A 57,671-nucleotide genomic window follows, 5' to 3' on the forward strand; every position below is an offset into this window, starting at 1 on the left:
CATCAAGTATGCCAGCGCGTGAACGCTGCCAGCGGCGCCCGTTGGCTCGTCCTTGATGTTGGCGCGAATATCCAGCGCGCCGACCCTCTCGCTGCTGCCCGCATGGAGAAGGTATTGCGACTCCGGCAGGCTGTTTGCGGGTACTTTGAGTTTGGCCTCGATAACGAAAATGCCGTAAGCTGCAGGCAGCTCAGCGGCGTGGATATAATCTACGGCAGCATTGATAGATTGAGCGAGGTTCTTCGCAGTGCGCTGACGGACGGAAGTGTCGTTCTCGGCGGCGGCCCCAAGTGGGACTGGGAAGAGGAATTGATTGACACCAAATGTCAGCAATGCCAGCACGAATGGCATGGGTGGGGCAAACGCATCGCCGTGACATCAGAATAGCGGCAGGGCCGCCGGGAAGTGGCCCTTACGGCCTGCTCATCGGCGACGCCTGGGGTTGCCCTTGCCAGGCCTACTACGTGAGTCCAAACGCGACATCGAATTCTGCAAGCTTGAGTTCGGCTCGCCACTCGTCGAAGAGTTTGTTGAAAGCTCTGGCCATCGGGTCGCCCTCGTCGCTGTACAGACGGGTGGAGAATTCCTTCAAGTAGCGCTCACGGCAATCCTCGTAGCTGATGACGTCCAGCGGGAAGTGCTGGCAGTCAATCACGTCCGAGATGACTTTGCGTCCCTCGCCGCCAATCCCGGATGCAAGTCGGCTTGTGTTCTCTATCAGCCATCGCTTGAATGAAGTCGCCCATGCTTTTTCCATTTCCTCATGAGATGTCGTGCGCCGAAACAGCACAAGGGTTGTGGCCTCTGCCGCGTACCACGTCCAGTCCTTGAGCTCAGTGCACGTCCATCCGATGCGTTCAGCGAGTTCACGTGCCTTCGGCAGTTCAGGGACGGTGCGGTCTGCGCCCGCGTAGGGCATTGAAACAACGGCGGTGCTGTACTCAACGAACTTCCCGTTCGAGAGCCGCAGGCGCCCATAAAAGCGAACCTGGTGGTCAGCGCCAGGGAAGTTGATGCTCGGGTGACGAACGTTGACGGCGCGCCCCCATCCCATTCTGCATGCCTTGTAGTCAATGCCGTGGCCCATACGCTTTACGACGTTTTTATCGTCGCCACTCGGCTCCACGTAGCCAAGACCGAACGCCTTTGCAAACAAGGTCGAGCAACTGCGGCGTAGCGCACCGATTTCGTCCCAGTGTGAATTGGGGCTCACTTCTAACGCCAATAAGCGCTTGATGTTGGCACGAAATTCCGTGAGTACGCCAGTGCCGATGAGGCGCAATTCTTCAGGCGCAAATGGTTGGTCAATCGTGTACCCGAAGTCGGTCATGCGGGCGACGAAGGACTGCTCATTTAGGGCTGAGACATCCGGTTCTGAACCTGAGTCCAGCATCCAACTCAGGAGCGCGGCATTTGTCCGAAACCCAAGCCCAGCCGCAAGGGCCTCACTCAGGTGCGACGACTTGGCCGTAGGAAAACGGTCTTGAAGGGCGTTTTTTAGATAGCGCAGTCGACCTGCGGAAATAGGAATAATAGCCATGGTGGCACTCCAATCGTAATGCGGTCAGCGTCCCCCGATTACGCACTGACCAAATGAATGGAATGCGAATATTGAATGCGGTGCATTTATCTGCTTTAACCCGGGGGCAGGTTGGGCTCAGATGCCAGCGATGATGGTAGCACAATCCCGATGGGTGTCGTTGCAACGCGCGTTGATGCCAAGGCTGGTCAGCGTCCGACAATCGACAATCAACTGGCGGCACATGTTGACGACGGGCCAGCGCCGCGAGGCTCGCAGCAGTTGCTGCATCGGTGCCAAGCAGCGACCAGTTGGCCAAGCAGAACCTGCCGCCTGCAACGGGTATGATGTGTACCCTCTACTGACCAGCAATTTCATCAGGCATGCACCATGGCACAATACGGCGAATGGACTCAAAAAGGCGCCACGCTAAGCGAGGCAACTGCTCAAGAGGAGTATGGCATCAGCCGGGAGTTGATTATCGCGGGCATCGAAGCCGGCAGGCTTGAGTACCGGGATGGGGCGGTATGGGGGAATCCATACCTGCGGCTACTGCGGAGCCAACTGGAAGGCCACATTGCGGCAGAACTTGGCGCCGGCTATCTGGCAAACGTAAAGAACCAGGCTGAGCTGCGTGTCGTGAGGAAGGAAATCGCCGCGACCGCCAAGAAGCTGAAACAGCTTCAAACGCGGAAAGCGGAGCTTGAGGCATCGTTGGTCGATGCTGGGAAAGCAGACTGAGTCTCGGAGATTGGCAGCCGGAGGCGGCGGTGCCTGGATACCGTCAAGCGTCCAAGCACCTGTTGCCTAGTGGCCGCCCGTGCATGTTGCGTCGTACACACCGGCGCTGACGTCGTCGGCGCCATCAAATCATGTTGTGAAAGGACGTTTTTGTGAAACCAGGGAAGGGCGATGTCGCGATTCAGCGCAAGATTTCAGGGCGGCAGCTGGAAGAACTGCAAAAGCATACCTGGATGATGTGCGAGGCTTATGGCTTGGACGACAGGGTGGACAACTACAAGGGGAAGCGCCCGATTTCATTCTACCAATGGGATTTGGATTGCCTGCTGTGTGTCCTGGACATGGCATTGCGGGACGAGAAGGAGTACCCGGACAAACAGGATGAGGGGTACGTCTGCTTGCAAGCATTGCACGACGACCTTCAACGTGAATATGAGGAAACCTATCCGTGACGGCCGCCTCCAAGGCGCATCGTTCGGCCATAGGGCAGAAAAACCCGCTGGCCTGTTGTTGTCGACTTCCTCGCGGCGCCCATCGCCCCGTAGCCAGGTACGCCGAATCCAGTGGAGTTGTTCTTGAACAGCACTACTGGCGTCACTTGCCGCCGGCAGTAGGTATTTTTACTTAGACGCAAATTTGATTGATGACTAAAATTCCACCAAAACGCCAGCCTTGGTTTGATGCCCGGCGCCGTTTCAGGCTGAGCGACACGGAAAGCCAGTTGGCGTCCATCCATACTGAAGCGGCGGATTCGGGCTCAATCCCGACTCGTCGAAATACAGCAGATCACATTGGCCCGCCTGCGCCATACACTGCAACGACGCCAGGACGTCGCTGGCATGTTCAAACGCGGCAGGGTCGCGCTTGTCCTTTGAACTAAGCCGGCAACGCTTGTAGCGAAACGCCATGCGCTTTCCTTGATGCTGTTACGGCTGAGCGGCGTATGCTTGGCGCGTTCCCACTGCAGCTGCAGTGTCCTGGCGGTGCCGCCTGCATCGCGGGCTAGATCGCCGAGTGCTGGCGCCGCTCCTCGTCGGACAGCTTCGGCGGCCGGCCAGTGTGCCGGCCCTCGAACAAGCCGACCAGGCCAAATTCATCCCAACGCCGGCGCCAGTTCTCGACACTGTTAAGGTGCACCTCGAATTCGTCGGCCACCTGTTGCAGAGTCAAACCCTGCGCCAGCCGGAACATCCCTTGTGCCCGCATCCGTGTCCGGGCATGCGGATGGTAGATCCCCATCTCCCGCAGCGTCCTGCGTTCCTCGGCGCTAAGCTTCAATCGCAGCCTCATCTCTGCCTCCATCCTGATCGTTATCGATCAGGATTTGACAAGAAAAATCTGGCGATTACTTAGCGAGTGCCCAGTGAAATATTTAGCCTTTCATGCATAAAGGCGAAACTATATTTCGTGGCACAGATTTGGCACAGAAGTACCATTTCAGCGCTTCGGCTGAAAAACCTTCAAAGGTATTCCCTTGAAAAATAAGGGAAATTTTGGTCGGGGTGACAAGATTCGAACTTGCGCCCTCTGCGTCCCGAACGCAGCGCTCTACCAGGCTGAGCCACACCCCGACGGGTGGTCAGATCACAGGTAGTAAATTATGCCGCTCAGTGGTTCCTGTCAACTGCGAAGGTACACAGTTGCATCAAGCTTTGTTTGTACAGGCTGTCCGGCAAACCGGCGATGGCGTCGGCCGCGCGCTTGGCGGCAATTTCCGCCTCGCGCCGCGTGAAATCGAGGGCGCCGCTGCTGGTCACCGCCGCCAGGATGACGTCGAAATGCTGCTCGTCGCCTTGCTCGATGCAGTTGCGCACCAGTTCACGCTGTTCCGGCGTGCCGTTTTCCATCAGATAGATCAGCGGCAAGGTCGGCTTGCCTTCGCGCAGGTCGTCGCCGACGTTCTTGCCGATTTCGCTGGCGTCGCCCGCGTAGTCGAGCACGTCGTCGATCAGCTGGAAGGCCGTACCCAGCGAACGGCCATATTCGCCGGCTGCGCTGATCTCGTCATCGCTGGCGCCGGAAATGAGCGCACCCAGTTCGGCCGCCGCCTCGAACAGCTTGGCTGTCTTGGAGCGGATCACTTTCAGATAGCTTTCCTGCGTGACATCCGGATCGTGCATGTTCAGCAGCTGCAGCACTTCCCCTTCGGCGATCACGTTGGTCGCGTCCGACAGGATCTGCATGACGCGCATATTGTTCAGGCCAACCATCATCTGGAACGAACGCGAGTACAGGAAGTCGCCCACCAGCACCGATGCCGCATTGCCGAACAGCGCATTGGCGGTCTGGCGCCCGCGCCGCATCGACGATTCGTCGACCACGTCGTCGTGCAGCAGGGTCGCGGTGTGGATGAATTCGACCACGGCCGCCAGTTCATGGTGGGCCGTGCCCTTGTAGCCGTAGGCGTTGGCCACCAGCAGCACCAGCACGGGGCGGATGCGCTTGCCTCCGGCACTGATGATGTACTCGGCGATCTGGTTGACCAGGCTGACCTCGGAATGCAGGCGCTCGCGGATCACCGTGTTGACTGCCTCCATGTCCGGAGCGATCGATTGGGCGATGGTATTTTGTTGTGCGTGTAAGATGGCGGCGGACAAGGCGAACCTGCAATGGACGTTAGGTGCGGCGATTATACGACACCCCGCCTGTTTCCGTCCCATGCTCAACGGTTACGCCCGGCCGCACGCACAGCCCGCCGCCGGCCCGCGCAGCGCCTTGTAGTTGTCGACATACCACGAACCTGTGGCCTTGTGCATGTCTTTTGACGAAAAAAACCAATCCATGTATAATCTGCGGTTCCCCCGGCTCCGGCCAGGGAATTTTTTAACATTTGATGAGGTTTCCTATCATGTACGCGGTCATAAAAACCGGTGGCAAACAATACAAAGTTGTCGCTGGCGAAAAACTTAAAGTAGAACAGATACCGGCAGACATTGGTTCCGAACTCACCATCGATCAAGTTCTCGCAGTAGGCGCGGGCGACACCATCAAGTTTGGTGCGCCATTGGTCGAAGGTGCAACGGTACTGGTAACTGTTGTGGCACACGGTCGTCACGATAAAGTGAAGATTTTCAAGATGCGTCGTCGTAAGCACTACCAAAAGCATCAGGGCCATCGCCAGAATTTCACCGAAATTCAAATCGTTTCGATCAACGGTTAATTCCGTGTGCCAGGCTCAATGAGCCCGGCTAGATCAGTCCAAAGTAACCAGCTATCCAGGAGTATTTAAATGGCACACAAAAAAGGCGGCGGCACAACGCGCAACGGCCGTGACTCAGAATCAAAACGCCTTGGCGTTAAAGTCTACGGCGGCCAGACCATCAATGCCGGCGGCATCATCATCCGTCAGCGCGGCACCCCGGTGCGCGCAGGCGAGAACGTCGGCACCGGCAAGGATCACACCCTGTTCGCGCTGGTCGACGGCAAGGTGAAGTTCGTTGTCAAGGGCGCAGGCTCGAAGCAGTTCGTTACCGTTGTTGCTAACGACCCAGCTCCAGCAGCAGTCGCAGCGTAAGTTGTATCCGCGCTGTCATGGCGCACATTTGTAAGGCGCAAGCCTTCCATTGAAAGGCTCTGCCCACGGTAGAGCCTTTTTAGTTTTAGGGCGGCACAAAATATGAAGTTTATCGACGAAGCAAAAATCGAGGTCATCGCCGGCGACGGCGGCAATGGCTGCGCATCGTTCTGTCGCGAGAAATTCCGGCCTTTCGGCGGCCCGGACGGCGGCGACGGCGGCAAGGGTGGTTCCATCTGGGCGGTTGCGGATCGCAACATCAACACCCTGGTCGACTTCCGTTACTCCAAAATGCACAAAGGCAAGGACGGCGAGCCCGGACGCGGCGCGGATTGCTACGGCAAGGGCGCGGAAGACATCTACATGCGCATGCCGGTCGGCACCTTGATCGTCGATAACAACAACGGCGAGATCATCGCCGACCTGACCGAACACGGCCAGACCGAACTGCTGGCCAAGGGCGGCGAGGGCGGCTGGGGCAATATCCACTTCAAGTCCTCCACCAACCGCGCCCCGCGTCAAAAGACCGAAGGCAAGGAAGGCGAACGGCGCGAGCTGCGCCTGGAACTGAAGGTCCTGGCCGACGTGGGCCTGCTGGGCATGCCGAACGCCGGCAAGTCGACCTTCATCACGGCCGTGTCCAACGCCAAGCCGAAGATCGCCGACTACCCGTTTACGACCCTGCACCCGAACCTGGGCGTGGTGCGCGTGTCGCACGAAAAGAGTTTCGTCATCGCCGACATTCCCGGCCTGATCGAAGGCGCCTCCGAAGGCGCGGGCCTCGGCCACCAGTTCCTGCGTCACCTGCAGCGTACCGGCCTGCTGCTGCACATCGTCGACATGGCGCCGTTCGAGACCAATGTCGATCCGGTCAAGGAAGCCAAGGCCCTGATCAAGGAACTCGAAAAGTACGACGAGTCGCTGGTCGACAAGCCGCGCTGGTTCGTTTTGAACAAGCTCGATGTGGTGCCGGAAGAAGACCGCAAGAAACTGGTCAAGGATTTCGTCAAGCGCATGGCCTGGAAGGGTCCTGTGTTCGAGATTTCGGCATTGAGCCATGAAGGCTGCCCGGAGCTGGTCAACGCCATCTACCTGCACCTCGAGACCGTCAAGAAGAGCGAGCACCGCGCCGAAGAAACGCAGATGACCGAAGAAGCACGCGGCATTGCGTCGATCGATCCGGACGATCCGCGCTTCAAGATTCTCGACTAAGTTTTGTTGGTACCCGTGCTAAAGCAGAAGCTGCGCACGCAGCTTCTGAACCTGATCGCCCTTGCCAGTTCGCTGGCCGCACTAGCGGCTTTGCTGGACCCGGACCGGGTGGCGATCGCCATGGGCGTGTTTCTCGTTGGCGTGAACGGCTACAGCCAGTTCTTCGCCATGTATGTCGGCGTGAGGGCAGCTACAGCCGCCCTGGCGCTGCTGGCAGCAAGGCAGGCCGACCAGCCTGTCCTCGGCGATATCACCGCATTGTTCGTCCTGGCGCAGCCGGCCGGCCGCTTTGTCGCGGCCTTTGCCATTGGCCTGCCCCAGGGATTGTTGTTAGTCGTTTGCGGGATCGAACTGGCGGCAGGGCTCCTGCTGCTCGCCTTGCGCCCGCGCTTAAGAGCCGCTGCCCCATGAACTCCGTCATCCAGACCGCTACCCGCATCATCATCAAAGTCGGCTCCTCGCTCGTCACCAATGACGGGCGCGGGCTCGATCACGCCGCCATCGCGCGCTGGGCCGCGCAAATCGCCGCCCTGCGCGCCCTCGGCAAGGAAGTCGTGATGGTCAGCTCCGGCGCCATCGCCGAAGGCATGCTGCGCCTCGGCTTCGAGAAGCGCCCGACCGATATCCACGAATTGCAGGCCTGCGCCGCCGTCGGCCAGATGGGCCTGGCGCAGATCTACGAAACCAGCTTTCGCGCGCACGGCCTGGGCACGGCCCAGGTGCTGCTCACCCACGCCGACCTGGCCGACCGCGAACGCTACCTGAACGCGCGCTCCACGCTCACCACCTTGCTGCGCCTGGGCGTGGTCCCGATCATCAACGAGAACGATACCGTCGTCACCGACGAGATCAAGTTCGGCGACAACGACACCCTGGGTGCGCTGGTGGCCAACCTGATCGAAGCCGACGCCCTGGTCATCCTCACCGACCAGCATGGCCTGTTCAGCGCCGACCCGCGCAAGGACCCGCAAGCGGTGCTCATCGCCGAGGGCAAGGCGGGCGACCCGGCGCTCGAAGCGATGGCCGGCGGCGCCGGCAGCAGCATCGGGCGCGGCGGCATGCTGACCAAGATCCTGGCCGCCAAGCGCGCCGCCGGGTCGGGCGCGCACACCATCATCGCCTGGGGCCGCGACAGCGACGTGCTCACGCGCCTGGCCGCCGGCGAGGCGATCGGCACCCAGCTGCGCGCCCAGACCGGGCGCCTGACCGCGCGCAAGCAGTGGATGGCGGACCATCTGCACACCGCCGGCAAGGTGGTGCTCGACGCCGGCGCGGTGCAAAAGCTGTCGAAAGAGGGCAAGTCGCTGCTGCCGATCGGCGTGATCGAAGTGCGCGGCGAATTCGGACGCGGCGCCGTCATCACCTGCCTGGCCGAAGATGGCACGCAGGTGGCGCGCGGCCTGTCCAACTACACCAGCAGCGAAGCGCGCCGCATCCTGCGCAAGCCCTCGTCCGAAATCGAAAAGCTGCTCGGCTTCCTTGAAGGCCCGGAGCTGATCCACCGCGATAACCTGGTCCTGCTCTGATCGGCTTCGGCGCCGTTCCGTATGAAAGAATTTTTCTTCAAATTCCTCGGCTGGATCGGCGTGCTGGTGTTCCTGCTGTTCGGATTCCTGTACTACGTGTTCACCTTCAGCGTGCTGCTGTTTTTCGTGACCCTGCTCGCGATGCTGGTGTGCGCGCCGCCGTCGCGCCAGTTCATCATCGATCGCACCGGCTTGAACCTGTACGGGCGCGGCATGGCCACCGCCTTCGTCGCGCTGTTCATCGCGCAGGCGTGGGTCGGCATTTCCGAGAACGTGGAAGTGTTTGAGCAGGCGCAGGTCCGGAAGGAGCGTGACGCCGTCCAGGCCCTGGCCAAGGCGCTCGCCGGCGAACGGGCGCGCTTCCTCGCCGCCAAACCGGCCATCGTCGCCGACATCGCCGCCAGGCGCGACCAGGGCATGCTGACCGAGGCCCTGGCGCTGATCGACAAGCACGCGGCGCGCACGCCCGATCCCGACCTCGACAAACTGCGCCTGTCGATCCGGATCGCCGAAACCGAAGCGGGCCTCAAGGACGAAGCGGCGGTGCCGCTGCGCCAGCGCCTGGCCCTGTACAAGCTCCTGGCGACGCTCGATCCATCCAGCACGCGCTACGCCGGCAGGGTGGCCGTGCTTGACGCGGAACTGAAGGAGACCAGCGCGCGCGAACAGGCGGAGACCGGGCGCGTGAGCGCCGCCAAAGGCCGTGACGCCATGCTGGCGCGCCAGTTCGACAAGCGCGGCGGCGCGCACCTCAAGCTGCAGGCGGAACTCAAGCGCACCATGATGAACCCGGCCAGCTACGCGCACGTGGAAACCACCTTTCTCGATACCGGCAAGGGCATGAGCGTGTGGACCACTTTCCGCGGCAAGAACGCAGCGGGCGAGACGGCCGAGAACAGCGTCGCCGCCACCGTGGACGACAGCGGCAACGTGCTGACTATCGAGGACTAGCGTCCCGTCGGCGGCAGATCGCGTTGTTCCGCCGAAAACGGCGCCGTCCCGGTATCATGTCATTCTTGCCACCGATTCACCGAGCCACATGATCAATTCACTCAAGCGCTTCTTCACCCGCCCGCAAAGCGTCGTCCCGGCCGCGCCCACCGGCGAGACCACCTTGTACAACGTCTACTGCACGCGCCATACGATCGCGCAGCCGGCCTTCGCGCACGCGCTGCAAGGGCGCCGCGACTTGTCCGATGGCGAGCTGCTGACGCACCTGCATACCTTCTGCGGCTATGTGTTCGCCCGCGGCACGCAAGCCATGACGCGCGATAAATACCACGTCATCCTGCACCTGCAGCGCGTGCAGCATCACCTGAGCATGGCCGTGGCCGACGACGAACTGCCGGCGCTGCATGCCTGGGCGCGCGAATCGAACGCGCTGCTGTTCACGCCCGACGGCCACGTGCGCGATCCTGACGGCCATATCCTGATCAACGTCGCCGACGGCCAGGCCGCCGCCGGCGCGGGCGTGCCGTACCCGGCGCAGGCGTGGACGCGCAAGAGCGCAACCGAAGCGGCGCTGGCGGCGCGCTCGATCGAGGTGCCAGCGAGCCTGCCGCCGCTGGCGTGCGAAGAAGAACTGACCCTGCGCGACCGGGACGAGGTCATCGGCCGCGCGCGCGCCTTGCTGCTGGTGGCCTTGCGCGCCGAATCGGTGGCCGCGGGCGAGCCGATGCCGGTCGCCACCTTGCTCGATAAAATGCCGCTGGCGGACGACAGCCTGTCGCCGGCCGAACGCGCCTTCCTGGCGCTGGAGTCACCGTCCGAGCATGAGTGTGCGCAGTTCCTGTGGCGTTACGAGAGTCTGTACGTGCTGCAGTGGGCGCTGGGCATGGTCGACGCGCTGCCGTACCCGGATGCGCCCTGCGACACCGCCGCCGCCGTGGCGCGCCAGATCGAGATGCGCGGGCCCGAACTGCGTGACGCCGGCCAGATTGTCGACGCGCTCGACCAGACCTACCGCCTGCACTGGCATATCCGCCAGATCCGCCTGAAAAAGACTGGCGCGGAATTTGGCGCCGATGCCGACGTGGTGATGGAACGCCATCACGCCCTCAACTGGCTGATCCGCTTCCAGCACGCCGACTGGGACGAGGTAGACACGCCGACCTGACGGCTAGCGTTTGAGCAGTTCGGCCTGATATGCCGCCAGGTCGTCGGCGGAAAAGCAGCAGAAGACCACTTCACGAATGCCCGGTGCCGTGAGCAGCGCTTCGCGCACGCTCGCCACCGCGGTGCCCGCAGCCAGTGCCACCGGGTAGCCGTAAATGCCGGTGCTGATCGCCGGGAAGGCAATCGACTCCACATCGCGCGCGGCGGCGATATCGATGGCGCGCCGGTAGCAGCTCGCCAGCAGCGCCGCTTCGTCGTTGCCGCCGCCGCGCCACACCGGGCCGACGGTGTGGATGATGCACTTCGCAGCAAGGCGGTACGCTTTGGTGGCCTTGGCGTCCCCGGTTTTGCAGCCGCCGAGCAGGCGGCATTCATGCACCAGTTCCGGTCCGGCGGCGCGGTGAATCGCGCCATCGACGCCACCGCCGCCGAGCAGCGATGAGTTGGCGGCGTTGACGATGGCATCGACCTGCAAGGTGGTGATATCGGCGCGCACGGCCCGCAGCACAGCGCCCTTCTGGTGAACCGGGTGTTGCGTCATAGGATTCTCCAAAAAACGTCGTGCCGGGCCCGCGCCGGAACGAGCGGCTACTTCACCGCCGGCGCCGGCGTCTTCGCCTTGTACTCGCATAAATCGGCAATCATGCAGTTCCAGCACAAGGGTTTGCGCGCGATGCAGGTGTAGCGGCCGTGCAGAATCAGCCAGTGATGCGCATCCTGCAAAAACTCCTTGGGCACGAACTTGAGCAGCTTCTGCTCGACCACCACCACGTCCTTGCCGGGAGCGATGCCGGTGCGGTTCGACACCCGGAAAATATGCGTATCGACCGCGATGGTGGGGTCGCCGAAGGCCGTATTGAGCACCACATTGGCCGTCTTGCGTCCCACCCCGGGCAGCGCTTCGAGCGCCTCGCGCGAATGCGGCACTTCGCCGCCGTGCAGGTCGATCAGCATCTGGCAGGTGGCCATCACGTTCTTGGCCTTGGTGTGATACAGGCCGATGGTCTGGATGTATGACTTCAGTTCGTCGATCCCCAGCGCCAGGATGGCCGCCGGCGTATTGGCCACCGGGTACAGGCGGCGCGTGGCCTTGTTCACGCCCACGTCGGTCGCCTGCGCCGACAGCAGCACCGCGATCAGGAGTTCAAACGGCGTCGTGTAGTCCAGTTCCGTGGTCGGATGCGGATTGGCGGCGCGGAAGCGGCTGAAGATTTCAAAACGTTTGGCTGGATTCATCGATTATTCTTCCGCCGGCGGCGCCGCCTTCTGGCGCGCGCGTTCCATGGCGGCGGCGATGATGGCGCGCTTGCGCTCCTTCTCGGCGATTTCCTCGGGCGTATTGGTCGGCTGCGCCGTCACTTCCTGCATCTTGGCGACGGCCTTGGCGGCCAGGCGCGCATCGTTTTCCTCGCGCTCGCGCTGCAGGCGGGCGGTGCGGAAGTCGTGCCGGTCGCGCGCGGCGTCGGCCTGTTCCTGCGACCACGCGGCCCAGCCGGTGCGCTCGCCCGTCACCGGCATCATGCTGATGCAGTCGACCGGGCAGGGCGCCACGCACAGGTCGCAGCCGGTGCACAAACTCGGCAGGATGGTGTGCATCTGCTTGGCCGCGCCCATGATCGCGTCGACCGGGCACGCCTGGATGCACAGCGTGCAGCCGATGCACAGCGCTTCATCGATAAACGCCACCGGGCGCGGGCGCTCGACGCCATTGGCCGGATTGATCGGAATGACCTTGCGGTTCAACAGCGCGGCCAGGCGCGCCACGCCTTCGATGCCGCCCGGCGGACACTGGTTGATGTCGGCCGTGCCCTCGGCGATGGCCTCGGCGTACGGGCGGCAGGCGGCGTACCCGCATTTGGTGCACTGGGTCTGCGGCAGCAGGTCTTCGATGTGGTCGGCCAGGGTCTTGGTCACGGCGGCGGCGGGCAAGCAGGGTGGGAAAGCGACATTATAGTCGCCGCCCGCCATCCGCACCGTCCGCGCCGGCGCGCGGCCCACCGCCACGGACGAAAAAAATGCCGCGCGTGGGACTCAACCCGCGTGCGGCATTATTCAGGAGAGAACGGGAAATCAGCCGTGCTTCTGGATGAACTCGCCGATCTTCGGGCAAATCACCTCGCGCCAGCGACGGCCCGAGAAAATGCCGTAGTGGCCGCATTTCGGCGCCACGAAATCCTGCTGCATCTCGGCCGGAATGCCGCTGCACAGCTCATGCGCGGCCTGGGTCTGGCCGGCGCCGGAGATGTCGTCCAGTTCGCCTTCGACCGTGAACAGCGCCACCGTGGTGATGTCTTGCGGACGCACCAGGTTGCCGCCCACGGTCCACGTGCCCTTCGGCAGGCGGTGTTCCTGGAATACGGTCTTGATGGTGTCCAGGTAGTATTCGGCCGGCATGTCGAGCACGGCGTTGTACTCGTTGTAGAACTGGCGGTGGCCTTCGGCCGGTTCATCGTCGCCCGCCACCAGGTGGTTGTAGAACTCGCGGTGGCTCTGCGCGTGGCGGCCCGGATTCATGGCGATGAAGCCGGCGTGCTGCAGGAAGCCCGGATACACCTTGCGCCCGAAGCCCGGATAGTTGGCCGGCACCGCGTAGATCACCGTATTTTCGAACCACGAAAACGGCTTTTCGATGGCCAGGTCGTTGACCGCGGTGGGCGACTTGCGCGGATCGATCGGGCCGCCCATCATGGTCATGGTTTTCGGCAGCTTCGGATCCTTGGCGGTCGCCATCAGCGAGATCGCGGCCAGCACCGGCACGGTCGGCTGGCACACCGAAATGACATGCAGATCGGGTGCGAGCAGGCGGATAAAATCCTGCACGTAGAAGATATAGTCGTCCAGGTGGAATGCGCCCTCGGACTGCGGCACCATGCGCGCATCGGTCCAGTCGGTGATGTACACGTCGTGGCCGGTGAGCAGCCCGCGCACGGTATCGCGCAGCAGGGTCGAGTGGTGGCCCGACAGCGGCGCGACCAGCAGCACCTTCGGCTGGCCCAGTTTCTCGATGGCCTTGTCGTTCAGGTCTTTCTTGAAATGCAGCAGGCGGCAGAATGGGCGGGTGACCACCACCTGCTCGATGATGCCGACAGTTTCACCGGCGATGACGGTCGATGTGATGTCGAAAGGCGGTTTTTCGTAATCCTTGCCGAGGCGGTACATCAGCTCGTAGCCAGCGGCGATGCGCTGCGCGAACGGCGTGTGCGCGAACGGGGACACCGGATGGGAAAAGAGTTTGGATGAGGCGTCGGCCCACTGCATCAGTGGCGTCAGGAATGAGCGTTGCATCTCGTGCAATTGGTAAAGCATACATATTCCTTCGTTGTAATCGTTGCCTTGCAATCGTTTGCGTAAGGGGTGCTGATTAATTATAGGCCATTTGAAAGGCGTGACTGCAATTTGGCGTGCTTGTTGGAAATTTAGCGAGGCTGTCAGTTTCAGGCAAGCCAAGCGTGTTCGATACACCGTTTTAACACACAACGGTGCGCTTCGTTTATGAGCTACCTAACGCAGCATGAAAAATGCCCCGGCTGAGCGGGGCATGTGTTGTGGCGGTTAGACTGATTCAGCTAACAGACTCTTAGTCGAAGGTCGGCGTCTCGACGCCGAGGATCTTGTGCAGCTTCGGCGAGGTCGTCGTGTACTGCATGTGGATCTTCTTGTCCGGGAAGATGTAGGGCGCCGCGCCGAAGGCCGCCAGCGCCGCTTCGTGGAAGCCCGACAGGATCAGCTTCTTCTTGCCCGGATAGGTGTTGATGTCGCCCACCGCAAAGATGCCCGGCACGTTGGTTTCGAACTTCTCGGTGTTTTGCACCTTGAGCTGGCGGCGCTCGATGTCCAGGCCCCATTCGGCGATCGGGCCGAGCTTTGGCGACAGGCCGAAAAACACCAGCAGCATGTCGAGCGGTACGCGGCGGGTGACGCCGTCGGCGCCGGTCACCTTGACTTCGCTCAGCTTGCCGTCTTTTTCATCGAAGCCGGTGACCTGGCCGATGATCAGCTGCATTTCGTACGCTTCGCACAGCGCTTTCATCTTCGCCACCGATGCCGGCGCGGCGCGGAAGTCTTCGCGGCGGTGCAGCAGCACGACCGATTCGGCCTTGCCCACAAAGTTCAGGGCCCAGTCCAGCGCGGAGTCGCCGCCGCCGCAGATGACCAGGTTCTTGCCTTCGAACTGGCCTGGATCCTTGACGCGGTAGTGCACCTGGGTGCCGTCGAACGCTTCGATGCCGTCGACCTTGATGGTGCGCGCCTGGAACGAGCCGACGCCGGCCGCGATGAAGATGGTCTTGGTGATGAACTGGGTGCCGGTCGAGGTTTCGACGTTGAAGCGGCCGTCTTCACGGCGCTGCACCACGGTCACTTCCTGGTTCAGGTGGAAGGTCGGCTCGAACGGCTCGATCTGCTTGAGCAGGTTGTCGGTCAGTTCCTGGCCGGTGCACACCGGCACGGCCGGAATGTCGTAGATTGGCTTGTCGGGATACAGTTCGACGCACTGACCGCCCACGGCCGGCAGCGAATCGATCACATGGGCCTTAATTTCCAGCAAGCCGAGCTCGAACACCTGGAACAATCCGACCGGGCCTGCGCCGATGATCACGGCATCGGTATCGATGGCGCCGGCAAAGGAACTATTGGCAGCGACGCTGCCTGCTTCATGGTTGGCGATGATAGTCATGCGCTTACTTCCTGTTGATTTTGGGGTGGGGTGCAGCTTGCAGCAGTGCATTGAGCGTTGCTGCGAATGGCCGACAGTGTGCCACGATGGAGACGATCTTGCTGGCGCGAACCTGAAATGCCGGGCCGCGAGGGCGGTCCGGCAGGGCTGCTGGCTGGCTTAACGGATCAGCTGATCGATCTTGTCCTTGACGTCTTTCCATTGCTCCGCTTCGGGCAGCGCCGGCTTGGTCTTGGTGATGGACGGCCAGGCGCGCGCCAGTTCAACGTTGATCTTGATGAACTGCTGCTGATCGGCCGGCACATCTTCTTCCGCGTAGATGGCGTTGACGGGACATTCGGCCACGCAGACGGCGCAATCGATGCACTCGTCCGGATCGATTGTCAGAAAATTCGGGCCTTCCCGGAAACAATCTACCGGGCATACATCGACGCAATCGGTGTAACGACAGCTGATGCACGATTCGGTGACAACGTGGGTCATAACAGTCCTATCAGTGAAAAAGGGTGCTGCGGGCCGGTGGCGAGGGGCTTACGCCGACCATAGCAAAGCACTGTATTTTAAGGCAATTCGCTTATTCCCACAATTCAGGCTTATACACAATCCACATAAGCAAATGCGTCGTTGCGCCCGCGCACACGGGCTTTTTTGCACAAAAACCAAGACTTGTTTTCCTGCCACCAAAGCGAGCTGAACAGAAATGGTCGCGCTGTTGACGGCGCGCGGGTTTGATGCAGCGCAAGCTGCGCAACAAAATGCGCTACAGCAGGAACATGATCATGGCCATGATGGTCGGCGCCAGCGCCCCCAGCAGCAAGCCGCCGAGCCCGATCGACTCATCCTCGAAGCCGTCGCGCAGCAGGGCCGCACCGGCTGGATTGGGGGCGTTGGCGATGATGGTCAGGCCGCCGCCGGCCACGGCCCCGGCCACCAGCATGTATTTGGCCTGGTCGGACAGGCCGGCGATCAGCGAGCCGAGGTAGGTGAGGGCGGCGTTGTCGGTGATCGCGGTCAGGCCCACGGCGCCGAAGAACAGCGCGGTCGGCCCCAGGCTGGACACGATCGGCTGCAGCCACCACTGCTGCATGCCGCCCAGCACCACCAGCCCGGCGAGGAAAAAGCCGACCAGCAAGCCTTCCTTGAGGATCAGGGGATTTTGGTATTTCTCATAGGCATGAGTGAAGCCGATGAAGAACATGAACAGGCCCATGAAGATGACAGGGTGGTGCGCGAAGCTGACCACGGAGGCCAGGAAGGCCAGGTGGATCGCGCTCACCAGCAGCGGCACCTTGACGGCGTCAGGCGCCGGCGGTGGCGCTGCGGTGATGTGCTTGCTGAGCATGAAGGTGACCACGGTCGCGTTGATGAGTACCGCGATGGCGGCGCGCCAGCCGAAGGTGGCGGCCATGAAGGCGCTGTCCCACTGCCAGGTGGTGGCCACCATCAGCACCGGCGGCGCGGCGAACGAGGTCAGCGTGCCGCCGATCGATATGTTGACGAACAGCACGCCGAGGGCGGCGTACTTGAGCCACTCCGGCATGCCCTTGCGAAAGATCTGCGGCGCCAGCATCAGGGCGGCCAGGGTCATCGCGGCCGGTTCGGTGATGAACGAGCCGATCAGCGGCACCAGTGCCAGGCACAGCCATACATTGACGACTGGCGTGCGCAGCGGCACCAGGCGCGCCAGCGTGGCGATGACGGCGCGGATGGCCTCGAGCACGGGCTTGGAGGCCGCCACCACCATGATGACGAAGACAAACAGCGGCTCCGTGTACGTACGCGATTCGGCATACGCGATTGCCTCCTTGCCACCGACCATGAAGGCCATGGCCACGATCAGCACCAGGGCCCACAGGCCGAAGACCACCTCGACTTCGCCAAAGAAGTGGAACAGGCCGGCGTGGCGCGGATAACGGTCGGCCAGGCGCTCGAAGGTCTTGGCGGCAAACGTGTGGATCAGTGCGAGCCCGAACAGGATCGCGGCGATGAGATGCATCTCGCTCATGTCACTCCGATAAAAATTAGCTAAGGAGCATTATAGGGCGGGAAGCGGCGGCGCGGCAGAGGCAAACTAGGCGTGCCGGGCTCAACACGGTATCATGTGCGCGAAAAACACAACAAGGAAAGTCATGGCTGACATCAGCATCGTTCAGGAACACTGCCTGACACCGAACAAGGCGCGCGAAGCGGCCCAGAAAGTGGCCGACAAGATTGCCGCCGAATATGGCCTGGAATGTGCGTGGCAGGGCGACGTGCTGCATTTCGAGCGCAGCGGCGTGCACGGCTCGCTGGCCGTGGAAGCGCAGCAGGTCGAGATGAATATCAGGCTGGGGTTCTTGATGAGTGCGTTCGCGCCGGCAATCGAAGCGAAGGTGACGGAAAAGATGAAGGCGGTATTTGGCGCAGCCTGAAGCGGCCGCGCCGTGGTGTCGCAGGGGCTCGATCAGCCCTTCAATTCTTCGATCAGGTCGACGTACTGCTGCATGGCCTCGTCCTTGGACGTGCCCTTGAAACCATCCCACGCATCGTACTTGGCGCGCCCGACCATGTCGGTGAAGCCTGGACGGTTACCGTCGGTATCGCCCACGGCAGCCTGCTTGTACAGGGCGTAGATCTTCAGCAGCGTCATGTTATCCGGCCGTTCCGGCAGATTTTTGGAATCGGCCAAGGCCTGGTCAAACTGTTCCTGCAAGCTCATCGTATCTCCTGGGGTGGCTGAAATTAGTGACGAGAATCTTAGCGCAACTTACACGCCATCAGCCGGAAAAGCGCAAGAGATTAGAGGGGATGCTCGGATGCCGCCGATGTACGGCTAATCCTTCCCCTGCGCCTCGGCCTTCGCCTTTTCCGCCTTTTCCTCATCGCTGTCGCGAAACGGATAGCTAGCCACCTTGACGGCGCCCTTGGTCACCGCGACCCCGGTACTGACCGCCGCCGAGCCGACCGCCACGCCGGCGCCGACCACCGCGCCGGTCACCGCAACGACCGCGCAGCCGCTAGAGACGGCAACGGCCAGCAAGGCCAGTGCGCAGCGCAGGGCGCCCATCGACATGCTTAAACCTTGAGCAGTTCGACGTCGAAAATCAGCGTGGCGTTCGGCGGAATCACGCCGCCCGCGCCGCGCGCGCCGTAACCGAGGCTCGCCGGGATCGTCAGGCGCCGCGCGCCGCCGACCTTCATGCCCTGCACGCCTTCATCCCAGCCGCGGATGACCTGGCCGGCGCCCAGCGAAAACTGGAACGGGTCGTTGCGGTCCTTGCTGGAGTCGAACTTGGCGCCGGCGGTGCCGTCGTCGTTGCGCAGCCAGCCGGTGTAATGCACGGTGACGTGCTGGCCGGCTTGCGCTTCGGCGCCTTCGCCGACGGTGGTGTCTTCGTACTGGAGGCCGGAATCGGTAGTGATAGTGGACATGGTTTTCCTTGATAAATCGGTGTGATTGGCGATTGTAGTGCATGACGTGTCAAAGCGCTATTGACGCCACCCCCGCACGCGTGCAAAGCGCGCTACACTGCCTGGACTTTTTGACTACATCCGGCCGTTCTCCATGACCAAGACCCCCTGGCGCCCCGTCGCCACCGCCTACCGCCGCGCCCTCGTCTCGCAGGCCAATCCCAGGATGCTGCTGCTGACGGTGATTCCCTTCGTGCTGTCGGTGCTGCTGTGGGCCGTGCTGCTGGCCTTCGGCTTCCAGCCGCTGCTCGATTACGTCCAGGCCCTGTTCCAGGACAACGACTGGTTCAAGACCAGCAGCGGCATGCTCGGTTCCTTCGGCATGAGCGCGCTCAAGACCATGATCGTGCCGCTGATCGCCATGCTCCTGCTGCTGCCGCTGATGATCCTGACCGCGATCGTCTTCATGGGCGTGGCCGCCATGCCCCCGATTACCCGGCACGTCGCCGCGCGCCACTTCAGTACGCTGGAAACCAAACACGGCGGCAGCTTCCTGGCCAGCATCGCCATCAACATCAGCAGCGCCGTGCTGTTCCTGGTGGTCTGGATACTGACCCTGCCGCTGTACATCTTTCCGCCGCTGGCGGTGCTGGTGCAGGTGGTGCTGTGGGGCTGGCTGACCTCGCGCGTGATGGTCTACGACGCGCTGGAAGACTACGCCAGCGCCGAGGAGCTGAAGGAACTGCGGCGCCGCCACCGCCCGCAGCTGGCCCTGATCGGCATGATCTCGGGCTTCATCGGCGCCTTGCCGGGCATCGTCTGGATCGGCGGGGCGCTCATGTCGGTGCTGCTGTTCCCCTTCCTTGCGGCGATCTCGATCTGGCTGTATGTGTTCATCTTCGTATTTACCGCGCTGTGGTTCCAGTACTACTGCATGCAGGCGCTGGCCGACCTGCGCGCCGAACAGGAGGCACCGCTGGCCGTCGCCCCCGAGGCGGCGCCCCCTGCCTGACGCGCTTTCATGGCACACTGATCACTTTTGCAACAACGGAGAAACACATGGCCATCGGTTTGATCATCATCGGCGACGAAATCTTGTCGGGCAAGCGGCGCGACCAGCACTTTCCCAAGGTGCTCGAGCTGCTCGCCGAGCGCGGCCTGAAGCTGGACTGGGCCGAGTACCTGGGCGATGATCCGGCGCGCATCAGCGCCACCCTGAAACGCACCATCGCCAGCGGCGACATCGTGTTTTCGTGCGGCGGCATCGGCGCCACGCCGGACGACCACACGCGCCAGTGCGCCGCCACCGCGCTTGGCGTGCCGCTGGTGCTGCATGCGCAGGGACGGGCCAACATCGAGGAGCGCATCGGCGACATGGCGCGCGACGCCGGCACCACGGCCGACCTCCATTCCCCGGAAAACCTGCACCGCCTCAAAATGGCCGAGTTTCCGCAAGGGGCGTCGCTGATCCCCAATGCCTACAACAAGATCGCCGGTTTCACGGTCGGCACCCATCACTTCGTGCCCGGTTTTCCGGTCATGGCCTGGCCGATGATCGCCTGGGTGCTCGAGAACTGCTACAGCCACCTGTTCAACCGCCAGCCGCACAGCGAACAGTCGGTGCTGGTGTACGGCTCGATGGAGTCGACCCTCAATCCGCTGATGGAAGCGCTCGAAGCGCACTACGCCCCGGTCAAGGTCTTCAGCCTGCCGAGCGTGGGCGACGCGCTCACGCGCGGCCATATCGAACTGGGCGTCAAGGGCGAGCCTTCCCTGACCGCGTCGGCCTTCGCCGACATGTGCGCGCAGCTGACCCGCATGCGGATCGAATTCGCCCCGTGCGACGCGCCGCTGTGACCGGCGTGTGACGCCTTTTGTGGCAGTGCTTTTGCACGGCGCGCTGAGCCGTTGTTTTTTTGCGAAAAACAAACGGCCAGATCAAGTTTTCTTGAACATGCCTTCGCCACGGTCACCCGATGTGGTGGAATGGTGACCGTGCACCACTGCGATCTCGCGTGAGATTTGAGTGAGAATTTAACGAGTGAATTTTTAACACCACAGCAATGCGATTGACCACCCGATCACACGAAGCGACCCGTTGCACGATGGCGAAGGTTGATGCGGTGATTGCAGGGACGATTGATTTGAACCGGTTGAGCCATCATGGAAAGTAATCGTCGTTTTCGACGGCCCCGCATCGTCGCCAGCGCGGTGCGCAAATTGCGCGCCCGTGCGGCATTGATCCAACTCGGCCAGGTGCCGCCCGAGCCCGAGGACGGCACGGCAGCGCCGCACCCCCACCTTTCCCTCGTTCCCGACGGCGCCGCCGGCGCCTCCGACACGTACACCGACACCGATACTGACACCGATACCTTGCCCAATTCCGACACCGTAGCCGAAACCGATACCGAGCCGCAAGGCACCCCGCCACGCCGCCGCAGCCGCATCAAACTGGTCCTGTGGCTGCTGATACTGGTCTTGCTGGGCGCCGGCGTCTGGTGGGTGCTCGACGAAGTGCGCACCTCGTCGATGCAGGCCAGGTACTTTGCCGGCATCGCCAAAAAGATCAGCTACAAGGTCGAGAAGGGCCCGAGCACCAACATCCGCTTCCCGCACGACAGCCCGTACGACGAGCGGCTCGGCTATGCCAACATGCCCGACTACCTGGCCAAGCTCAAGTCGCGCGACTTCATGATCGATTCGCAGGCGCGCCTGTCGCCCAAGATGGTGGAGCTGGCCGACCATGGCCTGTTCGCGACCTACCGCGAAAAGACCAAGGTCGGCCTCGAAATCCTCGACTGCCGCAGCGAGCCGCTGTTTTTGGCGCGCTACCCGGAGCGTTTCTACGAAAAGTTCGACGATGCGCCGTCCTCGCTCGTCAAGAGCCTGCTGTTCATCGAAAACCGCGAACTGCTCGACCCGACCTACCCGAAACGCAATCCCGCCGTCGAGTGGGACCGCTTCAGCAAGGCCGTCTTCGACAAGTCGCTGCACGTGTTCAGCGGCGGCGACAAGCGCTCGGCCGGCGGCAGCACGCTGGCCACCCAGATCGAAAAATACCGCCATTCGCCGGACGGGCGCACCAACTCGCTGTCGGAAAAGGCGCGCCAGATGGTCTCGGCCACGCTGCGCGCCTACCAGTACGGCGAAGACACCACGCGCGCCCGGCGCCAGATCGTCATCGACTACCTCAATACGGTGCCGCTGTCGGCCAAACCCGGCTACGGTGAAGTGAACGGCATCGGCGACGGCATGTGGGTCTGGTACGGGGCCGATTTCGCGGCCATGAACAAGGTACTGAAAGAAGATCCGCAGTCGCCTGAAGCGGTGCTGGTGTACAAACAGGCGCTGTCGCTGATGATCGCCCAGCGCCGTCCGGCCCACTACCTGGGCGCCGGCGCCAACGACCTGGAAAACCTGACCAACACCCACTTGCGCGTGCTGGCCCAGGCCGGCGTGATCACGCCGCAGCTGCGCGACGCCGCGCTGGCCGTCAAGCTCGAACCTGCCAAGGGTTCCGGCGTGGCGCCGCCGGCGGCCAATGCCTTCGTCTCGCGCAAGGCTTCGAATGCGGTACGCACCCACCTGGCGGGATTGCTGGGCGACTCGCGCCTGTACAACCTGGACCGGCTCGACCTGTCGGTGGTCAGCACGCTCGACTCCGAAGCGCAGAAGGCCGTCACCGCCGTGCTGCGCAAGCTGCGCGACGCCGAATCGGCCCAGGAGGCCGGCCTGACCGGCAAGGGCATGCTGGGCAATGGCGACCCGGCCAACGTGGTCTACAGCTTCACGCTCATGGAACGCGGCGAGAAAGCCAACTACCTGCGCGTGCAGACCGATAACTACGACCAGCCGCTCGACATCAACGAAGGCGCCAAGCTCGATCTGGGCTCCACCGCCAAGCTGCGCACCCTGGTGACCTACATGGACATCATCGACCAGTTGTACCAGCGCTTCAACGGCATGAGCGCCGGGGAGCTGCGCAAGACGGTGGTCGATCCGAAGGACCGGCTCTCGCAGTGGGCCATCGAATACTTTTTGACGCTGCCGTCGGGCGCCGCGCGCGACCTGCCGGCCATGCTGGAAGCGGCGATCGAACGCAAGTACTCGGGCAGCCCGGCCGAAGGCTTCTTCACCGGCGGCGGCATGCACACCTTCGGCAACTTCAGCAAGCTCGATAACTCGCGCATCCTGAGCGTGCGCGAAGCGCTGCGCAGTTCGACCAACCTGGTGTTCGTGCGCCTGATGCGCGACGTGGTGCGCTACTACATGTTCCAGCTGCCCGGTTCCTCGGCGGCGCTGCTGGCCGACGCCGACGATCCGCGCCGCGCCGAATACCTGGCCCGCTTCGCCGACCGCGAAGGGCGCGAGTTCCTCGGCCGCTTCTATAACAAGTACAAGGGCAAGAACGCGGCCGACGCCGAAAAAGTGCTGCTGGCGAGCTTCCGTCCGACCCCGACCCGGCTGGCCACCGTGCACCGCACGATCGCCCCGAACGCGACGCTGGCCCAGTTCTCGGCCTTCGTGAAGGACAACCTGGTATCGGCCAACGAAGTGCCGGACGAGCGCATCGCGCGCATGTACGACCAGTACGCGCCGGCCAACATGTCGCTGGCCGACCGCGGCTACCTGGCCACCATCCACCCGCTCGAACTGTGGCTGGTCGGTTACTTCCGCGCCAATCCGAACGCCACTTACTCCGACATGGTGGCGGCCAGCGCCAAGCAGCGCCAGGAAGTCTATGCGTGGCTGTTCAACACGCACCGCAAGCATGCGCAGGACCGCCGCATTGCCGGGCTGCTGGAAGTCGAAGCGTTCCTGAAGATCCATGCGCAGTGGAAGAAGATGGGTTATCCGTTCGACTCGCTGGTGCCGTCGTACGCGACCACCTTGGGTGCGTCGGCCGACCGTCCGGCGTCGCTGGCCGAGATGATGGGCATTATCGTCAACAAGGGCGTGCGCAAGCCGGTGCAGCGCATCGACTCGCTGCATTTTGCCGCCGATACGCCGTATGAGACGCTGGTCAAGCAGGCCAAGAGCGCGCCGGGCGAGCAGATCCTGGCGCCGGAAGTGGCGCGCGCGGTGGCCGATGCGATTCGCGGCGTGGTGTCGGACGGTACCGCCAAGCGCGTCAAGACCGCCTTCAAGATGGCTGACGGCAGCATCATCGCCGTGGGCGGCAAGACCGGTACCGGCGACCAGCGCTTCGAGGTGTATGGCGGTGGTGGACGGCTGATCGAATCGCGTTACGTGAACCGCTCGGCGACGTTTGTCTTCAACATCGGCGAACGCTTTTTTGGGAGCATGACGGCGTATGTGCACGGACCGTCGTCGGCCGACTACGACTTCACCAGCGCCTTGCCGGTGCAGTTGCTGACGGTGCTGGCGCCCGCCCTGATGCCGATGATCGAGCCGCCGGCTGACAGCACGGCCAAGCAGTGCGTGCGTTGATGGCAGGGTTAGTACCTCCAGACTAAGAGCCGTCTTTCCCGCGCAGGCGGGAAAGACGGTTTTTTAGTTAACGGTATATCTCAGGTGCGACCATGATCTCCATGAATGACTTTTACACTGACCGGATTCTCTGGAAAGCACGCCAGCACGGGTTTCCCGGCGCAGCGTGCCATCTCGTCGCCGATATCGATGCCTCCTGGCGCGCACAGGTTTGCGCGCAAGCGCAGTGCACCGGCGACCCGGTCTTGCTGTTCTGGTCCGGCAGCAGCTTGTGGACCCTGTTGACGAACCGGGAAATCGTCTCCTGGAACGGCAAGACAATCAGCGGCATTCTTCTCGACAGCATTCAAAAGCGCATCAAACTCGAGCCGGTCGAGGGCACACAGGCTCAATCGAGCAAACTGTATTCACAGTACTTGCACCTTGGCCCCGCCGGAATAAGAATCTGGGCGCCGGCAGGCTCGCAGTTACTATCACTGTGGAACATCCTGGGCATGTTCCCGTTGATGCAGGGAGCGGAGCGCGGCCCGGACTGATTGCCCTTGCATGTTTGTGTGAATGTTGGCATCGTACCGAACCATGAAACCTTTGCAACGTGCGATGTCCAAAATCCGGAAGTTTACCCAGTTCTCGTTTCGCGACCTGGTAGCCACCGCCGGCCCCACCGTCCTCACCATCGCCGCGCTGTGCGTGCTCGCCTACTTCCTCGTCGATCCTTCGCCGCCGCGCAGCGTCACGCTCGGCACCGGCCAGGAAAACAGCGCCTACGAGGAATTCGGCAAAAAATACGCGGCCAGACTGGGCAAGCATGGCATCGCCGTCACCCTGCAGCGCTCCCTCGGTTCGCAGGACAACCTGCAGCACCTCAACGAAGGCAAGGTCGATATCGCTTTTGTGCAGAGCGGGTCGACCGAGCAGGCCGAAGCCCAGCGCAAGGGACTGGTATCGATCGGCAGCCTGTTCACCGAACCGGTCTGGCTGTTCCTGCGCGAGGACGCCAAGGTTACCCGGATCTCGCAGCTCAAGGGCTTGAAAATCAACCTCGGACCGGAAGGCAGCGGCGTACCCAAGCTGTTTCGCCAGGTGCTGGCATTGAACGGCGTCGAACCGGGCGACCTGACCATCGGCGCGCTGGAAAACACGCCGGGCACGGTGGAGCTGCTCGAAGGGCGCATCGATGGCCTCGTGTTCAGCTCCGGGCCGGATGCGCCGCTGGTGCAGATGCTGCTGCAAACGCCGGGCTTCAAACTGTTCGATTTCACGCAGGCCGAGGCGTACTCGCGGCGCTTGCCGTTCGTCTCGCACGTGGTGCTGCCGCGCGGGATTGTCGATGTCGGGCGCGACTTGCCGGCCCAGGACTATCACCTGATCGCCCCCACCGCGACCCTGGTGGCGCGCGAGGATTTGCATCCGGCGCTGATCGACCTGTACGTGCAGGCAGCGAGCGAGATTCATGGCGGGACCGGCTGGTTCCAGCAGCAGGGACAGTTCCCGTCGGCGCGCTATACCGAAATTCCCGTGGCGCGCGAAGCGGCCAAGTTCTACAAGGATGGCGCGCCGCTGCTGCAGCGCTACATGAGCTTCTGGCTGGCCAATTTTTTCGACCGAATGTGGGTCGTGGTGGTGGCGCTGGCCGCGTTGGTGCTGCCGCTGTCGAAGGTGGTGCCGCCCTTGTACGTGTGGCGGATTCGCTCGCGCGTGTACCGCTGGTACGGGCAGCTGCGCACGGTGGAACAGGAACTCGAAGCCGCCCAGGGACCGCAACGCGCGGAAGTATGCGCCGGGCTGTTAAAGCGGTTGGATGAGATCGAGGAAATGGTCAACCAGATTTCGATTCCGCTGGCGTTTGCCGATGGCTTGTACGGCCTGCGCAGCCATATCAATTTTGTGCGGCAGCGGGTGAAGAATGCAGTTGCATAACCACCTCATAAAGTCGTTTGCATGAACGCTTTTTTTGCAACTGGTTCGCCGTCGTCAAATTCACAGATTTATTGGTGGTAAAAAACAATCGGAAATTACTGTGAAAATTTTTTTTGATGTATCAATGATTCTCAAAAAATCCCGTAAATTTTCAAATACTTAATGATGAGCGTTAGCTGCGCTGGACACGATTATATTAGATTTTTTGTTCAGCCGACAACCTTTGCGCGCCGATGAAAACCGCGCCGAGCGGCGTTGAAGGAGTGAAATTCGCAAAATCCATCTTAAAGTATTTCTTTAAAGTTGGAGCTAAGTGAAGTACAATTTTTAAAATTTATCATTTATCCTAGGCGAAAAAAATGGCAAAGCAACAAGCAAATTTCATTGAAATAACTCAAGGAAAGAGGAGGTTTATTTTAACGAAAATGCAAGCTAATATTGTGACGAAAATTAGTTATGCAGCGACCCGTGGCCAAACGGACGAGGAAGGCGCAATTCAAAGAATTTTGAATCAGTCACGAATTGGCAGTATTAAGGATTTCACATTAGGCGGCGGCGACTATCCAAATGCAATAGTGCTGAATTGGATTAGCGATACCAATAAAATTGTGCGAGTAGATGGAAAGATTCAATTTAATGATGAGCGCGATTCTGCCCAAATTATTGATGGGCAGCATCGAGTCGCAGGAATTAAGGCAGCTATTGAGGAGAGAATTGAGATAGGCAAGCTTGAAGTTCCGGTGGTCATATATGACAATTTGAGTACAAAAGAATGTGCAGATATATTCTTGGCAATTAATACTGAGCAAAAGCCGGTGCCGCGTAGTCTAGTTTTTGATCTTTATGGAATCGCTAGTGAGGAACTCGTGGATCCTGCTGCGGTCCGTGCTAGAGATATTGCCATCTACTTGGATACTGAAAATAAATCTCCTTATTATGGGGAAATTAAATTTCCCGGCAACAAAACACGTAAAGGTGGAATTGCATTGTCCACGGCCGTTTCAGCGATAAAACCGCTTGTTGAAGAAAAAGGTGGATTTGAACAAATTGATATACATTCTTTAGAGTCGCAAAGTAAAATTATAATGAATCTTTTTTTTGCCTTGCAAATAAAGTATGGAGATAAGTGGGATGATAAATCAAATGCATTTATGTTTGCCGCGGGATTTATGGGGGCGCTGGAGTTCTTGAAACTTAAATTAATTCCATATTGCAATTTACAAAAATCCTTTGAAATTGCAACCATTGCGAATGCCATAAACCTTACCGAAAATTCCCTTATTCGCCAGGAAGAGCTTAAGGGATTTGGTGGCTCTGCTGCAACTAAGGAAGTATATGAGAGACTGATTGCGTCATTTAAGCCTAAACAAAAATTATCTGCAAAAATAAAAATATAATGCATTCCGCTCAGAAATATGTAAATCAACATCTTAAGCCAACGTTGTCGCAAAATATTAGTATCAAACATTTGGTACTTACAGCGGACCAAGCCACGAAATTGAGATTTGCTTTAGTGGAGGATGAATCTGACTATATTTTTTCGGCTTGCATTTCTATCGCGGATGCATTGCAGGCGCTTGAACGTTCAATCTTTACTTGGGCTACAGTTAAGCTCTACTATGCGATGTTCTATTTGACTCGAGCTTTATTAGCTTCGTATGGAATTGCTATTATCTACGAAAGTACAAAGGCTTTTATTATTCCATGTCAGCCCGGTTCAGTGCCGGTTAAGCGCGACGGGACCACTCATAAAGTCGTGCTGGAGACTTTTACTAAGCTTTACCCGAATAGTCCAATATCATCGCAGCTCATCGGGGCTGTGGCAGCATCGGATTGGCTTATGGCGAGGCGCGAGGAAGCGAACTACAAGAATTCCCGTTTTTCCGAGCCTGATCCACCTCCACACTTTCGATCGATTGTTGAAATCGGTGTCCGTAGATCACTTGCTGCTTATCTTAAAGACGAAACATATCTGTACGCATTCTCTGAAGCGCATGCAATGCTCGCGTTACCTGTTGAGGCATTGAAGTTGGCGGTTAAGCGCTTGCATACCACTCGTACCGGTCAAATTTTTTGCGATCAAGATTCCCGATACCTCTCAAGCCTCTTTTTTGATAAAGCCGGCCCATTTCCTGAGATGGCAAAGATGTTTGCCGGCAAACTTTAAGTATGTATTATTTTAATAATATAAACTAAGTTGTTAAATGAAGTGCCAATTAAATTTCCCCTTCGTTAGTGCCTCTGGAAATAAAAATTGTAACGAATACTTCTTCAGCATAAATTGAATTCATCAATAGCCTCCTTGATGAACATGATCAATAATTGCGCCCTAGGATTTTTTTGTAAAATTTTGCGAACATAGCGGATACTAAGAATACTAAAACTTCGCTACCCAAGTTGGAACTAAAAAATTACAAACTCTGTTACGGAATTATATTTGTTTATAGATCGCCAGTTCCTTCGGTCGAATGTAGTTCGTGGCGGTCGTGCTGGCGGCGCTAGTGATGGATGGGTTAAATAGATTTAAGGTAATTAACAAAGGCGCTGCAAGCGATTAGGAAAAACTTCGCATCATCAGCACCAACGCTTGCAGGTCCATTCATACCATGTCGAATACCTTCTGCATCACTAGTCCATCCGTAAAGAGCGTTGAAACCGTTTTTCAATGCTGGTGCAAGCCTTCCGTCTTTTTCAAGTTTGTTCAATGCCTTGCCCAGAGTTGCTTTTTCGTCCTGTGCAACGAGTTTAGCCATCGACTCTACAGCGGAAATTGACTCCTTTATAGAGTTTCTATAATCGGGTGTGTTTCGATTGGAAAGATGCAGTAAGGCTGCTTCAATGTGTTCGGAAGCAGGAGAGTAGGGGCCGCGGTCGTTTATGGCACGTTCTACCTCCGCGAGCTCTCCGGTTTCAGTTACTTGCGTTACTTGACCAGCCACCACCCTATATGCGGCTAACTCATCTTCTAGGACACGATTAATGTTGGTTTCGCTACATACCTTATTTTTCAAAAAAAACTCGATAAAATCAAATGTTTGATGCCAAGTTGACGCGAAAAACGATTGTCTTACCGCTGCCCATGCTGGTGCGTAATTCATGTCACCCATATAGCCGTTTCGAGCTGGAATGGTGTCGGTAGGCTTTTTAAAGAAATCGTGCCACATCAGAAACATCAATTTTGGAAGATGGTTGACCTCAACCGATGAATCTACAACGTTCCATAGCTTGTTGCGCAAACCTTCTGTCATTTGTTTCGGCTTCATGTTGGCAGGAATGGTTTGATGCCCGTTTCGCTGGCTAAAATTTAACATGAATTTCCCTGGAAAGAATAACTGCCAATCAAATTTGAATTGGGATTGCTAAATGGGATATTTATCAAAGCTGTTCGAGCGTATTTGAAATATCTAACCTGTGCGTCCGCAGGGCGTGGAAACCTAATTTCCTGGCGAGCGCCGGTAGAACATTATTTGTCCATCGGCCCATATTACTCCCACTTAGGAGGATCGACTGAACAAACGTAGTCGTTAAATTAGTAGCTACAATTTTTATAGGAAAACCAGAACTTGTTAAGTGGAGTTTAACTGGTTATTGGGTGACGTGATTCATCTAAGCTTGGATGGGGCAGACGACGATCAACTGCTACTTCAAGCCCCCAGCCAGGGCAATCCCGCCTTGCACCATCCACCCACCGTCTTGCGGTGTCCGTCCGCGTCCTTGTCGCCCTCGAAGCCTTCCAGAATATCGAACGACTGCGCATAGCCATTTTCTGTTGCCACCCGTGCGGCGTGGCGCGACCTGACGCCCGAGCGGCACAAAAACAGCAGCACTTCATCCTTCTGCGCCACCGCTTCCAACTGCTGCACGAAATCGGGATTCGGTGCGCCATCGGGCCAGGTGCTCCACTGCACCGCACAGTGCTGCTGCGCCGGAATGGCGACCTTGCCCACCCACGCGCGCTCGGCATCGGTGCGCACGTCGACCAGGCGCACGCGCGCCTCGCTTTGCAGCAGTTCCCACGCTTCCTGCGGCGTCACCGCTCCCGCATACGGTTGGCCGGGCGCGCGGGTGCGGGCGGCGGCAAGCAGGGTGTCGGCGTTACTCATGGCGTATTCCTCGGTCAAGTTTGCGATTATTATATGAGCGGCGCACCACGGCGCGGCATTTTTACCTTTTCGGTGCATGATGCATCAACTTGGTGCAATCCGAAAGATTCGCACCAAGGCGGTGCGCTCCCGATCAGGCGCCCGGCCCGGCGCCGCGGCAGGGACTCCGGAGTTTAGTGATATTTGGCAGCATTTTCAACGCTGCTATGCCATTCGGTCCGCATGGTCCGGCTGGCACGCTTTCTGCTATGATCCCTGTGAGTTTTGCCGCCGAGGTGGCAACCCCCCATTTATATTAGGAGAGATACGCATGGCAATGACGGCCGCAGAAGTCTTGGAAATGGTTAAAGAGAAGCACGTTCGCTTTGTGGACTTTCGCTTCGCCGACACGCGTGGCAAAGAGCAGCACGTAACGGTTCCGGTATCGCACTTCGATCTCGACAAATTTGAATCGGGCCACGCTTTCGACGGCTCGTCGATCGCCGGCTGGAAGGGCATCGAAGCGTCCGACATGCTGCTCATGCCAGACCCGAACACGGCCAACATCGATCCGTTCATGGAAGAAGTCACGCTGTTCATGCAGTGCGACGTCATCGAGCCGGCCGACGGCAAGGGCTACGACCGCGATCCGCGTTCGATCGCCAAGCGCGCCGAAGCCTACCTCAAGTCGACCGGCATCGGCGACACCGCCTACTTCGGCCCCGAGCCGGAATTCTTCATCTTCGACAGCGTGCGCTGGAAGATCGACATGTCGGGCTGCTTCGTCAAGATCGATTCGGATGAATCGTCGTGGGCGACCGATGCCAAGACCGAAGGCGGCAACAGCGGCCACCGTCCAACCGTCAAGGGCGGCTACTTCCCGGTGCCACCAGTCGATTCGTTCCAGGACATGCGCTCGGAAATGTGCCTGATCCTCGAAGAACTGGGCATCCCGGTCGAAGTGCACCACCACGAAGTGGCCGGCGCCGGCCAGAATGAAATCGGCACCAGGTTCTCGACCCTGGTCGAGCGCGCCGACTGGACCCAGAACCTGAAATACGTGGTCTGGAACGTGGCCCACAGCTATGGCAAGACCGCTACCTTCATGCCGAAACCGATCGTTGGCGACAACGGCTCGGGCATGCACGTGCACCAGTCGATCTGGAAAGACGGCAAGAACCTGTTCGCCGGCGACGGCTATGCCGGCCTGTCGGAAGATGCGCTGTTCTACATCGGCGGCATCATCAAGCACGCCAAGGCACTGAACGCGATCACCAACCCGGGCACCAACTCGTACAAGCGCCTCGTGCCAGGCTACGAAGCGCCGGTCAAGCTGGCTTACTCGGCCAAGAACCGTTCGGCTTCGATCCGCATCCCGCACGTGGCGAACCCGAAAGGCCGCCGCATCGAGACCCGCTTCCCGGATCCGCTGGCCAACGTGTACCTGTGCTTCGCCGCGCTGCTGATGGCTGGCCTGGACGGTATCGCCAACAAGATCCACCCGGGCGAAGCAGCGTCGAAAGACCTGTACCACCTGCCGCCGGAAGAAGACGCGCTGATCCCGACCGTGTGCGCCTCGCTCGAAGAAGCGCTCGATAACCTGAACAAGGACCGCGAGTTCCTGACGCGCGGTGGTGTTTTCAGCAACAGCATGATCGATGCCTACATCGAACTGAAAATGCAGGACGTGCAGCGCATGCGCATGACCACGCACCCGGCCGAGTTCGATATGTACTACTCGCTGTAATTGTTTTTAGTTGGCAACCATTGCCAACTTGCAGCATCTATGGCCGGGGAGACATCAAAACGTATCTCTCCGGTACAAAAACGCGAGGAAGGCCAAGGCTTTCCTCGCGTTTTTCATTGGATGTTGTATATTCGGTTGAATCTAATTACTCCACGGAATTCCGTGAAACAACGCTGATGCTTATGATAACGAGGATGTCCCGAATTCGCCCGCACCGACCGCTGCGTTCGCCTTTGCTGGCGCTGGTGCTGCTCGCCGGCCTCGGCGCGCAGCTGCCGGCCCGGGCCGACATCTATTTGTGCGTCGATGCCAGCGGGCGCAAGGAGTTGACCGACAACCCCAAGCCGGGCTGCAAGCAGCTCGATGTGCCCAACAATATCCCCGCTCCCTCGGGGCGCAAGAGCAGCGGTCCGGCCAAGCCGGTGACCACGCCGACCGATTTCCCCAAGGTGGGCGACAGCGAGCAGCGCGCGCGCGACGCCGACCGGCGCCAGATTCTCAACGACGAACTGCGCGCCGAAGAGAAGAAGCTGGCCGAACTCAAACGCGAATACAACAAGGGCGAGCCTGAACGCCAGGGCAACGAGAAGAACTACGCCAAGTACCAGGAGCGGGTCCAGTCGATGGCCGAGAACATCGCGCGCGCCGAGAAGAACATCGAAGCGCTGCGGCGCGAAATTTCAAACATTAAATGACCTCGGTCTTGACCCCGGTCTTGACCCCGGCCGCGCTTTCCGTGGCGCGGCGCGAGGCCCTGGCCGGCCTCGATCTGCTGGCGTCGGCCGTGCTGCTGGTCGACGCCGACGGCACCATCACCTTCGCCAACGCGGCCGCCGAGAACCTGCTGGAAAGCTCGCTCAGGGCCCTGCAACGCCAGCAGCTCCATACCCTGTTCCTCAACGCCGAGGAATTGCTCAATCTGTGCGCGCAGGCGCTGGCCCACAAATACTCCGACCTGCGCCAGGACCTGACCCTGGAGCGCAGCGGGCGCGAGCCGCTGCATGTGCACAGTATCGTCAGCGAGGCGGGCGAATCGGGCATCGTGATCGAGCTGCGCGAGAACGTCCAGCAGCTTAAACTGGACCGCGAAGAGCGCATCCTCGACCAGAGCCAGGTCAACAAGGAACTGGTGCGCAACCTGGCGCACGAGATCAAAAATCCCCTGGGCGGCATCCGCGGCGCGGCGCAGCTGCTCGAACTCGAACTGCCGGCGCGTCATCTGACCCAGCTGCGCGAGTATACGCAGGTGATCATCAAGGAAGCGGACCGCCTGCAAACCCTGGTCGACCGCCTGCTGGCGCCGCACCGGCGTCCGCATATCGTCGGCGACGTCAATATCCATGAAGTGTGCGAGCGCGTGCGCAGCCTGATCCTGGCCGAGTTCCCGGCCGGCTTAAGCATCCGGCGCGATTACGATGCGTCGATTCCCGAGTTCAGGGGCGACAAGGAACAGCTGATCCAGACCGTGCTCAATATCGCGCACAATGCCGCGCAGGCCCTGTCCGAGCGCATTGTGGCGGGCGACGCCGAGCTGGTTTTCAAGACCCGCGTGGCGCGCCAGGTCACCTTGGCCAAGGTGCGCTACGGGCTGGCATTAGACTTGCATATCATCGACAATGGACCGGGCATCCCGCCGCAGATCCGCGACCGCATTTTCTATCCCCTGGTATCGGGACGGGAGGGCGGCAGCGGCCTGGGGCTGACACTGGCGCAGACCTTCGTGCAGCAGCACATGGGTGTGATCGAGTGCGAGAGCCGGCCTGGATTTACGGATTTCAGGATCCTGTTGCCGCTGCCATAAGCCGCGCATCAGCCCCGGATTCCGGGTCCCATCAATTGAAGATCCATATTGCGGGGAAGCGCGAACACATGAAACCAATCTGGATAGTCGACGACGACGCCTCCATCCGCTGGGTGCTTGAAAAAGCCCTGGCGCGCGAGAACCTCGCGACCAAGAGCTTTTCCAACGCGCGCGATGCGATGGCCGCGCTCGAATTCGATACGCCGCAAGTGCTGGTGTCCGACATCCGCATGCCGGGCGAGTCGGGGCTGGACCTGCTGCAAACGGTCAAGGCCACCTATCCCGGCCTGCCGGTGATTATCATCACGGCGTTTTCCGATCTCGATTCGGCGGTTGCGGCCTTCCAGGGCGGCGCCTTCGAGTACCTGGCCAAGCCGTTCGATATCGACAAGGCGGTGGAACTGATCCGGCGCGCGCTGGAAGAAAGCCTGCGCGAGACCAGCATCGAATCCGGTCCCACCGACACGCCCGAAATCCTGGGCCAGGCGCCGGCCATGCAGGAAGTGTTTCGCGCCATCGGGCGCTTGTCGCAGTCGAATGTGACGGTGCTGATCACGGGCGAATCGGGTACCGGCAAGGAGCTGGTCGCGCGCGCGCTGCACAAGCACAGCCCGCGCGCGCAGCAGCCCTTCATCGCCTTGAATACGGCGGCGATCCCGAAGGATTTGCTCGAATCGGAACTGTTCGGCCACGAGCGCGGCGCCTTCACGGGCGCCCAGACCACGCGGCGCGGCCGCTTCGAGCAGGCCGAAAACGGCACCCTGTTTTTGGATGAAATCGGCGACATGCCGTTCGACCTGCAAACGCGCCTGCTGCGGGTGCTCTCGGACGGCCACTTTTACCGGGTCGGCGGGCACCAGCCGATGAAGGCCAATGTGCGCGTCATCACGGCCACCCACCAGAACCTGGAACAGCGCGTGCGCGACGGCCTGTTTCGCGAAGACTTGTACCACCGCCTGAACGTGATCCGCCTGCGCCTGCCCAGTTTGCGGGAGCGGCGCGAGGATATCCCCCTTTTGGTGCGCCACTTCCTGGTGCAGAGCGCGCGCCAGCTCGGCGTGGAGGCCAAGCGCATGAGCGATCCGGCGCTGCATTTTCTGACCGGGCTCGATTTGCCGGGCAATGTGCGCCAGCTGGAAAACCTGTGCAACTGGATCACCGTGATGGCGCCCGGGCAGACGGTGGACGTGAAGGACATGCCGCTCGAACTGACGCAGGAAGGCGGCGCCGAAACGGCGCTGCCGCCGGCCATGGGCGACAGTGCGGCGCCGCCGGCCAACGGCCAGGCCGGCATCGTCGCGGGCGGCGCCGGCATGGCGGCGCTGGGCGCGGCCGGCGGCTGGATTGGCTTGCTGGAGCTGCAGGCGGCCAGCATGCTGGCGGCCGGGCAGTCGGAGGTGATGGATGTATTGGGACGGCAGTTCGAGTCGGCGCTGATCAAGACGGCGCTCAAGCACACGCACGGGCGCAAGAACGATGCCGCGGTGCGCCTTGGGATCGGGCGCAACACCATCACCCGCAAGATCGCCGAACTGGGGATCGATGGCGCCAAGGACGAGTAGGGCGGCGGCGGGGGGCGTGCTCACGTCCAGCGGCGGCATGGTGTAAGCTTCTGTCCAATTTATTGTTGGAACCACCATGCTGATCAACTGCGTCGCCTACCAGGAAGGCAAAAAGCTGTCCGACATTTCCGTCGAAGCCATCAGCGACTACCTTCAAAAACCCGACTGCTTCGTGTGGGTGGCCCTGAAGGACGCCCAGCCGGACGAACTGGCCATCATGCAGCACGAATTCGGCCTGCACGAACTGGCGGTGGAAGACGCGCTGCGCGGCCACCAGCGCCCCAAGATCGAGGAGTACGGCGATTCGCTGTTCGTGGTCGTGCAAACGGTCGAAATCGATGGCGATGAGCTGAGCATGGGCCAGGTGGCCATGTTCGTCGGCGACAATTACGTGCTCTCGGTGCGCAACAATGTCATGCGCGGTTTTCTCGGCGTGCGCGCGCGCGCCGAACGCGAACCGCACCTGCTGGCCAAGGGTTCGTCGTTCGTGCTCTATGCGCTGATGGATGCGGTGGTCGACCGCTATTTCCCGGTGGTCGATGCGCTCGAAACGGAACTCGAAACGATCGAGGACCGGATTTTTATCCGTGGCTCGCAGCGCACCAACATCGAACGTCTGTATGAACTCAAGCGCAAGGTGCTGGTGCTGCGCCACGCGGTCACGCCGCTGCTCGACGCCATCGGCAAGCTGCATGGCGGGCGGGTGCCGTCGTTCTGCCGCGACACGCAGGAGTACTTCCGCGATGTGCACGATCACCTGCAGCGCATCAACGGCGCGCTCGATACCATCCGCGACACCATCGGCACGGCGATCCAGGTCAACCTGTCGATGGTGGCCATCGACGATGGCGAAGTCAATAAACGGCTGGCCGCATGGGCCGCGATCTTCGCCGTGTTTACGGCGTTCGCCGGGGTGTGGGGGATGAACTTCGACTTCATGCCGGAGCTGAAATGGAAGTACGGCTACGCCGTTGCGATCAGCGCGATGGTCAGCGTGTGCGTCTACCTGTACTACCGTTTCCGGAAATCCGGCTGGCTGTAGGTGTTCTGACCGCTTGTTCAGAGGCAGGGCAAGTTCTGGTTGGCGGCCGAGATATCTTTCCGAAGGCTATGCCAGCTCATTTGGCCGGTTCAGGCTCGATGATGTCCGGGCGAGGCGGCTGAGTGACCTTGGGAGCGGGCGTTTCAGTCGTCACTGGTATGTTCGCAATTTTTTGTACGTTAGCGTTGAACTTTGCCAGTGCTTGGTAGCCACCTAAAAGAGCGCCGATGACAATGATGGTCAACATGTTGACGCCTAAATTCCCGACGATGTCACCAAACCATGCGCCCAGGCTCTTTTTACTCTTGAGTTCAAGGAGCACCGCTGACACATTCTGGTTCAGGACGCTTTCGCGTATCTCATCTTCAAATTCGCGCATTCGTTGGGCAAGTCCGGAATGAAGGAACGCATTCGCAAGCTGCTGCGCGTGCGCGCGATACGCCCGTATTTTTGCAGGCTCGCAAGTTTGCGTATGAAAGACTTTGAGTTCGTCGGGGGTGGGGACGCGCCCGTGTGCGGATTGGGTTGCTTCAATGAAAGCGATTTTGTCCCGCTTGTAGAGGACATAGGCGATCGCTCCGACAGCATCGTCGGGATCGTTGACCAGTTCTTTGTAGATCCAGTTGTAGGGCGAAGTGGCAGGGAGGGCTCCGGAAGAGGGAGAAGCGGGTGCCGGAGGAGTGGCAGGCGCAGGCGGAACCGGCGCCGCTGTCATTCAGATCCCGCCGACGACGCGACGCGCTTCAGCGAAAGCACGATTGATTTCGTCCGGGGTGAAGCTCGACTGGCGAAGCAGTCTTTTGGAGGCCGGCGAGAGGCCGGCTGGTACCTTGTCTTTGCGGGCAATGAGGTCGTTGTTAGCCTGGCGCACGTCGTCGGATGTAAAAAGCTTCAACACTGGCTTCATATTCCCTCCCTGGTCGAACCACGTTTGTGATTTTATCCGAATTGGCCCAAGCGCCAACCCCCGGTCATGACTTGACGTTGATCCGCGTCATATTGCGAAACGATTGACCAGCTACTAAGCACGAGATGTCGCTTGCACCGCAAGACGCTGAAGTTTGGCGGCGTTCGCATGATTATCTGCGCCTGCCTTGCCTACCCCGCCATCGACAGCGCCACCGCTTCCGCCACCTTGATCCCGTCGACCGCCGCCGACAAAATCCCGCCCGCGTAGCCGGCGCCTTCGCCAGCCGGGAACAGGCCGCGCGTGTTCAGGCTTTGCAGGTTGTCGTCGCGGCGCTTGATGCGGATCGGCGACGAGGTGCGCGTTTCCACGCCGGTCAGCACCGCGTCTTCCTGGTAGTAGCCGCGAATCTGCTTGTCGAACGCCGGGAAGGCTTCGCGCATGGCGATGATGGCGTAGTCGGGCAGGGCGGTGCCCAGGTCGGTCAGGTGCACCGCCGGCTTGAACGACGGAACCACCGAACCGAAGGCGGTCGAGGCGCGTCCCTTGACGAAGTCGCCCATCAGCTGCCCCGGCGCGTCGTAGGTGCCGCCGCCGAGCGCGAACGCGCCTTCTTCCAGGCGGCGCTGGAGCGCGATGCCGGCCAGCGGGTGGCCCGGGTTGTCGACATAGTCGGCCGGCGTGATGCCCACCACGATGGCGCTGTTGGCATTGCGCTCGTTGCGCGAATACTGGCTCATGCCGTTGGTGACCACGCGCCCCGGCTCGGAGGCGGCGGCGACCACCGTGCCGCCCGGGCACATGCAGAAGCTGTACACCGAGCGGCCGTTGGCGGCGTGGTGCACCAGTTTATAGTCGGCCGCGCCGAGGATCTTGTTGCCGGCGTTCGGACCGAATCGGCAGGCGTCGATCAGCGACTGCGGGTGCTCGACCCGAAAGCCCACCGAAAACGGCTTCGCTTCAATATAGACGCCGCGCTCGTAGAGCATCTCGAAGGTGTCGCGCGCGCTGTGGCCGATGGCCAGCACCACGTGGCGCGTGGGGATATGCTCGCCGCTGGCCAGGGTGATGCCGCGGATCTGGCGCGCCTCGCCCTCTCCCTCCACCTCGATATCGGTCACCTTGCTCTCGAAGCGGTATTCGCCGCCCAGCGCGGAGATGTTCTCGCGCATCTGTTCGACCATCTTGACCAGGCGGAAGGTGCCGATGTGCGGTTTGCTCACGTACATGATCTCGTCCGGCGCGCCGGCCTTGACGAATTCGGTCAGCACCTTGCGGCCGTAGTGCTTGGGATCCTTGATCTGGCTGTACAGCTTGCCGTCGGAAAAGGTGCCGGCCCCGCCTTCGCCGTACTGGACGTTCGATTCCGGATTGAGCTCGCGCTTGCGCCAGAAACCGAAGGTGTCGACGGTGCGCTCGCGCACCACCTTGCCGCGTTCGAGGATCAGCGGGCGCAGGCCCATCTGGGCCAGGATCAGCGCCGCGAACAGCCCGCACGGGCCGGTGCCGATCACGACCGGGCGCTCGTTGCGGTCGTGGCCCTGCAGCTGCTCGCCGCCGGCGACGAAGGTGTAGCCGGTGTCGGGCGCGGGCAGCACATGGGCGTCGTGCTGCAGGCGCGCCAGCACGGCCGCTTCGTCGCGCAGTTCGGCATCGATGGCATAGATCAGCACGATGGCGCTGCGCTTTCTCGCGTCGTAGCTGCGCTTGAACACACTGAACCCGAGCAGGTCGGCGCCGGCAATGCCCAGGCGCGCCAGGATTGCCTCGCGCAGGTCGGCGTCGGCATGGTCGAGCGGGAGTTTGAGTTCGTTAATTCGCAGCATAGGAGTCGTTCGTGGTTCAGGGTGGGGAAAGCAAGGCAGGGCGCTATTTTACCGGCTGCATCGCCGGATGGGCGAATCGGGGCGCCTGCGCACGGAATTTTCGACCTCAAGGTGTTGCTGCGCGACTAGTAAAGTGTAGTTGGGAAAATTTGTTGCAAAACAGACTCATTCATTATTTTAATTTTGCAGCAACGCACCATATTTCGTTCGGCATATTTATGTAAAGAAAGAATTTTCGCTGTAGTCGCTGGGAAAAGTGCAAATCGGCTGGTTTTGGCCGCCATTTTTTTGTCGCTGACCGGATAATGCCCGTTGCAGAAATGATGCGACGCCCCAGCGTGCGCGCCGCTGCCGGGTGATGTCGAACCCGGTAACGTGCCAGCGCCGCCGGGACCCGAAAGGCTGTCGTGCAAGCAAGCTGCTGTAGTGTCGTTATCCTCATCCTAAACGGAGTTCTAAAAATGATGTTTCAAGAGAAGATTGGCGTACGTTCCGTTCGCCTCGCCCTCGGCCTGTTAGCCGGTTTCGTCGCCGGCCAAGCACTGGCTCAGGATGCTCCTATCCAGCGCGTTGAGATCACCGGTTCGAGCATCAAGCGAATCGTGAAAGAAGGCGCACTGCCAGTTCAGGTGGTGTCGAAGGAAGTGATCGCCCGTTCCGGCGCGACCACTGTTGCCGACCTGATCCAGAAACTGCCAGCGATGCAGGGTTTCACGATTGAAGCGATTGCGGCCGGTACCAACTCGGGTGGCCGCTCCACCGCGTCGATCCACGGCCTGGGCGGCACTTACACCCTGGTCCTGCTGAACGGCCGCCGCATGGCGCCTTTCCAGGACAGCGGCAGCTCGGTCAACCTGAACTCGATTCCGATGAGCGCGGTCGAGCGCGTCGAAGTGCTGAGCGACGGCGCCTCCGCCCTGTACGGCGCCGACGCCATCGCCGGCGTCATCAACTTCATCCTCAAGAAAAACTACCGCGGCCTGACCCTGGACGCGGGCGTAACGGTACCGACCAACCCGGGCGGCAAGAGCGCCAACGCTGGCTTCACCTGGGGCTTCGGCGACCTGGAAACGAACCGCTTCAACCTGTTGATGACCTACCGTCACGACGAGCAGAAAAAAGTCAAGGCGACCGATCGCGAGTTCAGCAAGACGTCGTACATTCCCCTGGGCCACGACGGCCAGAGCTATATCTACGACCGCACCTCGACCTCGGGTACCGCATCGAACGTGAACGTCGCGTTCAAGAATCCGAAATCTGCCCAGATCGGCTTTAACCCGTACAGGAAAGTCAACGGCGCATGCCCGACCGGCTTCTTCGACTACCTGTCGAACACCTCCACCACCGAGTACTGCGCCGTCGACAGCGCCTCGACCGTGGAAACCGTGCCTGAATCGAAGCGCGACACCCTGTTCACCTCGTTCCGCTTCAAGTTCAGCGACAACCTGACCGGCTTTGCCGACCTGGCACTGGGCCGCTTCGACCTGACGGCGCGTATCGCCGCCAACCCGGTCAGCGTGGCCGTGCCGATCGGTTCGCCAGTCTACAACCAGTACGTCGCACCGTACCTGAGCGCCGATCAGCGCGCCGATGTCAAGACCGCCACCGCGACCTACCGCGCGACCGAATTCGGCACCCGCGACAGCCGCACCGTCACCGACGTCGGTCACTTGGTCGTTGGCCTGGAAGCGAATGCCGCAGGCTGGGACATGAACACGGGCGCCACGTACTCGAAGTACCAGCTCGACGAGCGTTACACCGGCGGCTACCTGTTGAACAAGGAATTCCGCAACCTGATCGGCGGCACCAGCTTCAATCCATTCCTGCCGGCCGGTTCGCCATCGTCGCCAACGGCTGAACAGATCAAGGGTTCGGTTTTCCACGGTTCGATCCGTGAAGCGTATTCGGTCCTGCGCGGCGTCGACCTGCGCGCATCGCGCGAACTGTTCAACCTGCCAGGCGGCGCCAGCAGCATCGGCCTGGGCGGCGACTACCGCGAACTGCACCAGGTGCAGACCGCCTCGGCCGCGGCCAAGGACGGCACCATCTACGGTTTCACCGCGCCAAACCAATTCGACTACACCCGTGACTCCGCCGGTGCCTTCGCCGAAATGGCGCTGCCGCTGATGAAGAACCTGGAAGTGACGACCGCCATCCGCTACGACCGTTATTCGGGCGTGGAGGACAAGATCGCCAAGCGCACCAAGGGTGAAACCCAGAGCGCCAGCACCTACAAGATCAGCGCGCGCTACACCCCGACCACGGCCCTGCTGCTGCGCGGTTCGTACGGTACGGGTTTCCGCGTCGCCGACCAGAACGACATCGCCAACACCCTGGTGTCCGCCGGCGTCACGGCCGCACCGTATGCTTGCCCGGCAGACCTGGTAGCGATCGATGCGACCCTGTGCCGTCCGGGCGTGAACCAGTACAACTCGTACAACGGTGGTAACGAAAAACTGCGTCCGGAAGAATCGAAGCAGTTCACCCTGGGCTTCCGCCTCGAGCCATCGTCGAGCGTGACGTTCGGCGCCGACCTGTGGGACATCAAGATGACCAACCAGGTGTCGAACGTTGGCGAAATCCAGGCGTTTGCCAATCCAGCCAAGTACCGCCAGCTGTTTACCGAGTTCGCCGATCCAGCGACCGGTATCAAGACCTGGGCCTTCATCCGCGCCCCGATCAACATCGGCAAAGCGCACAACCGCGGTATCGACTGGGATCTGACCGTCGGCGAGAAGTATTCGTTCGGCAAAATGACCCTGAACGTCAATGGTACCCACATGCTCAAGGCCAGCTACACCATTCCGGGTTCGGACACCGAGTGGACCGACAGCATGGATAAATACGGCATCGACAATCAAGTCACCTTCCGCGATATCGTCAAGTTCGGCGCTACCCTGGAAACCGGCCCGATGACCAATGCGCTGACGTTGAACTACCGCAATGGTTACACCGACCAGGCCGCTAGCTTGTACAACGTGGCGACCAAGGCCCCTGCCGTCAGCCAGATCCGTCTGCAAGTGCCTTCGTACAGCACCGTCGACTACCAGGGTAAGTTTGCGATCAGCAAAATGTGGGAAGTTCGCGGCGGTATCAAGAACCTGATGGACAAAGAACCACCACTGACCCTGCGCACGTCGTCGGGCCACCAGGTTGGTTACGATGCGCGTTACGCGGACACGATGGGCCGCACCGTCTACCTCAACACCAGCTACAAGTTCTAAGCAGCTGATACGACGTAAGTCATCATGAAAGGCGCGTTGCTTCGGCAACGCGCCTTTTTTCCGTCTGGAGGGGGAGAGGGAAGAACTGGCGTGCCGGGGCGTGGCGCCTCGGCGCGGGAGGTCGTTTGCGGCGATGCCGGCAACGACGGCTGAGGTTGCCGTCAGCGGCGAAGGGAAGTTACAGGCCGCCCCAGAGGGCGTTGAGGGCGGCCACGGCGGCGATGCCGGCCGTTTCGGTGCGCAGGATGCGCGGGCCCATCGACAGCGCCAGTGCGCCGCGCGCCATCGCGCTATCTTCTTCCTGCACGCTGAAGCCGCCTTCCGGGCCGATCATCAGCGACAGCGCCTGGGGCGGCTGGTGCCTGGCCCAGTCGGCCAGCGACTGGCCGCCGCGCGGGCTGAGCAGGATGCGCTTGTGCATGTCCTGCTGGGCCATCCAGTGGTGCAGATCGTCCACCGGGGCCAGCCGCGCCAGCCGGTTGCGCCCGCTCTGCTCGGACGCCGACACGATCACGCCCTGCCAGTGCACCTGTTTTTTCTCGGCGCGTTCGCCCGACAGGCGCACCACGCAGCGCTGCGCGGCCAGCGGCTGGATCGCCGCCACTCCCATCTCGACCGCTTTTTCGATGATCCAGTCCATCTTGGACGCTTCCGGCAGGGCCTGGGCCAGGGTAATTTCGTAGGGCAGTTCGACGTCGCGCGCGACAAAGGCCTTGACCGTCACGCTGGCGCGGCGCTTCTCGACGCTGGCCAGGTGCGCGATGTATTCGCCGCCATCGCCGTTGAACAGGCACAGTTCGGCGCCGATCTGCAGCCGCAGCACATGGACGTGGTGGGCCACTGCCTCGGGCAGGTCGAGCGTGGCGCCGATCGCCAGCGGCAGGGAGCAATAGAAACGGGGCATGACATCCTGATAAGTAGTGGGAGCCCGCAGGGGCGCAAAGTGCTTCATTTTAATTCGGCACCCTCTGGTCTGGTAAAATACTTGGCTCGGTACTCCATGCAGCGCCACCCGCATTCCCAATCCTACGACCTCACTGATTCGACCCATGAAAACGACGCTCCCTACCACTTTGATGGCCAACGCGATCCGCGCGCTGGCAATGGATGCAGTTCAACAGGCCAATTCCGGCCATCCAGGCATGCCGATGGGCATGGCGGAAATCGCCGTGGCGCTGTGGGCCGGCCACTACAAGCACAATCCGTCGAACCCGAAGTGGCTCAACCGCGACCGCTTCCTGCTGTCGAACGGACACGGCTCGATGCTGCACTACGCGCTGCTGCACCTGTCGGGCTACGACCTGACCATGGCCGATCTGAAAAACTTCCGCCAGATGCACTCGAAGACCCCGGGCCACCCGGAAGTGGACATCACCCCGGGCGTGGAAACGACCACCGGCCCGCTCGGCCAGGGCATCGCCAACGCGGTCGGCATGGCGCTCTCCGAATACCTGCTGGCGGCTGAATTCAACAAGCCCGGCTTCGACGTGGTCGACCACTACACCTACGCCTTCCTGGGCGACGGTTGCCTGATGGAAGGTATCTCGCACGAAGTGTGCGCGCTGGCCGGCACCCTGGGCCTGAACCGCCTGATCGCCCTGTACGACGACAACGGCATTTCGATCGACGGCAAGGTCGAAGGCTGGTTCACCGACGACACCCCGAAACGTTTCGAGTCCTACGGCTGGAACGTGATCGCCGCCGTCGACGGCCACAGCGTGGCAGCGGTCCATGCCGCGATTGCCGAAGCGAAGCTGTCGTCCAAGCCGACCCTGATCTGCTGCAAGACCATCATCGGCAAGGGTTCGCCCAACCTGCAGGGCGGCGACAAGGTGCACGGCGCCGCGCTGGGCGACAAGGAAGTCGCTGCCGTGCGCGAGCACCTGCTGTGGACCTCGGTCCCGTTCGACATCCCGGCCGAGGTGTACAGCGCCTGGGATGCGAAAGAGCACGGCGCGGCCATGGAAGCGGAGTGGAACACCAAGTTTAGCGCCTACCGCGCGCAATACCCTGAGCTGGCCGCCGAATTCGAGCGCCGCATGAAGGGCGAACTGCCGGCCGACTTCAACGCGACCCTGGATGCGGCGATTGCCGCCTGCGTCGAAAAGAAAGAGAACATCGCCACCCGCAAGGCCAGCCAGAACGCGATCCAGGCGCTGGCGCCGACCCTGCCGGAATTTTTGGGCGGCTCGGCCGACCTGACCGGTTCCAACCTGACCAACTGGAAAGAGTGCGTCGCACTGCGTTCCGGCAAGCCGGGCAACCACATCAACTACGGCGTGCGCGAGTTCGGCATGAGCGCCATCATGAACGGGATCGCCCTGCACGGCGGCTACATCCCGTTCGGCGCCACCTTCCTCACGTTCTCCGACTACAGCCGCAACGCGCTGCGCATGGCCGCGCTGATGAAGCTGCGCTCGATCTTCGTGTTCACCCACGATTCGATCGGCCTGGGCGAAGACGGCCCGACCCACCAGTCGGTCGAGCACGTTTCTTCCCTGCGCCTGATTCCGAACCTGGACAACTGGCGTCCATGCGACACCGTCGAGTCCGCCGCCGCGTGGGGCGCTGCCGTGCAGCGCAAGGATGGCCCGTCGACCCTGATCTTCTCGCGCCAGAACCTGCCGTTCCAGGAACGCACCCCGGCCCAGATCGCCGACATCGCGCGCGGCGGCTACGTGCTGCAGGACGTGGCGAACGCCAAGGCGATCCTGATCGCCACCGGTTCCGAAATCGAACTGGCCACCAAGGCCGCCGCCGCGCTGGCCGCCGAAGGCATCCTGGTGCGCGTGGTGTCGATGCCGTCGACCGATGTGTACGACCGCCAGGACGCCGCCTACAAGGCCAGCGTCTTGACGCGCGGCGTGCCGCGGGTGGCGATCGAAGCGGGCGTGACCGACTTTTGGTATAAATACGTTGGCCTGGAAGGCGCCGTGGTCGGCATCGACACCTTCGGCGAATCGGCGCCGGCGCCGGTGCTGTTCAAGCATTTCGGTTTCACGGTCGAGAACGTGGTTGCCAAGGTCAAGTCGGTACTGACGAACTAAGCCAAGCGCGGGCGCGCGCTGCCGCATGGCGCGCGTGCCCGTCCTCCCCATTTTTATCACTCAGGAGCAAAGTAATGACGATCAAAGTTGCAATCAACGGTTATGGCCGTATCGGCCGCAATGTCCTGCGCGCTTTCTACGAAGGCGGCAAGAAACACGACATCCAGATCGTGGCGATCAACGACCTGGGCGATGCCAAGTCGAACGCGCACCTGACCCGTTACGACACGGCGCACGGCAAGTTCCCTGGTACCGTCACGGTCGAAGGCGACAACATGATCGTCAACGGCGACTCCATCCGCGTGTTCGCGCAGCGCAACCCTGCTGAAATTCCATGGGGCGAGCTGGGCGTGGACGTTGTCCTGGAATGCACCGGGTTCTTCACCACCAAGGAAAAAGCCTCGGCCCACCTGAAGGGCGGCGCCAAGAAAGTCATCATTTCGGCACCGGGCGGCAAGGATGTCGACGCCACCATCGTGTTCGGCGTGAACGAAGGCGTCCTGAAAGCGACCGATACCGTCATTTCGAACGCATCGTGCACCACCAACTGCCTGGCCCCGCTGGTCAAGCCGCTCAACGACGCCATCGGCCTGGAAACCGGCCTGATGACCACCGTGCACGCTTACACCAACGACCAGGTGCTGTCGGACGTGATGCATGAAGACCTGCGCCGCGCGCGTTCGGCCACGATGAGCATGATCCCGACCAAGACCGGCGCTGCCGCCGCGGTTGGCCTGGTGCTGCCTGAGCTGAATGGCAAGCTGGACGGTTTCGCGATCCGCGTGCCGACCATCAATGTCTCGCTGGTCGACCTGAGCTTCATCGCCAAGCGCGACACGACGGTGGACGAAGTCAATGCCCTGATGAAAGCGGCATCCGAAGGCGCCTTGAAAGACGTGCTGACGTACCAGACCGAGCCGCTGGTATCGATCGACTTCAACCACAACCCGGCCTCGTCGAATTTCGATTCGACCCTGACCAAGGTGTCGGGCCGCCTGGTGAAAGTATCGTCGTGGTACGACAACGAGTGGGGTTTCTCGAACCGCATGCTGGACACCACGGTGGCACTGATGAACGCCAAGTAATACTTGGCAGCATCGCCAAAGACGCCCTCCGGGGCGTTTTTTTTTCGCCCTCGAAAAATTTCCTAACCGGGGTCAGACCTCAGTTAGGAAATTTTTCGAGAAGTTGCTTAACCGAGGTCTGACCCCGGTTAGGAAATTTTCTCAATGCATTTCGCTTATTTGTAGATGCCGGACCCGACCATCATGTCGTCGACCCGCTCGACATAGCCCGCCTTGTTCTCGACCGCCTTGGTCACCGGATTGGGCCACTTGAATTCGACCCAGCCATTGCCCGCCGGCGACTTGGCAAGGTCGGCCATCTCCTTGATCATCAGCTTGCCGTTGCTGTCGGCCAGCGCCAGCAGGTTCTTGCCCACGATCTTGGGATTGTTGCCGTGGGCGAGGGCGACGCCGTTCAGGTCGTAGACATACACATACAGATCCCGGTCGTGGAACTCTTTGTTGGCCGTGTCGGAAATCGCCGCGAACGCCCTGGCCTTGTCGGTCTTGATCAGCGCGATCGCTTTCTTGACCATGGCCACCGCTTCCTCGGCACTGCCCTTGTCGGCCGACCATGCCACCCCCGGCAGGGCCAGCAGGGCGACGCTGAGCAAACTTGTGGAAAACAATGTTTTCATCAATACACTCCCATCCGATCAATGGCGCGTTGTTGCGTCGGACCATTATGCCGATGTTTCCCGAAAATCTTCGGAAACTCGACGAATCCATGCGCAAAAACCACAGTCAGCCGAACTGAACTACATACGCCTCGGCAGCGCAAAACGCCGGGTTTTATATATGTACAATCGTGAAAAAACAACAAATACGATGGCAAAATTGGCGTAAATGCATAAGCTATTTGATTCCTGTCATCGTTCGTGCGAGATTCTATTTACCCATACATATAAATGGGTTTCAAAACAAACAAGAGTCAATTTTCTACAAAGAATTTCTCACCTGGAGTCATCTTGAAAAAGCACTTTGTATTGAAACAGAGCGTCATCGCCGTCGCTTTAACCCTGGGTACTTCCCATGTCGCCCTGGCCCAAGAGGCTGCAGCGGCGCCCGCCGCCACCGTGTACATCACCGGCTCGAACCTGAAGCGCACCGAAAAAGAGGGCACCCAGCCGATCCAGGTGATCACCAGCAAGGATATCCGCGACAGCGGCGCCGCCACGGTCACTGAACTGATGCGCAAAGTGCCGTCCATGGGTAGCGACATCAACCTCGACACCAACGATGGCGGCTTCTCGCGCGGCGCTTCGACCGCTTCGCTGCGCGGCCTGTCCTCGACCTCGACCCTGATCCTGCTCAACGGCCGCCGCATGACGCCGGCCGCCTACGCCGATCCGAACAACGGCAATTCGACCCTGTACGATCTGAACGCAATTCCGCTGTCGGCCCTGGAACGGGTCGAGATCCTCAAGGATGGCGCGTCGGCCGTGTACGGCTCCGATGCCATCGGCGGCGTGATCAACTTCATCACCAAGACCAACTACCAGGGCACCGAAGTGTCGGCCCGCGCCAGCGCCAACGACGATGGCAAATTTGCCCGCAAAGGCACCAACTTCTTCTTCGGCAAGGGCGACGTCGAGAGCGACGGCTACAACGTCTTCCTCACCGCCGATGTCTCCCAGCGCGACCGCGTCCTGCGCAAGGATGTCAAGGACATCGAGTACGAAACCTACCAGTTGCTCAACGGGCGCTACGCCACGCCGTACGGCAGCACCATCTCGGGTTCGCCATCGTTCTACCGCGAGAGCGCGCCGGGCAGCCGCAACTTCGCGGTGAACCGCAGCAACATGGGCCAGCGCATGATCACGCGCACCAATTGCGAACCGTCCCAGCAGCTGGTGGGTTCGACCGCGATGGGCTTGTCTCCGACCAGCGTGTTCATCGGACGCACTTTCTGTAACTTCGACGCGAGCCGTTTCTCCGAAGGCATCGGCGATGGCAAGGATGCCAGCGTGATGACGCGCGGCGTGTTCAAGCTGGGCCAGAACACCAAGGCCTTCGCCGAAGCGGGCTACGCGCGCACCAAGCGCTCTTATACCAGCAATCCGAGCACCATCGGCACCTCCACCATCACCAACTTCACCAGCGCCGCGGTGGGCGATCCATTCCAGGCCATCCTGGGCATCGGCCACCCGGACAATCCTTTCCCCGACGCCCGCTCCTCGGTCACCTACCGTTTCGAGAACCTGCGCGGCGGCACCGAGACCATCAACGACAATGCGCGCGTGGTGGCCGGCCTGCAGGGCAATGTGGGCAACTGGGACTGGGAAAGCGCCGTGCTGTACAACAAGGCGACCCAGGAAGATACCTATTTCGGCATGCTCTACCTGCCGACCCTGCGCAAGCTCAATTCCGGCACCTCGCTGGCGGCGCTGTCGGCCGATCCGACCCTGGCGCGCGATGTGACGAGCAACAACATGGCCTCGATCCTGCAATGGGATGCCAAAGTGTCGACCCAGTTCGGCCAGCTTGGCGGCGGCGCCATGGGCTTGGCGGTGGGCGCCGAAGTACGGCGCGAGAAAATCAAGATGACGCCCGATGCCGCTCTGGCGCGCGGTGACATTTATGGCCTGGCCAACACCGTCATCGACGGCGAACGCGACGTCAAATCGGGCTTCGTCGAGCTGCGCACGCCATTCCTGAAAAACTTCGAGATGGATTTCGCCGGCCGCGTCGACAAGTATCCTGGCATCAAAACCAACTTCGTGCCCAAAGTCGGCGCCAAGTGGACCGTCTCCGACGGCATCGCCCTGCGCGGCACCTATGGCCGCGGCTTCCGCGCGCCGGCGCTGGTGCAGGTGACACCGGGCGGGGCCCAGTTCTTCCTGAGGGACCTGTACGATCCGCGCCGCTGCGAAGCCGATCGCGAGACCCCGCGCGAGGGCGCCACCGAACTCGATTGCGCCAAGAGCGCGGCCGGTACCGGCGGCGCCAATCCCGACCTGGTGCCGGAAAAATCGAAGAGCCTTTCCTTCGGCGTGCTGTTCTCGCCGACCAGCACCTTCGACATCGGCCTGGATTTCTACAAGATCCGCAAGGAAGGCGAAGTCGCCCTCGGTTCCGAGGAAGATGCCCTGCGCGACGAAGACCGCAACCCGGGCAACGTGGTGCGCGATACGAACCCGGCCAACTGGGTGCGCGATGCCAACGGCAATGTGGTCCAGAACAGCGGCCCGCTGCTGATGGTCAAGCTGCCGTGGAAAAACCAGGGCTCGGTGGAAGTGCGCGGCGTCGATATCGATATGGCGTACCGCAAGAACCTGGGCGAGTGGGGTTCGCTGAACTCGAAACTGACCTCGAGCTACATGGACTATTACTCGCTGGCTGCGAACGCGGGCGATCCTGAGCGCAACCTGGTCGGCACGAATGTGGGCTATGCCGACTACAGCTTGCCGAACAGCTACCTGCCACGCTGGAAGAGCACCCTGTCGTCGTCGTGGACCTTCGGCACGCACGCGTTCAATGCCAGCATCGATTACACCGGTCCGGTGTCGCTGCTGCGCCGCTACAACCGCGAAGTGACGTACGAGCAGCCGTTCTGCCAGTACGGCACGCGCAAGCCGAGTGACGCCGAGCAGGATCGCGACACCAGCGTGCCGCTGTACGAAGCGTATTTCCCGAAATGCAGGATCGAAAGCTGGACCCGTCTGGGCGTCGGTTATACCTACACCGGGATCAAGAACCTGACCCTGAACCTGAACATCCAGAACGTGCTCGACACCAAGGCGCCTTACGACCCGGCCGTCGGCACCAACAGCAGCGCCCAGCCGCTGGCCGGCTACAACGAGGGTTTGCACAATCCTTACGGCCGCTACTTCCAGCTGACGGCGCGTTACGCGTTCTAAGCCGATCTTGCGGTACCTGAAAAACCCGGCCCTGGCGCCGGGTTTTTTTTCGCCTGCGCGCCACGCGGCGTCGTCTCTGCAGCGCGGAAACAACGAAAACGGCGGGATATGCACTTTTTTGTCAATTCCCCTTGTTTGTCAATCCACCTTTGTGCGAAATTCATGGCCCTCGCCTCGCGCGGGCCTGCGGGCGCGCGCGCGGCGGGAAACGGAAACCACGATTTACCCATACTTATAAAGCAATCCTGGAGCTCAATTGAACAAGAAACTCGCATTGAAACGCAGCGTCGTCGCCGTCGCCCTGACCCTGGGCGCGTCCCAGGCCGCCCTGGCGCAAGCGCAAGCGGCCCAACCGATCCAGAAGGTCATCGTCACCGGCTCGAACATCAAGCGCGCGGTCGATACCGAAACCTCGTCCACGGTGCAAGTGGTCGGCAAGACCGAGATCGCCGCCATGGGCGCCAGTACCGTCAAGGACGTGCTCGACACCCTGACCTCGAGTGGCACCACAACCCTGTCCGACAAGAACGGCAGCAATTCCTTCGCCAGCGGCGCATCCGGCGTGTCGCTGCGCAACCTGGGCAAGAATTCCACCCTGACCCTGCTCAACGGACGGCGCGTGGCCAACTACGGCTTGGCCGACGGCGGCCAGCAAACCTTCGTCAACATCGACGCCATGCCGTCCGAAGCGATCGAACGGATCGAGGTCCTGCTCGACGGCGCTTCCGCCGTGTACGGCTCGGACGCGGTGGCCGGCGTCATCAACATTATCACCAAGCGCGATTTCCAGGGCGTGCTGGCCAAGGGCGGGATGCGCCAATCCCTGCTCAACAGCAAGCTCGACAAGAGCAAGACCGCGTCCCTGACCATGGGCATGGGCGACTTCGAAGCCGACGGCTACAATGTGTTCGGCCACTTCGAGGCTTACCACCGTTTGCCGTACTCGAACCGCGACGTCATCAATACCGTGCCGGGTTTCTGGAAAGAGTATGTCAATCCGAGTTTCGGCGTGCTGTCGACCTACTCGCACCCGGGCAACTTCGTCGACCGTTATCCCAACCCGTATCCGGCCAATCCTGCGCTGGCCGGCAAGAGTTTCAACACCCCGCGCCCCGGCTGCGCCAACGTGATCGACGGCACCTGCCGCTTCGATCAGTGGACCGGCGCCAACCTGAGCCCGGAATCGAAGCGCTACAATTTCTTCGGTACCGGCCGCATGAAGCTGGGCGGCAACCGGGTGGCGTTTTCCGAGCTGACCCTGGGCCATACCAACACGATCTACTACAACTTGGTGCCGATCATGCAATACACCGGCACTGCGACGAACTGGTATAACAGCAAAGAACACCGCTTGAACTCGTACACCGAGCCAAAACTGCCGGTGGGCCATCCCGACAATCCTTATGATTTCCCGGTTGCCCTGCGTTACCGCTACGCCGACGATGTGAACGCGTTCAAGAACGATGCGAAAGCGAAGCAATACCGGGTGCTGGCCGGGATCGAAGGCAGCGACTTCGGCTGGGACTGGTCGACGGCGATCGGCGTGATGGGCTCGAAAGTCGACAATCTGGATCGCTTCCGCCGCAACGCGTCCGCGTACGACGCCGCGGTCAAGAGCGGCGAATACCGCTTCGGCGGTGTCAACAGTTCGGACTTGCTGCTGCGCATGTTCCCGGTGTATGGGTTCGGCGGCGAGTCCAAGCAGAGCTTCATCGACGCCAAGGCCACGCGCGAGCTGATGCAGCTTGACGGCGGCCCGCTCGGCCTGGCGATCGGCGCCGATTTCCGGCGCGATTCCTTCAATGCTTATGTCAGCGACAACGTGTCCAGCGGCCAGATTGTGGGCGTGGGCTCGATCAATGTCGAGGGCGCGCGCAACATCGGCGCCGCTTTTGCCGAAGTCAATGCGCCGCTGACCAAGGCGCTCGAAGTGAACGCGGCGGTGCGCGCCGACAAGGTGGGCAATACCGACTTGTCCCTGGTGCCGAAAGTGGGCATGCGTTATGAGGTCAACAAGCGCTTCATGGTGCGCGCGACCGTGGCCAATGGCTTCCGTGCGCCGAACGTGGCGGAAACGGGCAAGGTCGAGCTGTCGGCCTTCCGTAACGGCAACGTCGATCCGAAGCGTTGCGCCACCGCCAACCAGCTGTATGCGGCACTCAAGACCGGCAACACGATCGACCAGGCCGATGCGCTGCGCGCGCGCGATCTCGGTTGCAGCGTCAGCTTCGCCTCCTCCACCCAGGGCAATCCCGACCTGGAACCGGAGAAATCGCGCAGCTTCAACTTGGGCTTGGTGGTCGAACCGCTGGCCAACCTGAGCATGACGCTCGACTACTACCATATCGAGCGCCGCAACGAAATCGATACCAAGGGCACGGCCCAGCTGCTGGCCGATGAAGACCGCCGTCCGGGCTCGGTCAACCGCCTGGGCGTAACAGCCGACGACCAGCGCCTGTCGGCGCGCGCCAAGGAACTGACCGGCAAGGACATCGTGTTCCCGGTCGGTCCGATCGCGTCGATCGCCAGCCGTTACGAAAACATGAACCGCACCCGCGTGTCCGGTCTGGACATGGAATTGAACCACCGCTGGAACATGGGTTCGGCCGGCAAGCTGGTGAGCAACCTGAAAGCCAACTACCAGCTCGATTACCGCAGCTGGGATACGGTGACCGACACCTTCACCGAAAACCTGGCGGGCACCTACGAGAACCCACGCTACCGCGTGCGGGCATCGACGGCATGGTCGCGTGGCGCCTGGAACGTGGGCGGCGCGCTGACCTACATGCCGGGTACGCGACTGTACCAGAACAAGTACGACGACAACTACATGGCTGAAGGTTGCGAAGGGCAGGGTTTTACGCCGGAATACTGCCAGATCAAGCGTGATGTGGTCACCGACATGAACCTGACCTACACCGGGTTCGCCAAGACCACCTTGTACGTGAACCTGTACAACGTGTTCGACCGCGCGCCGGTGGCTGACGTGCGTGCCAGCAGTCCGCCAACGCGCGGGCGTTCGCTGCGCATCGCGGCGCAGTATCAGTTCTGATGCTGTGACGCAGGGCGCCGCCTGGCGGCGTCAATGAAAAAACCCGGCCTTGCGCCGGGTTTTTTTTAGGGCACGACCAATCCGCTGCGCTAAGGCGCGTCTCCCTCCAGAGCGAACACCGCCGCCCACAGGCGCCGCACCGCCGCGCTGTGGCGCGCCACCAGCGACGGATCGATGCGCGCGCTATCTTTGCCCTGCAAGCGCAATTGGTGCTGCAGCTTGCGCATGGCACGGTAGGCGTCGCCCACCGCCAGCGCCAGGTCGGCATCGATCAGCCCAAGGTCGGCGAACATGCGCAGCAGCCCGATGTTGCCCAGGTTGACGGTCAGCTGCGGATAGCGCGCCGCATGTCGCAGCACCAGGTACTGCGACATGAATTCGACATCGATCATGCCGCCAACATCTTGCTTGAGCTCGAACTGGCCTGGGCGGCTCGGATGGGCGTCGTGCATCTTCTTGCGCATCTTGAGCACTTCGTCGCGCAACTCGTCCGCGCGCGCCGAGCGGTCGCTGCGCAGCACCCGTTCGCGCACCGCTTCAAAGCGCTCGCCGATGGCCGTGTCGCCGGCGCAAAAGCGCGCCCGCGTGAGCGCCTGGTGTTCCCAGATCCAGGCTGAATTTTCCTGGTAGCGCTCGAACGCCGCCACGCTCGACACCAGCATGCCGCTGGCGCCGTCCGGGCGCAGCGCGGTATCGATGTCGAACAGGATGCCGGCCGAGGTGTGGGCCGTCATCCAGGTGATAAAACGCTGGGCCAGCTTGGCGTAGTTGCCGGGCGCTTCCTGGTCGTCGTCGTCGAACAGGAAAATCACGTCCAGGTCCGACACATAACCGAGTTCCTTGCCGCCCAGCTTGCCGTAGGCGATGACGGCGAAGCGCGGCACCTCGCAGTGGCGCGTGGCGATCGCCTGCCAGGCGGCGTCGATGGTGGCCGCGACGATGGTGTCGGCCAGCGCCGACAGGTAATCGGCCAGCTTTTCCACGGTCAGCTCGCCCGCCAGGTCTTGCGCCAGCAGGCGGAACAGTTGCGCGTGGTGGGCTTCGCGCAGGATATCCATCTGGCGTTCGGTGTCGCCGGCCGCCGCGCCCAGTTGTTCCTTCAGTTCGGCGGCCAGGGCGGCGCAGTCGGGCACGGCGCTTCTGACGCGTTCGTCGAGCAGTTCGTCGAGCACGATCGGATGCTGGGTCAGGAAGGTCGCCGCCCAGCCGCTGGCGTACATCATGCGGATCACGCGCTCGAGCGTGTGCGGATACTCGGTCAGCAAGGACAGGTAGGCCGAGCGGCGGGCGATGGCTTCGAAAAACGCCAGCAGGCGCGTGAGGGTGGAACTGGCGCTGCCGGAACCGGCTTCCTGCGCCGTCTTGGCGATCAGGGGCAGGGCGGCGTTGACCAGCGCCAGCAGCCGGGTGCGGCTCGCTTCCGGCAGGGCTTGCACCTTGCCGGACTGCCAGGTGCTCATCAGGCGCTGGGCGGCGCCGCCGGCATCGTCGAAGCTGAGCGCGCGCAGGTGCGCTTCGATCGCTTCGCGGTTGTCGAGGTCGGCCCCGGCCCAGCTGCTGGCCCCCGGGTCGACCGTGTCGCCGTTCTGCTCGGACTTGTCGCTGAAGATGGCGTCGAACTGGGCGGCGACGAAATGGCGGTGCTGTTCCAGCTGCGCCAGCAGGGTGGCCACGTCCGGCAGGCGCATCATTTGCGCGATGATGGCGCGGTCGGCCTCGCTGGCGGGCAGGGTGTGGGTCTGGGCATCGTCCAGGTATTGCAGGCGGTGCTCCAGGTTGCGCAGGAAGCTGTAGGAGTCGAGCAGCTGGCCGACCGTGTCCGGGGTCAGCAATTCCTTGTCGGACAGCACGCGCAGGGTGGCGCGGGTGGAACGGTCGCGCAGGGCGGCATCGCGCCCGCCGCGGATCAGCTGGAACACCTGGGCCAGGAATTCGATTTCGCGGATCCCGCCGCGCCCCAGCTTGACGTTGTTGCTGCGGTCCGGATGCAGCCGTTCCTGGCGGTCGACCTCGGCGCGGATCTGGGCGTGCATGGTGCGGATCGCATCGATCACCCCGAAATCGAGGTAGCGCCGGTACACGAAGGGATGGACGATGGCTTCCAGCGCGGCGATATCGGCCTCGGTGCCGGTGACCGCGCGCGCCTTGACCCAGGCGTAGCGCTCCCATTCGCGGCCCTGGACGATCAGGTATTCCTCCACCATGTTCAGGCTGGCAACGAGCGGGCCGGAGTTGCCGTTCGGGCGCAGCGCCATGTCGACCCGGAAAGTGAAGCCATCTTCGGTGATTTCGGACAGGGCGGCGATCAGTTTCTTGCCCAGGCGCGCGAAAAATTCATGGTTCGACAAGGGGCGCTGGCCCGGACCGGCGGCGGTGTCGCCATCTTCCGGGTAGACGAAGATCAGGTCGATGTCGGACGAGACATTCAGTTCGCCGCCGCCTTGCTTGCCCATGGCCAACACAATCATTTCCTGCGGCAAGCCCGATTCGTAGCCGACCGGCATGCCGTGGCTGGCCACCTGTTCGGCCATCAGGGCCGCCAGATGGGTGCGGATGGCGAAATCGGCGAAGGCGGTCATGCTGGCGACCACTTCGGCCAGGTCGGCCCGGCCATCGAGGTCGCGTTCGATCAGGCCGGCCACCAGCAGGTTGCGCAGGCGCCGCATGGCGCGCCCGGGCGGCAGCGCGGCGCCGTCGGGACCGCGCTGGCTGGCCAGGGCCTGGGCCAGGTCGAGCTGGTCGAGGGCGCTCGCGCCCAGGGCGGCGACGGCGCCGGCGCGGCTGGCATCGGCCGCCAGCCAGCGTTGGTAAAAGCGCGACAGCGTTGTCAGGGAAGCTTGGTTCATGGGTTGGCGTCGGGTCAGGGTGAGTGAAAGTCGGGTTCAGCGACGCGGTATAAGGTAGAATTGGCCCGCGTCGCGACAGGCCGCCGCAGTGCGGATCAGGACGATGGTAAGGGAGTGGGCGGCTCTGACGCAAGCGCTCTCTTGCTGCAATACATTTACACGGCGGACCCTTTATCAGTTTATTGATGCACACACCGGAAGCACAGACGCCCGCCGAGCACCTGCCCATCGCAGAGCGCTGGCGGCGGCTGCGTTCCGCCTATCGGGTGTGCAACCGCGCCACCCACCATGTGCTGGGCTTTACCATCAAGCTGGCGCTGCTGGTGTATTTCATCTTCACCATCGTGTTTTTGGTGCTGCGCTACGTGATTTTGCCGAATATTGACTATTACAAGGGCAATATCGAGCGCATCGCCAGCCGTGCGCTGGGCAGCGAGGTGACCATCACCCGCATCTACGCGTCCTGGCGCGGCCTGCGCCCGAACCTGTTTTTGGGCGACGTGATCGTGCGCGATCCGCGCGGGCGCCAGGTGCTGAGCCTGCCGAGCGTGTCGGCCACCCTGTCGTGGTGGAGCGTGCCGACCCTGGAACCGCGTTTTTACTCCCTGGAAATCATTCGTCCCGACCTCGACATCCGGCGCGACGCCGCCGGCCAGCTGTTCGTGGCCGGCATGCTGATCAAGCGCCATGCCGATGGCGATGGCAGCGGCGCCGACTGGGCTTTCAAGCAGCGTGCGATCGTGATCCGCGAAGGCCGGGTGCAGTGGACCGACCAGTTGCGCGGCGCCCCGGTGCTGGCGCTGGAAAACGTCGACATGGTGCTCAAGAACCGCTGGCAGCACCACCGCTTCGGCCTGCGCGCCACGCCCCCGGCCAGCCTGGCCGGGCCGCTCGACGTGCGCGCCGACTTCGTCCATCCGCGTTTTGCTGCGCGCATGGCCGACGTGCGCCAGTGGAAGGGCGAGCTGTACGCCGACCTGCCCGATACCGACCTGTCCGCCTGGACCCCATACCTCGATTATCCGGTCAAGGTGAGCCAGGGCCAGGGATCGGTGCGCGCCTGGCTGAGCCTGGACCGGGCCAAGCTGGCCGGCTTCACCGCCGACGTCGCGCTGGCCGGGGTGTCGGCGCGCCTCGGACGCGACTTGCCGGCGCTGGAACTGGCGCGCGTGCGCGGCCGCCTGTCGGCACGCGAAACCTTCGCCAGCGGCAGCAACCGCGGCGCCCCGGCCTTCGGCGCGCACGGCCACGAAGTCAGCCTCACCGATTTTTCCCTGCTCACCGCCGACGGCCTGAGCCTGGCGCCGACCACCTTGTCCGAGTCCTACGTTCCGGCGCGCGGCAAGAAGCCCGAGCAGGTGACGGTGAGCGCGCGCCAGCTCGACCTGGAAACCCTGGCCAAGCTGGCCGCCCAGCTGCCGCTCACGGCGGGGCAGCGCCAGATGCTGAGCGAGGCCGGCCTGCGCGGGCGCGTGAGCGACTTTTCGGCCCAGTGGCAAGGCAGGTTCCCGGACATTGCCAGCTACCGCGTGCGCGGCAAGCTCGACG

General features: G+C 61.5%; 50 protein-coding genes, 1 tRNA gene and 1 pseudogene (1 of these 52 running past the window's edge). 28 read left to right on the top strand and 24 right to left on the bottom strand.

Annotated features, from left to right (window positions below):
- Positions 1-351: pseudogene (locus RBA41_RS22495) on the bottom strand (hypothetical protein); the annotation flags it as partial.
- Between the two features lie 109 nt (positions 352-460).
- Positions 461-1,540 (bottom strand): hypothetical protein, encoded by a 1,080-nt coding sequence (locus RBA41_RS22500; RefSeq protein ID WP_306626485.1) that lies wholly within the window; start codon positions 1,538-1,540, stop codon positions 461-463.
- A 369-nt stretch (positions 1,541-1,909) separates the two neighbouring features.
- Here RBA41_RS22500 and RBA41_RS22505 point away from each other — a divergent pair, with 369 nt between their 5' ends.
- Complete coding sequence (locus RBA41_RS22505) at positions 1,910-2,260, top strand: hypothetical protein (protein ID WP_306626486.1); 351 nt, start codon at positions 1,910-1,912, stop codon at positions 2,258-2,260.
- A gap of 152 nt (positions 2,261-2,412) precedes the next feature.
- Positions 2,413-2,712, top strand: coding sequence for a hypothetical protein (locus RBA41_RS22510; RefSeq protein ID WP_306626487.1), 300 nt, complete (start codon positions 2,413-2,415; stop codon positions 2,710-2,712).
- Positions 2,713-3,262: 550 nt separating this feature from the next.
- Here the strand turns inward: RBA41_RS22510 and RBA41_RS22515 are convergent.
- From RBA41_RS22515 to ispB, 3 genes are all read right to left on the bottom strand, one after another.
- Positions 3,263-3,550 carry a helix-turn-helix domain-containing protein gene (locus RBA41_RS22515; RefSeq protein ID WP_306626488.1) on the bottom strand — a complete coding sequence of 96 codons (288 nt, stop codon included), beginning with the start codon at positions 3,548-3,550 and terminating at the stop codon, positions 3,263-3,265.
- Between the two features lie 204 nt (positions 3,551-3,754).
- Positions 3,755-3,831: transfer RNA gene (locus RBA41_RS22520), tRNA-Pro, on the bottom strand.
- A 36-nt stretch (positions 3,832-3,867) separates the two neighbouring features.
- Positions 3,868-4,857 carry an octaprenyl diphosphate synthase gene (ispB, locus tag RBA41_RS22525; RefSeq protein ID WP_306626489.1) on the bottom strand — a complete coding sequence of 330 codons (990 nt, stop codon included), beginning with the start codon at positions 4,855-4,857 and terminating at the stop codon, positions 3,868-3,870.
- A gap of 251 nt (positions 4,858-5,108) precedes the next feature.
- On the opposite strand from ispB, the gene rplU reads away from it, so the two are divergent.
- The 7 genes from rplU (at position 5,109) to RBA41_RS22560 (ending at position 10,628) form a co-directional block, all read left to right on the top strand.
- Positions 5,109-5,420, top strand: coding sequence for a 50S ribosomal protein L21 (gene rplU, locus RBA41_RS22530; RefSeq protein ID WP_054268134.1), 312 nt, complete (start codon positions 5,109-5,111; stop codon positions 5,418-5,420).
- 69 nt (positions 5,421-5,489) lie between these two features.
- The gene (rpmA, locus tag RBA41_RS22535; protein WP_054266569.1) at positions 5,490-5,774 is read left to right on the top strand and encodes a 50S ribosomal protein L27; all 285 of its coding nucleotides are present in this window, start codon (positions 5,490-5,492) and stop codon (positions 5,772-5,774) included.
- A gap of 102 nt (positions 5,775-5,876) precedes the next feature.
- Positions 5,877-6,986 (top strand): GTPase ObgE, encoded by a 1,110-nt coding sequence (gene obgE / locus RBA41_RS22540; protein ID WP_099874544.1) that lies wholly within the window; start codon positions 5,877-5,879, stop codon positions 6,984-6,986.
- Positions 6,987-6,989: 3 nt separating this feature from the next.
- Positions 6,990-7,397: a hypothetical protein gene (locus tag RBA41_RS22545; RefSeq protein ID WP_306626490.1), complete on the top strand. Its 408-nt coding sequence runs from the start codon at positions 6,990-6,992 to the stop codon at positions 7,395-7,397.
- The gene (gene proB / locus RBA41_RS22550) at positions 7,394-8,512 is read left to right on the top strand and encodes a glutamate 5-kinase (protein ID WP_306626491.1); all 1,119 of its coding nucleotides are present in this window, start codon (positions 7,394-7,396) and stop codon (positions 8,510-8,512) included. The genes RBA41_RS22545 and proB overlap by 4 nt, the downstream gene beginning before the upstream one ends.
- A 21-nt stretch (positions 8,513-8,533) precedes the next feature.
- Positions 8,534-9,463, top strand: a complete 930-nt coding sequence (locus tag RBA41_RS22555; protein WP_306626492.1) for a hypothetical protein — start codon at positions 8,534-8,536, stop codon at positions 9,461-9,463.
- An 88-nt stretch (positions 9,464-9,551) separates the two neighbouring features.
- Entirely contained in the window at positions 9,552-10,628 is a 1,077-nt protein-coding gene (locus RBA41_RS22560; protein WP_306626493.1) for a DUF4272 domain-containing protein, read from the top strand.
- A 3-nt stretch (positions 10,629-10,631) separates the two neighbouring features.
- Here the strand turns inward: RBA41_RS22560 and RBA41_RS22565 are convergent, their stop codons facing one another.
- From RBA41_RS22565 to RBA41_RS22595, 7 genes are all read right to left on the bottom strand, one after another.
- Positions 10,632-11,168 (bottom strand): O-acetyl-ADP-ribose deacetylase, encoded by a 537-nt coding sequence (locus RBA41_RS22565; RefSeq protein ID WP_306626494.1) that lies wholly within the window; start codon positions 11,166-11,168, stop codon positions 10,632-10,634.
- 47 nt (positions 11,169-11,215) lie between these two features.
- Positions 11,216-11,863 (bottom strand): endonuclease III, encoded by a 648-nt coding sequence (nth, locus tag RBA41_RS22570; RefSeq protein ID WP_233295667.1) that lies wholly within the window; start codon positions 11,861-11,863, stop codon positions 11,216-11,218.
- A 3-nt stretch (positions 11,864-11,866) separates the two neighbouring features.
- Positions 11,867-12,541, bottom strand: coding sequence for an electron transport complex subunit RsxB (rsxB, locus tag RBA41_RS22575; RefSeq protein WP_306626495.1), 675 nt, complete (start codon positions 12,539-12,541; stop codon positions 11,867-11,869).
- Between the two features lie 156 nt (positions 12,542-12,697).
- Positions 12,698-13,933 (bottom strand): polyhydroxyalkanoate depolymerase, encoded by a 1,236-nt coding sequence (locus tag RBA41_RS22580; protein ID WP_306626496.1) that lies wholly within the window; start codon positions 13,931-13,933, stop codon positions 12,698-12,700.
- Positions 13,934-14,204: 271 nt separating this feature from the next.
- Positions 14,205-15,302: an NAD(P)/FAD-dependent oxidoreductase gene (locus RBA41_RS22585; RefSeq protein ID WP_306626497.1), complete on the bottom strand. Its 1,098-nt coding sequence runs from the start codon at positions 15,300-15,302 to the stop codon at positions 14,205-14,207.
- Positions 15,303-15,461: 159 nt separating this feature from the next.
- Positions 15,462-15,785: a ferredoxin FdxA gene (gene fdxA / locus RBA41_RS22590; protein WP_099874553.1), complete on the bottom strand. Its 324-nt coding sequence runs from the start codon at positions 15,783-15,785 to the stop codon at positions 15,462-15,464.
- A 277-nt stretch (positions 15,786-16,062) separates the two neighbouring features.
- Positions 16,063-17,307: a putative Na+/H+ antiporter gene (locus tag RBA41_RS22595; protein WP_306626498.1), complete on the bottom strand. Its 1,245-nt coding sequence runs from the start codon at positions 17,305-17,307 to the stop codon at positions 16,063-16,065.
- A 124-nt stretch (positions 17,308-17,431) separates the two neighbouring features.
- Between RBA41_RS22595 and RBA41_RS22600 the strand changes: the two genes are divergently transcribed.
- The gene (locus RBA41_RS22600; RefSeq protein WP_099874555.1) at positions 17,432-17,713 is read left to right on the top strand and encodes a polyhydroxyalkanoic acid system family protein; all 282 of its coding nucleotides are present in this window, start codon (positions 17,432-17,434) and stop codon (positions 17,711-17,713) included.
- Between the two features lie 32 nt (positions 17,714-17,745).
- On the opposite strand, the gene RBA41_RS22605 is transcribed toward RBA41_RS22600, so the two are convergent.
- From RBA41_RS22605 to RBA41_RS22615, 3 genes are all read right to left on the bottom strand, one after another.
- On the bottom strand, positions 17,746-18,000 hold the full coding sequence (locus RBA41_RS22605) for an acyl-CoA-binding protein (protein ID WP_306626499.1): 255 nt from the start codon (positions 17,998-18,000) through the stop codon (positions 17,746-17,748).
- 114 nt (positions 18,001-18,114) lie between these two features.
- Positions 18,115-18,354 carry a hypothetical protein gene (locus RBA41_RS22610; RefSeq protein ID WP_306626500.1) on the bottom strand — a complete coding sequence of 80 codons (240 nt, stop codon included), beginning with the start codon at positions 18,352-18,354 and terminating at the stop codon, positions 18,115-18,117.
- A 2-nt stretch (positions 18,355-18,356) separates the two neighbouring features.
- On the bottom strand, positions 18,357-18,713 hold the full coding sequence (locus RBA41_RS22615; RefSeq protein WP_306626501.1) for an FKBP-type peptidyl-prolyl cis-trans isomerase: 357 nt from the start codon (positions 18,711-18,713) through the stop codon (positions 18,357-18,359).
- Positions 18,714-18,846: 133 nt separating this feature from the next.
- Between RBA41_RS22615 and RBA41_RS22620 the strand changes: the two genes are divergently transcribed.
- The 7 genes from RBA41_RS22620 to RBA41_RS22650 all read left to right on the top strand — a co-directional run bounded on the left by RBA41_RS22620 (position 18,847) and on the right by RBA41_RS22650 (position 28,230).
- Positions 18,847-19,704, top strand: coding sequence for an EI24 domain-containing protein (locus RBA41_RS22620; protein ID WP_306626502.1), 858 nt, complete (start codon positions 18,847-18,849; stop codon positions 19,702-19,704).
- A gap of 47 nt (positions 19,705-19,751) precedes the next feature.
- Positions 19,752-20,549: a competence/damage-inducible protein A gene (locus RBA41_RS22625; protein WP_306626503.1), complete on the top strand. Its 798-nt coding sequence runs from the start codon at positions 19,752-19,754 to the stop codon at positions 20,547-20,549.
- Positions 20,550-20,855: 306 nt separating this feature from the next.
- A complete protein-coding gene (locus RBA41_RS22630; RefSeq protein WP_306626504.1) occupies positions 20,856-24,143 on the top strand; it encodes a transglycosylase domain-containing protein in 3,288 nt (1,095 codons plus the stop codon).
- A gap of 92 nt (positions 24,144-24,235) precedes the next feature.
- Complete coding sequence (locus tag RBA41_RS22635; protein ID WP_306626505.1) at positions 24,236-24,679, top strand: hypothetical protein; 444 nt, start codon at positions 24,236-24,238, stop codon at positions 24,677-24,679.
- Positions 24,680-24,743: 64 nt separating this feature from the next.
- Positions 24,744-26,063: a TAXI family TRAP transporter solute-binding subunit gene (locus RBA41_RS22640; RefSeq protein WP_306626506.1), complete on the top strand. Its 1,320-nt coding sequence runs from the start codon at positions 24,744-24,746 to the stop codon at positions 26,061-26,063.
- A gap of 359 nt (positions 26,064-26,422) precedes the next feature.
- Complete coding sequence (locus tag RBA41_RS22645) at positions 26,423-27,460, top strand: DGQHR domain-containing protein (protein ID WP_306626507.1); 1,038 nt, start codon at positions 26,423-26,425, stop codon at positions 27,458-27,460.
- The gene (locus RBA41_RS22650) at positions 27,460-28,230 is read left to right on the top strand and encodes a HEPN domain-containing protein (protein ID WP_306626508.1); all 771 of its coding nucleotides are present in this window, start codon (positions 27,460-27,462) and stop codon (positions 28,228-28,230) included. Before RBA41_RS22645 ends, RBA41_RS22650 begins: the two co-directional genes overlap by 1 nt.
- Before the next feature lie 346 nt (positions 28,231-28,576).
- On the opposite strand, the gene RBA41_RS22655 is transcribed toward RBA41_RS22650, so the two are convergent.
- Both RBA41_RS22655 and RBA41_RS22660 read right to left on the bottom strand, forming a co-directional pair.
- A complete protein-coding gene (locus RBA41_RS22655; RefSeq protein ID WP_306626509.1) occupies positions 28,577-29,374 on the bottom strand; it encodes an AbiJ-NTD4 domain-containing protein in 798 nt (265 codons plus the stop codon).
- Between the two features lie 333 nt (positions 29,375-29,707).
- Complete coding sequence (locus RBA41_RS22660; RefSeq protein WP_306626510.1) at positions 29,708-30,166, bottom strand: rhodanese-like domain-containing protein; 459 nt, start codon at positions 30,164-30,166, stop codon at positions 29,708-29,710.
- 310 nt (positions 30,167-30,476) lie between these two features.
- Between RBA41_RS22660 and glnA the strand changes: the two genes are divergently transcribed.
- The 5 genes from glnA to corA all read left to right on the top strand — a co-directional run bounded on the left by glnA (position 30,477) and on the right by corA (position 36,297).
- Positions 30,477-31,892 (top strand): type I glutamate--ammonia ligase, encoded by a 1,416-nt coding sequence (gene glnA / locus RBA41_RS22665; protein ID WP_099874562.1) that lies wholly within the window; start codon positions 30,477-30,479, stop codon positions 31,890-31,892.
- A gap of 194 nt (positions 31,893-32,086) precedes the next feature.
- Positions 32,087-32,587 carry a DUF4124 domain-containing protein gene (locus tag RBA41_RS22670; RefSeq protein WP_306626511.1) on the top strand — a complete coding sequence of 167 codons (501 nt, stop codon included), beginning with the start codon at positions 32,087-32,089 and terminating at the stop codon, positions 32,585-32,587.
- Entirely contained in the window at positions 32,584-33,693 is a 1,110-nt protein-coding gene (gene glnL / locus RBA41_RS22675; protein ID WP_306626512.1) for a nitrogen regulation protein NR(II), read from the top strand. Before RBA41_RS22670 ends, glnL begins: the two co-directional genes overlap by 4 nt.
- Before the next feature lie 68 nt (positions 33,694-33,761).
- Positions 33,762-35,255 (top strand): nitrogen regulation protein NR(I), encoded by a 1,494-nt coding sequence (gene ntrC / locus RBA41_RS22680; RefSeq protein WP_306626513.1) that lies wholly within the window; start codon positions 33,762-33,764, stop codon positions 35,253-35,255.
- Positions 35,256-35,331: 76 nt separating this feature from the next.
- Positions 35,332-36,297, top strand: a complete 966-nt coding sequence (gene corA, locus RBA41_RS22685) for a magnesium/cobalt transporter CorA (RefSeq protein WP_306626514.1) — start codon at positions 35,332-35,334, stop codon at positions 36,295-36,297.
- A 76-nt stretch (positions 36,298-36,373) separates the two neighbouring features.
- Here the strand turns inward: corA and RBA41_RS22690 are convergent, their stop codons facing one another.
- The 4 genes from RBA41_RS22690 to RBA41_RS22705 form a co-directional block, all read right to left on the bottom strand.
- Positions 36,374-37,012 carry a hypothetical protein gene (locus RBA41_RS22690; RefSeq protein WP_306626515.1) on the bottom strand — a complete coding sequence of 213 codons (639 nt, stop codon included), beginning with the start codon at positions 37,010-37,012 and terminating at the stop codon, positions 36,374-36,376.
- Positions 37,013-37,204, bottom strand: coding sequence for a hypothetical protein (locus tag RBA41_RS22695; protein ID WP_306626516.1), 192 nt, complete (start codon positions 37,202-37,204; stop codon positions 37,013-37,015).
- 191 nt (positions 37,205-37,395) lie between these two features.
- A complete protein-coding gene (locus RBA41_RS22700) occupies positions 37,396-39,030 on the bottom strand; it encodes an NAD(P)/FAD-dependent oxidoreductase (RefSeq protein WP_306626517.1) in 1,635 nt (544 codons plus the stop codon).
- Positions 39,031-39,155: 125 nt separating this feature from the next.
- On the bottom strand, positions 39,156-39,443 hold the full coding sequence (locus RBA41_RS22705; RefSeq protein WP_306626518.1) for a hypothetical protein: 288 nt from the start codon (positions 39,441-39,443) through the stop codon (positions 39,156-39,158).
- Between the two features lie 48 nt (positions 39,444-39,491).
- Here RBA41_RS22705 and RBA41_RS22710 point away from each other — a divergent pair, with 48 nt between their 5' ends.
- The gene (locus RBA41_RS22710; protein WP_306626519.1) at positions 39,492-42,254 is read left to right on the top strand and encodes a TonB-dependent receptor; all 2,763 of its coding nucleotides are present in this window, start codon (positions 39,492-39,494) and stop codon (positions 42,252-42,254) included.
- 178 nt (positions 42,255-42,432) lie between these two features.
- On the opposite strand, the gene RBA41_RS22715 is transcribed toward RBA41_RS22710, so the two are convergent.
- Positions 42,433-43,158 carry a 16S rRNA (uracil(1498)-N(3))-methyltransferase gene (locus RBA41_RS22715; RefSeq protein ID WP_306626520.1) on the bottom strand — a complete coding sequence of 242 codons (726 nt, stop codon included), beginning with the start codon at positions 43,156-43,158 and terminating at the stop codon, positions 42,433-42,435.
- A gap of 145 nt (positions 43,159-43,303) precedes the next feature.
- Here RBA41_RS22715 and tkt point away from each other — a divergent pair, with 145 nt between their 5' ends.
- Positions 43,304-45,301 carry a transketolase gene (tkt, locus tag RBA41_RS22720; protein ID WP_306626521.1) on the top strand — a complete coding sequence of 666 codons (1,998 nt, stop codon included), beginning with the start codon at positions 43,304-43,306 and terminating at the stop codon, positions 45,299-45,301.
- Between the two features lie 74 nt (positions 45,302-45,375).
- On the top strand, positions 45,376-46,386 hold the full coding sequence (gene gap, locus RBA41_RS22725; RefSeq protein WP_099874573.1) for a type I glyceraldehyde-3-phosphate dehydrogenase: 1,011 nt from the start codon (positions 45,376-45,378) through the stop codon (positions 46,384-46,386).
- A gap of 155 nt (positions 46,387-46,541) precedes the next feature.
- Here the strand turns inward: gap and RBA41_RS22730 are convergent, their stop codons facing one another.
- On the bottom strand, positions 46,542-47,003 hold the full coding sequence (locus tag RBA41_RS22730) for a cache domain-containing protein (protein WP_306626522.1): 462 nt from the start codon (positions 47,001-47,003) through the stop codon (positions 46,542-46,544).
- A 330-nt stretch (positions 47,004-47,333) separates the two neighbouring features.
- Here RBA41_RS22730 and RBA41_RS22735 point away from each other — a divergent pair, with 330 nt between their 5' ends.
- Together RBA41_RS22735 and RBA41_RS22740 are read left to right on the top strand one after the other, a co-directional pair.
- The gene (locus RBA41_RS22735) at positions 47,334-50,225 is read left to right on the top strand and encodes a TonB-dependent receptor domain-containing protein (RefSeq protein WP_306626523.1); all 2,892 of its coding nucleotides are present in this window, start codon (positions 47,334-47,336) and stop codon (positions 50,223-50,225) included.
- Positions 50,226-50,481: 256 nt separating this feature from the next.
- Complete coding sequence (locus RBA41_RS22740) at positions 50,482-53,277, top strand: TonB-dependent receptor plug domain-containing protein (protein WP_306626524.1); 2,796 nt, start codon at positions 50,482-50,484, stop codon at positions 53,275-53,277.
- A gap of 89 nt (positions 53,278-53,366) precedes the next feature.
- On the opposite strand, the gene glnE is transcribed toward RBA41_RS22740, so the two are convergent.
- A complete protein-coding gene (gene glnE / locus RBA41_RS22745) occupies positions 53,367-56,123 on the bottom strand; it encodes a bifunctional [glutamate--ammonia ligase]-adenylyl-L-tyrosine phosphorylase/[glutamate--ammonia-ligase] adenylyltransferase (protein ID WP_306626525.1) in 2,757 nt (918 codons plus the stop codon).
- A gap of 185 nt (positions 56,124-56,308) precedes the next feature.
- On the opposite strand from glnE, the gene RBA41_RS22750 reads away from it, so the two are divergent.
- On the top strand, positions 56,309-57,671 hold the start of the coding sequence (locus RBA41_RS22750) for a YhdP family protein (protein WP_306626526.1). Its footprint extends 2,858 nt past the window's final position; only the first 1,363 of its 4,221 coding nucleotides appear in the window; its start codon is at positions 56,309-56,311; its stop codon lies off the right edge, out of view.

The sequence above is a fragment of the Massilia scottii genome (assembly GCF_030846495.1).
Lineage (GTDB): Bacteria > Pseudomonadota > Gammaproteobacteria > Burkholderiales > Burkholderiaceae_D > Telluria_A > Telluria_A violaceinigra.

What these genes read in the sequence shown, in the direction of transcription:
- RBA41_RS22695 (WP_306626516.1), bottom strand. Translation starts at nt 37,204, where the DNA reads ATGAAGCCAGTGTTGAAGCTTTTTACATCCGACGACGTGCGCCAGGCT.
- RBA41_RS22645 (WP_306626507.1), top strand. Translation starts at nt 26,423, where the DNA reads ATGGCAAAGCAACAAGCAAATTTCATTGAAATAACTCAAGGAAAGAGG.
- proB (WP_306626491.1), top strand. Translation starts at nt 7,394, where the DNA reads ATGAACTCCGTCATCCAGACCGCTACCCGCATCATCATCAAAGTCGGC.
- tkt (WP_306626521.1), top strand. Translation starts at nt 43,304, where the DNA reads ATGAAAACGACGCTCCCTACCACTTTGATGGCCAACGCGATCCGCGCG.
- glnL (WP_306626512.1), top strand. Translation starts at nt 32,584, where the DNA reads ATGACCTCGGTCTTGACCCCGGTCTTGACCCCGGCCGCGCTTTCCGTG.
- glnA (WP_099874562.1), top strand. Translation starts at nt 30,477, where the DNA reads ATGGCAATGACGGCCGCAGAAGTCTTGGAAATGGTTAAAGAGAAGCAC.
- RBA41_RS22600 (WP_099874555.1), top strand. Translation starts at nt 17,432, where the DNA reads ATGGCTGACATCAGCATCGTTCAGGAACACTGCCTGACACCGAACAAG.
- glnE (WP_306626525.1), bottom strand. Translation starts at nt 56,123, where the DNA reads ATGAACCAAGCTTCCCTGACAACGCTGTCGCGCTTTTACCAACGCTGG.
- RBA41_RS22605 (WP_306626499.1), bottom strand. Translation starts at nt 18,000, where the DNA reads ATGAGCTTGCAGGAACAGTTTGACCAGGCCTTGGCCGATTCCAAAAAT.
- RBA41_RS22565 (WP_306626494.1), bottom strand. Translation starts at nt 11,168, where the DNA reads ATGACGCAACACCCGGTTCACCAGAAGGGCGCTGTGCTGCGGGCCGTG.
- RBA41_RS22585 (WP_306626497.1), bottom strand. Translation starts at nt 15,302, where the DNA reads ATGACTATCATCGCCAACCATGAAGCAGGCAGCGTCGCTGCCAATAGT.
- RBA41_RS22670 (WP_306626511.1), top strand. Translation starts at nt 32,087, where the DNA reads ATGTCCCGAATTCGCCCGCACCGACCGCTGCGTTCGCCTTTGCTGGCG.
- ntrC (WP_306626513.1), top strand. Translation starts at nt 33,762, where the DNA reads ATGAAACCAATCTGGATAGTCGACGACGACGCCTCCATCCGCTGGGTG.
- RBA41_RS22500 (WP_306626485.1), bottom strand. Translation starts at nt 1,540, where the DNA reads ATGGCTATTATTCCTATTTCCGCAGGTCGACTGCGCTATCTAAAAAAC.
- RBA41_RS22620 (WP_306626502.1), top strand. Translation starts at nt 18,847, where the DNA reads ATGACCAAGACCCCCTGGCGCCCCGTCGCCACCGCCTACCGCCGCGCC.
- RBA41_RS22655 (WP_306626509.1), bottom strand. Translation starts at nt 29,374, where the DNA reads ATGTTAAATTTTAGCCAGCGAAACGGGCATCAAACCATTCCTGCCAAC.
- RBA41_RS22710 (WP_306626519.1), top strand. Translation starts at nt 39,492, where the DNA reads ATGATGTTTCAAGAGAAGATTGGCGTACGTTCCGTTCGCCTCGCCCTC.
- RBA41_RS22700 (WP_306626517.1), bottom strand. Translation starts at nt 39,030, where the DNA reads ATGCTGCGAATTAACGAACTCAAACTCCCGCTCGACCATGCCGACGCC.
- RBA41_RS22650 (WP_306626508.1), top strand. Translation starts at nt 27,460, where the DNA reads ATGCATTCCGCTCAGAAATATGTAAATCAACATCTTAAGCCAACGTTG.
- gap (WP_099874573.1), top strand. Translation starts at nt 45,376, where the DNA reads ATGACGATCAAAGTTGCAATCAACGGTTATGGCCGTATCGGCCGCAAT.
- RBA41_RS22610 (WP_306626500.1), bottom strand. Translation starts at nt 18,354, where the DNA reads ATGTCGATGGGCGCCCTGCGCTGCGCACTGGCCTTGCTGGCCGTTGCC.
- RBA41_RS22505 (WP_306626486.1), top strand. Translation starts at nt 1,910, where the DNA reads ATGGCACAATACGGCGAATGGACTCAAAAAGGCGCCACGCTAAGCGAG.
- RBA41_RS22715 (WP_306626520.1), bottom strand. Translation starts at nt 43,158, where the DNA reads ATGCCCCGTTTCTATTGCTCCCTGCCGCTGGCGATCGGCGCCACGCTC.
- rplU (WP_054268134.1), top strand. Translation starts at nt 5,109, where the DNA reads ATGTACGCGGTCATAAAAACCGGTGGCAAACAATACAAAGTTGTCGCT.
- RBA41_RS22515 (WP_306626488.1), bottom strand. Translation starts at nt 3,550, where the DNA reads ATGAGGCTGCGATTGAAGCTTAGCGCCGAGGAACGCAGGACGCTGCGG.
- RBA41_RS22640 (WP_306626506.1), top strand. Translation starts at nt 24,744, where the DNA reads ATGTCCAAAATCCGGAAGTTTACCCAGTTCTCGTTTCGCGACCTGGTA.
- corA (WP_306626514.1), top strand. Translation starts at nt 35,332, where the DNA reads ATGCTGATCAACTGCGTCGCCTACCAGGAAGGCAAAAAGCTGTCCGAC.
- RBA41_RS22555 (WP_306626492.1), top strand. Translation starts at nt 8,534, where the DNA reads ATGAAAGAATTTTTCTTCAAATTCCTCGGCTGGATCGGCGTGCTGGTG.
- rpmA (WP_054266569.1), top strand. Translation starts at nt 5,490, where the DNA reads ATGGCACACAAAAAAGGCGGCGGCACAACGCGCAACGGCCGTGACTCA.
- RBA41_RS22635 (WP_306626505.1), top strand. Translation starts at nt 24,236, where the DNA reads ATGATCTCCATGAATGACTTTTACACTGACCGGATTCTCTGGAAAGCA.
- RBA41_RS22625 (WP_306626503.1), top strand. Translation starts at nt 19,752, where the DNA reads ATGGCCATCGGTTTGATCATCATCGGCGACGAAATCTTGTCGGGCAAG.
- RBA41_RS22580 (WP_306626496.1), bottom strand. Translation starts at nt 13,933, where the DNA reads ATGCTTTACCAATTGCACGAGATGCAACGCTCATTCCTGACGCCACTG.
- RBA41_RS22630 (WP_306626504.1), top strand. Translation starts at nt 20,856, where the DNA reads ATGGAAAGTAATCGTCGTTTTCGACGGCCCCGCATCGTCGCCAGCGCG.
- RBA41_RS22560 (WP_306626493.1), top strand. Translation starts at nt 9,552, where the DNA reads ATGATCAATTCACTCAAGCGCTTCTTCACCCGCCCGCAAAGCGTCGTC.
- RBA41_RS22730 (WP_306626522.1), bottom strand. Translation starts at nt 47,003, where the DNA reads ATGAAAACATTGTTTTCCACAAGTTTGCTCAGCGTCGCCCTGCTGGCC.
- RBA41_RS22660 (WP_306626510.1), bottom strand. Translation starts at nt 30,166, where the DNA reads ATGAGTAACGCCGACACCCTGCTTGCCGCCGCCCGCACCCGCGCGCCC.
- fdxA (WP_099874553.1), bottom strand. Translation starts at nt 15,785, where the DNA reads ATGACCCACGTTGTCACCGAATCGTGCATCAGCTGTCGTTACACCGAT.
- nth (WP_233295667.1), bottom strand. Translation starts at nt 11,863, where the DNA reads ATGAATCCAGCCAAACGTTTTGAAATCTTCAGCCGCTTCCGCGCCGCC.
- obgE (WP_099874544.1), top strand. Translation starts at nt 5,877, where the DNA reads ATGAAGTTTATCGACGAAGCAAAAATCGAGGTCATCGCCGGCGACGGC.
- RBA41_RS22595 (WP_306626498.1), bottom strand. Translation starts at nt 17,307, where the DNA reads ATGAGCGAGATGCATCTCATCGCCGCGATCCTGTTCGGGCTCGCACTG.
- RBA41_RS22615 (WP_306626501.1), bottom strand. Translation starts at nt 18,713, where the DNA reads ATGTCCACTATCACTACCGATTCCGGCCTCCAGTACGAAGACACCACC.
- RBA41_RS22690 (WP_306626515.1), bottom strand. Translation starts at nt 37,012, where the DNA reads ATGACAGCGGCGCCGGTTCCGCCTGCGCCTGCCACTCCTCCGGCACCC.